Source organism: Halonotius pteroides (assembly GCF_003605635.1).
GTDB classification, from domain to species: Archaea; Halobacteriota; Halobacteria; order Halobacteriales; family Haloferacaceae; genus Halonotius; species Halonotius pteroides.
The window spans coordinates 1-56,981 of record NZ_QMDW01000010.1 but is presented as its reverse complement, the minus strand read 5'-3'; the positions used below and the strand labels follow the sequence as shown (position 1 = coordinate 56,981).

At 61.5% G+C, this 56,981-nt stretch carries 54 protein-coding genes and 2 tRNA genes (1 of these 56 running past the window's edge); 24 read left to right on the top strand and 32 right to left on the bottom strand.

The features are described 5' to 3' along the window. The 12 genes from DP106_RS08535 to DP106_RS08480 all read right to left on the bottom strand — a co-directional run. Positions 1-910 carry the 5' portion of a CARDB domain-containing protein gene (locus tag DP106_RS08535; protein ID WP_120084697.1) on the bottom strand. It extends 419 nt beyond the left edge of the window, so only the first 910 of its 1,329 coding nucleotides appear in the window; it begins with the start codon at positions 908-910; its stop codon lies beyond the left edge, outside the window. A 186-nt stretch (positions 911-1,096) separates the two neighbouring features. Then, complete coding sequence (locus DP106_RS08530; protein ID WP_120084696.1) at positions 1,097-1,714, bottom strand: 30S ribosomal protein S7; 618 nt, start codon at positions 1,712-1,714, stop codon at positions 1,097-1,099. Further along, on the bottom strand, positions 1,714-2,142 hold the full coding sequence (locus DP106_RS08525; protein ID WP_021040854.1) for a 30S ribosomal protein S12: 429 nt from the start codon (positions 2,140-2,142) through the stop codon (positions 1,714-1,716). The genes DP106_RS08530 and DP106_RS08525 overlap by 1 nt, the downstream gene beginning before the upstream one ends. A 181-nt stretch (positions 2,143-2,323) precedes the next feature. After that, positions 2,324-2,743, bottom strand: a complete 420-nt coding sequence (locus DP106_RS08520; protein WP_120084695.1) for a NusA-like transcription termination signal-binding factor — start codon at positions 2,741-2,743, stop codon at positions 2,324-2,326. Between the two features lie 2 nt (positions 2,744-2,745). Then, positions 2,746-3,954, bottom strand: a complete 1,209-nt coding sequence (gene rpoA2, locus DP106_RS08515; RefSeq protein WP_120084693.1) for a DNA-directed RNA polymerase subunit A'' — start codon at positions 3,952-3,954, stop codon at positions 2,746-2,748. Continuing rightward, positions 3,947-6,868 (bottom strand): DNA-directed RNA polymerase subunit A', encoded by a 2,922-nt coding sequence (locus DP106_RS08510; RefSeq protein WP_120084692.1) that lies wholly within the window; start codon positions 6,866-6,868, stop codon positions 3,947-3,949. The genes rpoA2 and DP106_RS08510 overlap by 8 nt, the downstream gene beginning before the upstream one ends. 6 nt (positions 6,869-6,874) lie before the next feature. Next, positions 6,875-8,701: a DNA-directed RNA polymerase subunit B gene (rpoB, locus tag DP106_RS08505; RefSeq protein ID WP_120084690.1), complete on the bottom strand. Its 1,827-nt coding sequence runs from the start codon at positions 8,699-8,701 to the stop codon at positions 6,875-6,877. Between the two features lie 3 nt (positions 8,702-8,704). Further along, the gene (locus DP106_RS08500) at positions 8,705-10,273 is read right to left on the bottom strand and encodes a DNA-directed RNA polymerase subunit B'' (RefSeq protein WP_120084689.1); all 1,569 of its coding nucleotides are present in this window, start codon (positions 10,271-10,273) and stop codon (positions 8,705-8,707) included. Next, positions 10,270-10,497 carry a DNA-directed RNA polymerase subunit H gene (locus tag DP106_RS08495; protein ID WP_120084688.1) on the bottom strand — a complete coding sequence of 76 codons (228 nt, stop codon included), beginning with the start codon at positions 10,495-10,497 and terminating at the stop codon, positions 10,270-10,272. The genes DP106_RS08500 and DP106_RS08495 overlap by 4 nt, the downstream gene beginning before the upstream one ends. 217 nt (positions 10,498-10,714) lie before the next feature. Continuing rightward, positions 10,715-11,785 carry a phosphotransacetylase family protein gene (locus DP106_RS08490; RefSeq protein ID WP_120084686.1) on the bottom strand — a complete coding sequence of 357 codons (1,071 nt, stop codon included), beginning with the start codon at positions 11,783-11,785 and terminating at the stop codon, positions 10,715-10,717. After that, positions 11,782-13,875 carry an acetate--CoA ligase family protein gene (locus DP106_RS08485; RefSeq protein WP_120084684.1) on the bottom strand — a complete coding sequence of 698 codons (2,094 nt, stop codon included), beginning with the start codon at positions 13,873-13,875 and terminating at the stop codon, positions 11,782-11,784. Before DP106_RS08485 ends, DP106_RS08490 begins: the two co-directional genes overlap by 4 nt. A gap of 182 nt (positions 13,876-14,057) precedes the next feature. Continuing rightward, positions 14,058-14,342, bottom strand: coding sequence for a DUF7545 family protein (locus DP106_RS08480; protein ID WP_120084768.1), 285 nt, complete (start codon positions 14,340-14,342; stop codon positions 14,058-14,060). A gap of 92 nt (positions 14,343-14,434) precedes the next feature. Between DP106_RS08480 and DP106_RS08475 the strand changes: the two genes are divergently transcribed. The 4 genes from DP106_RS08475 to DP106_RS08460 all read left to right on the top strand — a co-directional run bounded on the left by DP106_RS08475 (position 14,435) and on the right by DP106_RS08460 (position 19,176). Further along, a complete protein-coding gene (locus DP106_RS08475) occupies positions 14,435-14,977 on the top strand; it encodes an SRPBCC family protein (RefSeq protein ID WP_120084683.1) in 543 nt (180 codons plus the stop codon). A 94-nt stretch (positions 14,978-15,071) separates the two neighbouring features. Further along, entirely contained in the window at positions 15,072-16,409 is a 1,338-nt protein-coding gene (gene trkA, locus DP106_RS08470; RefSeq protein WP_120084682.1) for a Trk system potassium transporter TrkA, read from the top strand. A gap of 2 nt (positions 16,410-16,411) precedes the next feature. Next, the gene (locus DP106_RS08465) at positions 16,412-17,914 is read left to right on the top strand and encodes a TrkH family potassium uptake protein (protein WP_120084681.1); all 1,503 of its coding nucleotides are present in this window, start codon (positions 16,412-16,414) and stop codon (positions 17,912-17,914) included. A gap of 128 nt (positions 17,915-18,042) precedes the next feature. Further along, positions 18,043-19,176 carry a CBS domain-containing protein gene (locus tag DP106_RS08460; protein WP_120084679.1) on the top strand — a complete coding sequence of 378 codons (1,134 nt, stop codon included), beginning with the start codon at positions 18,043-18,045 and terminating at the stop codon, positions 19,174-19,176. 32 nt (positions 19,177-19,208) lie between these two features. On the opposite strand, the gene radB is transcribed toward DP106_RS08460, so the two are convergent. The 5 genes from radB to gap form a co-directional block, all read right to left on the bottom strand. After that, entirely contained in the window at positions 19,209-19,901 is a 693-nt protein-coding gene (radB, locus tag DP106_RS08455; protein WP_120084678.1) for a DNA repair and recombination protein RadB, read from the bottom strand. Between the two features lie 91 nt (positions 19,902-19,992). Next, entirely contained in the window at positions 19,993-20,496 is a 504-nt protein-coding gene (locus tag DP106_RS08450; RefSeq protein WP_120084677.1) for a metallophosphoesterase, read from the bottom strand. A 51-nt stretch (positions 20,497-20,547) separates the two neighbouring features. Beyond that, complete coding sequence (locus DP106_RS08445) at positions 20,548-20,949, bottom strand: hypothetical protein (RefSeq protein ID WP_120084676.1); 402 nt, start codon at positions 20,947-20,949, stop codon at positions 20,548-20,550. A gap of 67 nt (positions 20,950-21,016) precedes the next feature. Further along, positions 21,017-22,234 (bottom strand): phosphoglycerate kinase, encoded by a 1,218-nt coding sequence (locus DP106_RS08440; protein WP_120084675.1) that lies wholly within the window; start codon positions 22,232-22,234, stop codon positions 21,017-21,019. A gap of 72 nt (positions 22,235-22,306) precedes the next feature. Beyond that, the gene (gene gap / locus DP106_RS08435; RefSeq protein ID WP_120084673.1) at positions 22,307-23,365 is read right to left on the bottom strand and encodes a type I glyceraldehyde-3-phosphate dehydrogenase; all 1,059 of its coding nucleotides are present in this window, start codon (positions 23,363-23,365) and stop codon (positions 22,307-22,309) included. A 231-nt stretch (positions 23,366-23,596) separates the two neighbouring features. Here gap and DP106_RS08430 point away from each other — a divergent pair, with 231 nt between their 5' ends. Further along, positions 23,597-23,956 carry an Hsp20/alpha crystallin family protein gene (locus tag DP106_RS08430; RefSeq protein WP_120084672.1) on the top strand — a complete coding sequence of 120 codons (360 nt, stop codon included), beginning with the start codon at positions 23,597-23,599 and terminating at the stop codon, positions 23,954-23,956. Here DP106_RS08430 and DP106_RS08425 read toward each other — a convergent pair whose 3' ends face one another. The 3 genes from DP106_RS08425 to nucS form a co-directional block, all read right to left on the bottom strand. Beyond that, positions 23,957-24,859, bottom strand: a complete 903-nt coding sequence (locus DP106_RS08425; protein ID WP_120084671.1) for an ATP-grasp domain-containing protein — start codon at positions 24,857-24,859, stop codon at positions 23,957-23,959. Positions 24,860-24,902: 43 nt separating this feature from the next. Beyond that, positions 24,903-25,433 (bottom strand): 50S ribosomal protein L16, encoded by a 531-nt coding sequence (locus tag DP106_RS08420; protein ID WP_120084670.1) that lies wholly within the window; start codon positions 25,431-25,433, stop codon positions 24,903-24,905. Positions 25,434-25,527: 94 nt separating this feature from the next. Further along, a complete protein-coding gene (gene nucS, locus DP106_RS08415; protein ID WP_120084668.1) occupies positions 25,528-26,400 on the bottom strand; it encodes an endonuclease NucS in 873 nt (290 codons plus the stop codon). A 92-nt stretch (positions 26,401-26,492) separates the two neighbouring features. Between nucS and DP106_RS08410 the strand changes: the two genes are divergently transcribed. From DP106_RS08410 to hemH, 4 genes are all read left to right on the top strand, one after another. Beyond that, complete coding sequence (locus DP106_RS08410) at positions 26,493-26,927, top strand: SRPBCC family protein (RefSeq protein ID WP_120084667.1); 435 nt, start codon at positions 26,493-26,495, stop codon at positions 26,925-26,927. Between the two features lie 127 nt (positions 26,928-27,054). Continuing rightward, on the top strand, positions 27,055-28,347 hold the full coding sequence (gene hemG, locus DP106_RS08405; RefSeq protein ID WP_120084666.1) for a protoporphyrinogen oxidase: 1,293 nt from the start codon (positions 27,055-27,057) through the stop codon (positions 28,345-28,347). Positions 28,348-28,400: 53 nt separating this feature from the next. Continuing rightward, positions 28,401-28,610: a rubrerythrin-like domain-containing protein gene (locus DP106_RS08400; protein WP_321167548.1), complete on the top strand. Its 210-nt coding sequence runs from the start codon at positions 28,401-28,403 to the stop codon at positions 28,608-28,610. Positions 28,611-28,780: 170 nt separating this feature from the next. Beyond that, on the top strand, positions 28,781-29,848 hold the full coding sequence (gene hemH, locus DP106_RS08395; protein ID WP_120084664.1) for a ferrochelatase: 1,068 nt from the start codon (positions 28,781-28,783) through the stop codon (positions 29,846-29,848). Here the strand turns inward: hemH and hemE are convergent. Further along, entirely contained in the window at positions 29,845-30,849 is a 1,005-nt protein-coding gene (gene hemE, locus DP106_RS08390) for a uroporphyrinogen decarboxylase (RefSeq protein ID WP_120084663.1), read from the bottom strand. The genes hemH and hemE overlap by 4 nt on opposite strands. A gap of 139 nt (positions 30,850-30,988) precedes the next feature. On the opposite strand from hemE, the gene DP106_RS08385 reads away from it, so the two are divergent. Next, a complete protein-coding gene (locus DP106_RS08385) occupies positions 30,989-31,441 on the top strand; it encodes a hypothetical protein (RefSeq protein ID WP_133305119.1) in 453 nt (150 codons plus the stop codon). A 31-nt stretch (positions 31,442-31,472) separates the two neighbouring features. On the opposite strand, the gene DP106_RS08380 is transcribed toward DP106_RS08385, so the two are convergent. Then, entirely contained in the window at positions 31,473-32,171 is a 699-nt protein-coding gene (locus tag DP106_RS08380) for a metalloprotease family protein (protein WP_165857852.1), read from the bottom strand. A gap of 253 nt (positions 32,172-32,424) precedes the next feature. Between DP106_RS08380 and lrp the strand changes: the two genes are divergently transcribed. Next, a complete protein-coding gene (gene lrp / locus DP106_RS08375; RefSeq protein WP_120084659.1) occupies positions 32,425-32,886 on the top strand; it encodes an HTH-type transcriptional regulator Lrp in 462 nt (153 codons plus the stop codon). Here lrp and DP106_RS08370 read toward each other — a convergent pair whose 3' ends face one another. Together DP106_RS08370 and DP106_RS08365 are read right to left on the bottom strand one after the other, a co-directional pair. Continuing rightward, positions 32,887-33,408, bottom strand: coding sequence for a magnesium transporter (locus DP106_RS08370; protein ID WP_120084766.1), 522 nt, complete (start codon positions 33,406-33,408; stop codon positions 32,887-32,889). Between the two features lie 88 nt (positions 33,409-33,496). After that, positions 33,497-34,069 carry a magnesium transporter gene (locus DP106_RS08365; protein WP_120084658.1) on the bottom strand — a complete coding sequence of 191 codons (573 nt, stop codon included), beginning with the start codon at positions 34,067-34,069 and terminating at the stop codon, positions 33,497-33,499. Between the two features lie 88 nt (positions 34,070-34,157). On the opposite strand from DP106_RS08365, the gene DP106_RS08360 reads away from it, so the two are divergent. From DP106_RS08360 to DP106_RS08340, 6 genes are all read left to right on the top strand, one after another. Further along, positions 34,158-35,699, top strand: a complete 1,542-nt coding sequence (locus tag DP106_RS08360; protein WP_120084657.1) for a phytoene desaturase family protein — start codon at positions 34,158-34,160, stop codon at positions 35,697-35,699. Positions 35,700-35,707: 8 nt separating this feature from the next. Then, a complete protein-coding gene (locus DP106_RS08355; RefSeq protein WP_240625367.1) occupies positions 35,708-36,586 on the top strand; it encodes a prenyltransferase in 879 nt (292 codons plus the stop codon). Positions 36,587-36,678: 92 nt separating this feature from the next. Then, positions 36,679-37,545: a bisanhydrobacterioruberin hydratase gene (gene cruF, locus DP106_RS08350; RefSeq protein ID WP_240625372.1), complete on the top strand. Its 867-nt coding sequence runs from the start codon at positions 36,679-36,681 to the stop codon at positions 37,543-37,545. A 24-nt stretch (positions 37,546-37,569) separates the two neighbouring features. Next, positions 37,570-37,698, top strand: coding sequence for an HVO_2523 family zinc finger protein (locus DP106_RS16410; protein ID WP_276310073.1), 129 nt, complete (start codon positions 37,570-37,572; stop codon positions 37,696-37,698). A 170-nt stretch (positions 37,699-37,868) separates the two neighbouring features. Then, complete coding sequence (locus DP106_RS08345; protein ID WP_120084765.1) at positions 37,869-38,822, top strand: phytoene/squalene synthase family protein; 954 nt, start codon at positions 37,869-37,871, stop codon at positions 38,820-38,822. 52 nt (positions 38,823-38,874) lie between these two features. Continuing rightward, complete coding sequence (locus tag DP106_RS08340) at positions 38,875-39,177, top strand: hypothetical protein (protein WP_120084653.1); 303 nt, start codon at positions 38,875-38,877, stop codon at positions 39,175-39,177. Positions 39,178-39,227: 50 nt separating this feature from the next. Here the strand turns inward: DP106_RS08340 and DP106_RS08335 are convergent, their stop codons facing one another. Continuing rightward, positions 39,228-42,392, bottom strand: coding sequence for an adenosylcobalamin-dependent ribonucleoside-diphosphate reductase (locus DP106_RS08335; RefSeq protein WP_120084652.1), 3,165 nt, complete (start codon positions 42,390-42,392; stop codon positions 39,228-39,230). Between the two features lie 386 nt (positions 42,393-42,778). Between DP106_RS08335 and DP106_RS08330 the strand changes: the two genes are divergently transcribed. Both DP106_RS08330 and DP106_RS08325 read left to right on the top strand, forming a co-directional pair. After that, complete coding sequence (locus DP106_RS08330; RefSeq protein WP_120084651.1) at positions 42,779-42,982, top strand: hypothetical protein; 204 nt, start codon at positions 42,779-42,781, stop codon at positions 42,980-42,982. A 183-nt stretch (positions 42,983-43,165) separates the two neighbouring features. After that, positions 43,166-44,065 carry a hypothetical protein gene (locus tag DP106_RS08325; protein ID WP_120084650.1) on the top strand — a complete coding sequence of 300 codons (900 nt, stop codon included), beginning with the start codon at positions 43,166-43,168 and terminating at the stop codon, positions 44,063-44,065. Positions 44,066-44,401: 336 nt separating this feature from the next. Here the strand turns inward: DP106_RS08325 and DP106_RS08320 are convergent, their stop codons facing one another. After that, positions 44,402-45,727 (bottom strand): 5'-deoxyadenosine deaminase, encoded by a 1,326-nt coding sequence (locus DP106_RS08320; protein ID WP_120084763.1) that lies wholly within the window; start codon positions 45,725-45,727, stop codon positions 44,402-44,404. Between the two features lie 242 nt (positions 45,728-45,969). On the opposite strand from DP106_RS08320, the gene DP106_RS08315 reads away from it, so the two are divergent. Beyond that, positions 45,970-47,424, top strand: a complete 1,455-nt coding sequence (locus tag DP106_RS08315; RefSeq protein WP_120084648.1) for an NCS2 family permease — start codon at positions 45,970-45,972, stop codon at positions 47,422-47,424. A gap of 532 nt (positions 47,425-47,956) precedes the next feature. Here DP106_RS08315 and trpG read toward each other — a convergent pair. From trpG to trpD, 4 genes are read right to left on the bottom strand one after another with little or no spacing between them, the layout of a single operon-like run. Further along, positions 47,957-48,580 (bottom strand): anthranilate synthase component II, encoded by a 624-nt coding sequence (gene trpG / locus DP106_RS08310; RefSeq protein ID WP_120084646.1) that lies wholly within the window; start codon positions 48,578-48,580, stop codon positions 47,957-47,959. Continuing rightward, on the bottom strand, positions 48,577-50,268 hold the full coding sequence (gene trpE, locus DP106_RS08305; RefSeq protein WP_120084645.1) for an anthranilate synthase component I: 1,692 nt from the start codon (positions 50,266-50,268) through the stop codon (positions 48,577-48,579). The genes trpG and trpE overlap by 4 nt, the downstream gene beginning before the upstream one ends. Further along, positions 50,265-50,912: a phosphoribosylanthranilate isomerase gene (locus tag DP106_RS08300; RefSeq protein ID WP_120084644.1), complete on the bottom strand. Its 648-nt coding sequence runs from the start codon at positions 50,910-50,912 to the stop codon at positions 50,265-50,267. Before DP106_RS08300 ends, trpE begins: the two co-directional genes overlap by 4 nt. Continuing rightward, positions 50,912-51,934 (bottom strand): anthranilate phosphoribosyltransferase, encoded by a 1,023-nt coding sequence (gene trpD, locus DP106_RS08295; RefSeq protein WP_120084643.1) that lies wholly within the window; start codon positions 51,932-51,934, stop codon positions 50,912-50,914. Before trpD ends, DP106_RS08300 begins: the two co-directional genes overlap by 1 nt. A gap of 219 nt (positions 51,935-52,153) precedes the next feature. Here trpD and DP106_RS08290 point away from each other — a divergent pair. The 4 genes from DP106_RS08290 (at position 52,154) to DP106_RS08275 (ending at position 56,168) form a co-directional block, all read left to right on the top strand. Next, positions 52,154-52,228 (top strand) — tRNA-Val (locus DP106_RS08290). A gap of 241 nt (positions 52,229-52,469) precedes the next feature. Continuing rightward, entirely contained in the window at positions 52,470-53,552 is a 1,083-nt protein-coding gene (locus DP106_RS08285; protein ID WP_165857851.1) for an FIST signal transduction protein, read from the top strand. Positions 53,553-53,578: 26 nt separating this feature from the next. Continuing rightward, positions 53,579-56,014, top strand: coding sequence for a sensor histidine kinase (locus DP106_RS08280; RefSeq protein ID WP_120084640.1), 2,436 nt, complete (start codon positions 53,579-53,581; stop codon positions 56,012-56,014). 69 nt (positions 56,015-56,083) lie between these two features. Beyond that, a tRNA-Ser gene (locus tag DP106_RS08275) sits at positions 56,084-56,168 on the top strand. 116 nt (positions 56,169-56,284) lie between these two features. On the opposite strand, the gene DP106_RS15825 is transcribed toward DP106_RS08275, so the two are convergent. Together DP106_RS15825 and DP106_RS08270 are read right to left on the bottom strand one after the other, a co-directional pair. Beyond that, on the bottom strand, positions 56,285-56,428 hold the full coding sequence (locus DP106_RS15825; protein ID WP_165857850.1) for a hypothetical protein: 144 nt from the start codon (positions 56,426-56,428) through the stop codon (positions 56,285-56,287). A 102-nt stretch (positions 56,429-56,530) separates the two neighbouring features. Then, the coding region (locus DP106_RS08270; RefSeq protein WP_205738909.1) for a sensor histidine kinase at positions 56,531-56,981 on the bottom strand (451 nt) is incomplete at its 5' end.

Genomic DNA, 56,981 nt, shown 5'->3' with positions numbered 1-56,981 from the left:
AGTCTGTGGCCCCGGCTGTTGACGGGTCAAGCGAGAGACTGAACGTGTTTCCTTTGGTGACAATTTTTGTGTCGCTGTCGTCGTCACTCTCAACACGAATATCGAGCGAACTGCCGTCACTGCTTGTCGGCGTATAGCTAAAGCTTCCTGTCGTCGATATCTGTGGGTCGAGCGTTACGGCGGTCGAGTCTTCTTGTGTTCCGTCGACAAGGAATCGAATCGTCTGCGTATCGGTTTGGTCACCGGTGTTTTCGATCTGGTAGTCGACCTGAATCGCGTTGTTCGCGCTGAAACTCGCTGGGACGTTGGTGATTGTTGTGTTGAAGAACGACTGCCCCTCGACAATCGTGAGATCTGCCGCCGTCGAAATCGAATCCCCGTTGTAGTTCGTGAGTGTCAGTGATGGTCGGAACGAGCCGCTGGTGGATGGGTTTTCGATGCCATCGATTATCAGTTCGATATCGCCAGCGATGTTGGTGTTGGGGTTGCCACTCAGCTCAAATATCGCGACCGCCCCACTGATATCGGTGGCACCCGTGCTGTTGACGGAGATGGTTGTTTCTGACCCGTCGCCGTTTCGATCGATTTTGACGGTGATATCCGACGGACTAAGCCCGTCAAAGCTGGCCGCATCGGCGTCGAAGTCGTAGTTTGCCTCAATGGTATCGACTTCGGTGTCGTCAGTCGCCTCGGTGCCGGTCGTAATGTCGGTTGTCGTCCATGTGTGTTTTGAGGGGGTATTCGATGTGCTTGGATTCGTCGATAAGTCGGCTTCCCGTTCGATCTCGTTGAATACCCGAAGATCAGCGACAGCAGACACGCTGTCGGCGAGACCCGCGTTCGTCGCGGTCGCACCGAGACTTAGTGTTGCGAGCAAACCGCCACCAAGGATGAAATTGCGTCGTTTCATAGGCTGCTGAACCGCACGTCGTCACTGCCGTGTGGGCGGAAATGACAAGCGATTCGGTACATATCTGTACTCTTGATTGAATCAGTATATGTGTTCGTGTCTGCTCTGCAACCATATCATAGAGGGCGTACACAGACAGCACATCCGCTGTGGGTCACTGAGGAAGGAAGAATAGAGACAGCGGGGTTAGCGGGCCGCGGCGGCAACGCGTTCGCGCTCTTCTTTCTGCGTGATCGCGTAGCTCTCGACGTCGTTGTCGGCCGCGCCCATCAGTTGGCGAGCCAGTGCCTCGGAGGCATCAGTCGCCGATTTGTAGCTGCCGTTGTGGGTGCCCTGGGCGATGAATTTCAGTGCCTCATCGACCCGTCGCTGTGGGGCCACATCGACGGCTTTCGGCACAGAGATCCCACCGTACTTCAGGCGGACAGTCTCCTCTCGGGGAGCGGCGTTTTCGACCGCGGTCACGAGGATCTGCACCGGATTCTCCTCGGTCTGCTCGTGAATCGTCTCGAAGGCGTCGTTGACGATGTTGGCCGCCTGCTGTTTCTTACCCGTGTTGTCCTCGGTCTGCATCAACCGGTTGATCAGCCGCTCGGCGATCGAGATCTCGCTTTTCTCGAACTGCTTGGCGGCGTGACGTCCCATCGTATGGGCAATCGGCGTCACGTTGATGTACCGTTTGGTCGAGGGATCGTTGTACTCGATCTCCGCGACCGACCAAACGCCAAACAGTTTCGCGCCATCGTCGACAGTTTCCTCGTCGGTCGCCGCCTCGTCGTCGGGGGTGGCTTCGCTCTCAGACATTATCGGACAGGTTTCTCGGCGTTACCGCGAACGAGTTCGATCATCGAGACGCCGTTGACCTTCTCGACCTTGTAGTTGACACCCGAAAGGTCGCCCATTGCGCGACCCTTCGCGCCGCCGATCCCCGCGATCGTGACCTCGTCGTGTTCATCAATAAACGAGATCGCCCCATCACCGGGACAGAACGCGGTGACCTGTTTGCCGTTTTTGATCAGCTGCACCCGGACGCATTTGCGGATCGCGGAGTTCGGCTGCTTTGCCTCGATGCCGACCTTCTCAAGCACGATGCCGCGGCCCTGCGGCGCGCCCTCAAGCGGGTCGGACTTCTTTTTGAGCCCGCGCTCGCGTCGAGCGTACTCGGAGTCAGACCAGCGTCGCTGCTGCCGATCCTTCTTGAGCTTACGGGCGGCGTATTTGCCGTTTGCCATGTATCCAGCTTTCAGATGTGGCTACTTAAGCATCCCTTTTTCAATCGGCGAAACGGACTGAGATCGCTCCGCAGGGGCCGCTAATCGGATCTGCGACCGTTTCGGAGATCCACGCTGACGACCGGAGAATGACGCGGAGGATGTAAGCACCGCTTACACCGGGTTATCGAGCACCCAACCGCTATGTCAGCGTGATGTCGTCGATATCGTAGTGTCGCTGTGCCAGTTTGCGGGCGGTTTCGATCCGCCGGCCATCGTTACCGATGGCGATCCCACGATCGGCTTCGGCGACCTCTGCGTAGGCGACGCGATCGCCCTGCTCGGAGATCGTCACCCCGCGTACCGCGGCCGGAGCGAGCGCGCTGGCGACAAACGCCGCCGGGGTGTCAGCGTTTTCGACCAACTCGATCTCCCGGCCCAGTTTCGCCTCGACACGATCGACGGTATGCCCATCCGGGCCGATCGCATCAGCCATCTCGCCGGCCGGGATCAACAGGACAACGCGGTCGCCCTCGATAAGACAGTCCAGCGGGTTGATATCGGTTTCCTCGGCGAAGAGCCGAATGTATCGCTTGGCGTCTGCCGACAGGGTGACCCGCATCGTCAGTCGTCAGCCGGCGACGTCTCCATCGACCCCATGCGGAGCTTCACATCGCCGGTGCCAACGGAGACGGGTTTCCCGGAGATGACGTTCTCGATGATCCCGTTGAGGTCGTCGCTTTCACCGTGAATCGCGGCATCCAAGAGGTGATTGACCGTGACCTCGAAAGCCGCTCGCGCGAGCACGGAATCCTTCGACCCGGAGATGCCGTGGCGGCCGATCGATTCGATGGTGCCCTCGTTGGTCATGATATCAGCAACCAACATCAGGTGCCGAACGTTCACGTCGTCGAGGCCCTGCTCGCGAAGCGTGTCGATCGTCTCGTTGATGATCGCCTCGCGGGCGGCCTCGATCCCGAGTTCCTCGTGGATCTCGTGGATATTGTTACACGTCGAGCGACTGGCATCGACGCCATCGATCCGGAGCACATCGCCGAACGCCGAGCCCTCGGTGTAGAGAACGAACTCCTCGCCATCATCGAGTTCTTCCTTGCGGATGACGACACGGCTGATCTCCTCGATCCCCTTGAAGACGATCTCCCGGAGCTCCTCGACGAGCTGGAGCAGCTCCCGGTAGCTCGGCTCGCTGGGGCCGAACTCGATTGCCATCCCCTGGTGGCGGGTATCGACACCAAGAGCGTCCTCGATGGTTTCGGCGATCTCCGCGGCGACGGGTTCGGCGGCGTCGGCGGTCGGCCACCGCTCCAACAGCGTCTCCTCGTTGAGATCGATCCGGACGACCATGTCGGCGACATTCGTCGAGACATCACCCAACGCGAGGATCTTCGTCGCTTCAAGCGCCCACACGACCTCGCGGGCTTTCTCTCTGTCCTCGGCGTACTCGTCGTCGAGATACACCGTCATCATCGGCGTATCCGGCTCCTTGCGGGCGTCAACAAGCTCGATCAGCCGCGGGAGGCCCTGTGTCACGTCGATCTCGGCGACACCGGCGTAGTGGAACGTGTTCATCGTCATCTGGGTGCCGGGTTCGCCGATCGACTGAGCGGAGACGGTGCCGGCCGGCTCCAGTGGCTCGATCCGAGCGTCGAGGTACTCTGCCTCGGCGGCACGGGCGATCTCGTCGGCCTGCTCGGTGGTGACGCCCTCTCGCTCCTCGATGGAGTCGTAGACGCGCCGCCGGAGGCGACGCGGGAGTTCGGTGTCCTCAACGACGGCTTTGATGTCGTCGGTGACGTGGTCGTACTCAGTCATCCGACTCCACCTCCGAGGACAGTGCGGTATCGGTGTGCTCTGAGAGGTTCGTCGGCGGCTCCGACGGCGTAAGGAACGATTCCTTTTCGATTTCGCTGTCGAACTCGGCGTCTAACACGCGGTCGGTGATCCCCTCGACATCAACCGCAAAGTCCTCATCAGAGGAGACCTTCACCGGCGAGGTACCGTCCTCGCCGAACTCGAACTGGACGACCCGGTCGGAGGTGTCCCGAACCGTGCCGTCGTACTGCACCTCCAGTTCAGACAGCGCGTTGATCAGGCGTCGCTGGAGGTAGCCGGATTTCGAGGTACGGACAGCCGTATCGACCAGCCCCTCACGGCCACCCATCGCGTGGAAGAAGAACTCCCGTGGGGTCAGCCCGCCGCGATAGGAGTTCTCAACGAAGCCGTGGGCCTCAGCCGAGAGATCGTTCGGCTCGTAGTGAGCCAGCGTGCGATCCTCGTAACCGCGGTTGATCCGCTCGCCGCGAACAGCCTGTTGGCCGACACAGCCGGCCATCTGCGTGAGGTTCAGCATCGATCCACGCGCACCCGAGCGAGCCATTACGACCGCCGGGTTGTCGTCGGCGAAGTGATCCTCGGCGATCTCACCCGCGGAGTCACGGGCTTTCCCGAGCGTCTGCATGATCTTCATCTCCAGGGTCTCATCGACCGTTCGGCCGGGCAGCGATTCAAGATCGCCGGCCCGGTAGGTTTCGATCAGCTCATCGATGCGACCGTAGGCGTTGTCGATGGCCTCATCGACCTGCTCGTCGGCAACTGGCGGAATCGACTCGTCGTCGATCCCGATCGAGAAGCCGAAGTGCATGATCGCCCGCATGGCGAGGGCCGCGACCTCGTTGATGAAGACGCGAGCACGGGTTTCCGAATACTGTTTGACGATCGTATCGACGATCTCGCCGCCGAAGGCACCGACGGCGTCCTCGTCGATCGTCCCTTGGAGGTGCTGGCCATCCTCGATAATGACCGTGTCGCCGGCCGATGAGTCAAATTCGAGATCAAGCCCATCCGGCAGCAGCAGCGAGAAAACGGTGCGACCGGTCCAGTAGGGGCCGGTCTCGTCTTCGCCGTCGGGCTCCGGCAGTTCATCGACTTGCGTTGCCCGCAGCAGGTCGAGCGCCTGGGTTTCGGTGAACTGTGGGTTGTCGTGGGTGAGCAGATAGGTACCCGAGATGTGATCTTGGATCGCACCGATGATGTTCTCGCCAAACCGCGGCGAGAGAATCTGTTCTTGGACACGCATGAGCACGCGCGCCTCAGCCCGGGATTCCTCAGTCTGGAGGGCGTGCATGTTCATCTCGTCGCCGTCGAAGTCGGCGTTGTACGGCGGACAGACCGTCGTGTTGAGCCGGAAGGTCTTATACGGCATCACGACGACCTCGTGGGCCATAATCGACATCCGGTGCAACGATGGTTGGCGGTTGAAGATCACGATGTCGCCGTCGATCAGGTGGCGGTTGACCTCCCAGCCAGCCTCGATCTTCGTTGCCAACTCTTCACAGTTTTTCTCAGTTACCTTCAGCCGGCGGCCATCAGGTCGCTTGACGTAGTTCGCGCCGGGGTGGGTTTCCGGCCCGTTGGCGACGTACTGTTTGGCCTCCTCAAGGGTGCGGTCGGTGACGTTGATCGTGATCGTCATCTCGCTGGCGACGCGGTCGGGAACCCCAACCTCGTTGAGACTCAGCGTCGGATCCGGCGAGATGACCGTCCGCGCCGAGAAGTTGACGCGTTTGCCGGAGAGTGAACCGCGGAAGCGACCCTCCTTGCCCTTGAGTCGCTGGCTGAGGGTTTTGAGGGGTCGTCCCGAGCGGTGTCGGGCCGGTGGCGTCCCCGAGATCTCGTTGTCGACGAACGTGGTGACGTGGTACTGCAGCAGCTCCCAGAGATCCTCGATAATGAGTTGCGGGGCACCGGCCTCGCGGTTCTCCATAAACCGCTGGTTGATGCGGATGATATCGACCAGCTTGTGGGTGAGGTCGTCCTCTGAGCGCTGGCCGTTGTCCAGCGTGATCGACGGCCGAGCGGTCACCGGCGGCACCGGGAGGACGGTCATGATCATCCACTCCGGTCGAGAGTCGGCGGCGTCGATACCGAGCACCTCGATATCCGAATCAGGGATCTGCTCGAACCAGTCCCGAATATCGCTCGCCATCAGCTTGTTCATATCCTCCTCGGTAAGGTCGACATCCAGCGCCTTCTCAAGGGCGCGACGACCCTCATCGCGTGGGCGGAATTCGCCGCCGAGAATCTGGTTGATCCGATCGAGTGGGATGCCCGTCTCATCCGAAAGCGCCTGTGGGCTCATCCCCTCGTCGTCTTCGTCCTCGTCGTCGGGCTGCATCGCCTCGGCGATGATCTCGGAGTACTCGCCCGACAGGACGTTTTGAACCTCGTAGTAGGTTGTCGGCTTTTCGTGTTTGATATCAGCTTGAGGCTCACCGCAGTGTGGACAGTTGCCGGCCTTACGGGCCTGTCGGACGGCCGATTTCAGCACGGTGTCAGGATCCTTGCCGAGATCCTCGGCGCGGTCAAGCTCGTCGCGGAACTCTTCCATCTCTATCTCGGTCAGCGTCAGCCGGCCGCACTCCCGGCAGGTCGCCCGGAGCAGTCGCCGGATCAGCGTGGTAAAGCCGACGTGAATGACAGGGGCGGCAAGTTCGATGTGGCCGAAGTGACCGGGACAGGAGCCGGAGTGTTGGCCGCAGGTGCGACACTCAAGACCGGGGTCGATCACACCGAGCCGTGGATCCATCAGCCCCATATCGATGGGGTAACCGTCGTCGTCGTAGGTGTCGGCTGTGATCACTTTCGTCGCCGAGATATCACGGTACGTCTCGGGATCCATCAGGCCGAAGTCGATCCCGCCGAGCTGTTTTGGTGTTTGGGTTGACATTGTAGCTTAGACCGCGTCTTCAAGTTCGAGGGTTGGTCGGATGCCGAGCGCCATCATCTCATCAAGCAGGAGCTTAAACGCGTAGCTCACGTCGAGTTCGTGGATGTTGTCCTCGCTGCCGGTTGCCGGATCGTACACCCGGCGTTGCTCTCTGTCCTCGACGGCGATCATGCCGGTGTCCTCAGAGACGTAGACGGTCTCCTTGTCGGAGGACTCAAGCAGGCGTTCGTTGAGCACCATCGACGCGCCGTGGCCGATGATCGTATCGCGTTCCATCTCGCCGACGCGGAGGCCACCCTCGCGGGCACGCCCCTCTGTCGGCTGCCGGGTCAACACCTGCACCGGCCCGCGAGAGCGGGCGTGCAGCTTGTTGGAGACCATGTGGTAGAGCTTGTGGTAGAAGATCGTCCCGACAAAGATCTCGGCGTCGATCTTCTCGCCGGAGACCCCGGAGTACATGACCTCCTTGCCGGAGGATTTGAACCCGTGTTCCTCTAAGGCACCACGAAGCTCCGCTTCGTCTTCGCCTTGGAACGGTGTGCCGTCGACACGGCGGCCTTCCAGCGCGCCGACTTTTCCGCCGAGCATCTCCAAAACGTGGCCGACGGTCATTCGTGACGGCAGCGCGTGGGGATTCATCACGAGGTCAGGGACAAGCCCCTCCTCGGTGAACGGCATATCCTCCTGTGGCGCGAGGTGACCGATAACGCCCTTCTGGCCGTGCCGGGAGGCGAACTTGTCGCCAAGCTCGGGAATCCGCTCGTCACGTACCTTGACCTTCGAGAGCATCGAGCCGTCCTCATTTTCCATCACAGTGACGGTGTCGACGACGCCGTCCTCGCCGGAGCGCATCGTGACGGAGGTTTCGCGTCGCTTCTGGGGGCTGAGTCCGCCCATGTCGTCGGGCTCCTCAAGAAATCGCGGCGGGCTTGTTTTGCCCAACAGAACCGAGTTCTCATCGACCGGCGTTTCGGGGTTGACGAGGCCATCCTCATCGAGGTGGGTGTAGGCATCCTCACCACGCGCGCCGCGAACGTCTTGATCGGGGATCTCGAAGCGATCCTCCTGGCCGCCGGGGTAGCGTCGCTCCTCGCCCTCGTAGGTCCGGAAGAAATGCGACCGCATCAGCGCGCGCTCGACAGAGCCCTTGTTCAAAACGAGGGCATCCTCGATGTTGAACCCCTCGTAGCTCATCACGGCGACGACGAAGTTCTGGGCGGCGGGGCGGTCGTCGTAGCCGATCTGTTCGGTCGTCTGGGTTTTCACCATCGACAGCTGCGGGTAGTGCAGCAGGTGTTGGCGGGTATCAGGCCGGATCCGGTAGTTTGCGGATGGCAGCCCCAACGACTGTTTCATCATCCCCGCGCCCATCGTAATCCGGGGGCTGGCATTGTGTTCGGGGTAGGGGATCATCCCGGCGCCGATCCCGAAGATCAGCGACGGATCGATCTCAAGGTGGGTGTGTCGCTCGGTGAGGTCGTCCTCGTCGACGCCGACGAGGATATCTTCCTCCTCTTCGGCGTCGATAAACTCAACGTAGCCGCGGTCGACGAGATCCTCGAACTCGAGGTCGTCGGTTTTGAGCGCCTCGATCTCCTCGTCGCCGAGCAACGGTTCGCCGTCCTCGACGACGATCAGTGGGCGGCGGGCCCGGCCGGCATCGGCGTTGATGATGACCTCCTGGGTGCGGCCGCGGACAGAGACGTTGACCGTATCGGAGACATCGCCGCGACGGCGAGCGTCTCGTACCTGTTCGGCAAGCTGTTCTGGATCCGGATGGGTGCCGACGAGGCTCCCGTTGACGTAGACTTTTGCTTCTCGTGATTGAGCCATTGGTTAGTCGTCCGCGGGGGTTGTTCGTTCAACGCCGTCGATTCCTGGGATCCCCTCGACTCCCATCGACGATAGTTCGCGCTTCAATCCTTGCTCGTCCTCGATGTCCTGACTCAGCTCCATCGCCTGGGCGAAGTTTTTGACCAGCCCACAGTTCGGCCCTTCCGGCGTCTCGGAGGGACAGATGCGACCCCACTGGGTCGCGTGGAGGTCACGCGCTTCAAAGTGTGGCTGCGATCGGCTGAGCGGCGAGCGAAGCCGTCGGAGGTGCGACAACACGCCCATGTGGTCGGTGCGGTCGACCAACTGAGAGACACCGGAGCGGCCACCAACCCAGTTGCCGGTGGCGATCGGGTGTTCAAGCCGTTCGGTGAGCACATCCGAGCGGACGACCGTGCTGACCGAGAGCTCACGGTTCCGCATATTGGCGCGCTCAAGCTGGTATTTCACGTCCCGGGCCAGCTTGTTCAGCGCGGTGCGGAACAGATCGGTCATCAGGTCGCCCGAGACCTTGAGCCGTTTGTTGGCGTAATGATCCTTGTCGTCGGCGTCGCGTCGGCCAAGAGCGAGTTCGAAACAGGCCTCGGCCATCCGACAGAGGTAGTAGGCCTTGTTGGTACGAACCTCCTCTTCGTCGACGCCTTCCTCGTGGAGGTGCGGCAGGAGGTAGCGGTCGATGACGTAGTTGGCGCGTTTGAGCTGGTAGTTTTTGCCCTGCCCGCTTGCGACGCGCTGACCGAGGGTTTCGATGGCGGCCTCGGTGGTCTGGACGTCAGCTTCCTCCAGATTCTCCAGCATGAACTTCACGATCTCTGGGTCATCTGAGACGCGGTGGACGATCTCCTCGTCGGATTCGAGTCCGAGCGCGCGAACGAGCGTGACGAAGTTGACGCTGCCCGACACCGATGGGAAGCTCACCTCAAGCAGCCCCTCGCGGTTGCGCTCACAGAGGACGAGCGCGCGGTAGCCACGTCGCTGGCTGAACGTCTTGGCGACCTGGATGTCGTCGTCGTATTTCGTGTCGTGTTCGGCGAGGATCTTGTTCGGCGCGAGATCCTCGCTGGTCATCAGCACCCGCTCGGAGCCGTTGACGATGAAGTAGCCACCGGGGTCGGCGGGGTCTTCGCCGATCTCGATGAGCTCTTCATCGGAGAAGTCGGCGATGTTACATTTGTCGGAGCCGACCATGATCGGCATGCGGCCGACCTTCGTCTCCGTGGAGTCGACGACGGTTTCGGGTTCCTCGTCGCCGCCGCGGATGATCGACATCTCCATGAAAACTGGGGCAGCGTAGGTGATGTTGCGAAGACGAGCCTCCTGTGGGAACAGCAGCTCCTCACTGCCGTCGGCTTCGCGCACACGTGGTGTCAGAATGCGGATGTCGCCGAGTTCGACGTAGACGGGCTCTTGGCCCTCCTTGTCGCCGATGTCGGTCTCGATGGTTTCCTTCTCGACGGCGACCTGCTGCATGCCGCGTTCGAGAAAGGCGTTGAACGAGCGGAAGTGGTGTTCGGCGAGGCGATCCTCCGAAAAGTACTCTCTGGATACGTCGCGTCGATCTTGTCGGTTCATTCGACCACCAGTCGGTAGGAAATTGATGTTTCTGCTGTCCGGGAATCACGGACGATCTTGATGACATCGCCCGTCTCGGCCGCCTCCGGCAGTGCCGGGTCGTCGGCTTTGATCTCCGGAAGATCGGTGCGATCCAACCCATACTCCTCGAGAACCGAATCGAGTTCGGCTCCCTCGATGGGGATGTGCTCGGGAACGAGTTCGTGTTGGCTTACGTCTACCATGGATACGTTGGGTTTCGGGTTGAAGAAACTACTATCACGAGATACTACAGTTCGATAGAAAACGAGGCCAGTTAAGGATTGCTAACTTGGGGTGAGTCCAACGGCTCATCGACCCCGGCTGCCCTGATACCTGTCCTAAGGATCGATACGGATAAAGAGTTTGTGGCGGGGGGTCGCGACAGCCGACAGCGGGGTCAACAGGTACCGACGACGGCGATCAGTCCGCGCTGCCAGCACCCACCAGCGCGTCGAGATCGACGCGCTCGGTCAGCAGATCGGCCATTGTGTCGACGGTCTCCGCATCGCGGGTGCGACCGCTACGAACAACCGACTCGGCGCGCTCGACGGCGGTCAGACTATCGGTGTTGATCTGGAGGATCGGCGTGTTGGCCTCCTCGGCTCGGCCCAACACCGCCGGCGATGGCCGGTGGCCGCCGGTCAGGATAAGACAGTTAACGCCGGAGGCCTCTATCGCTGCGGTGTGGATATCCGATCGATCGCCGCCGGTGATCGCCGCGGCGTTGCGCGCCCGTCGGAAGTACCGGAGCGCTTCGTCGCCGCCCATCGCACCCACGAGGAAGCGTTCGACATAGTCGTCTGTCGGCGTATCTGTCAGGATGTCCGCGCCGAGTTCCGCCGCGAGATCCTCGATTGTCACGCCGGCCAGCCGCTGTTCTTGCGGCACCGCGCCGAAGACCTCAGCGCCGCGGCTCTCAAGGAACGGGATCACGTCGCTGTCAAGTTCCTCGAAGGCACTCTCGGAGATGCGGTTGAAAACGATCCCTGCCAGTCGATCCCCGAGTCGATCGATCGCCCCGAGCAGCCCATCGATATCGCCGGGCTGGGTGTAGTCGGCGACCAGAATCGCCTTCGCGTCCAGCAGCTCGGCGACCTCGGGGTCGGTTAGCCCAACGATGCCGCCGGTCGACAGCGAGCCGCCACCCTCGACGATCATCGTATCGCGGTCGGCGGCGAGGGCGTCAAACTGCGTTTTGACCTGTTGGCGAAGCTCGTCGGAATCCTCTTGGCCGCGGATCGCCCCATCGATAAACGTCGGCGAGTAGACGACGGGTTCGAGCTCGTGCATCTCGGCGTCGAGATCGAGCAGCTCCCGGGCCAACATGGGATCTTCGTCGAGCGTTTTGCCAACGTTGCTCTGCAGGCGGGTGCCTTTCGGCTTCATGTAGCCGACCGAGTGGCCACGGTCGGTGGCGATCGTCGCCAACGCCAGTGCGATGGCGGTCTTGCCGGTGCTTTCTTCAGTTGCGGTGATGAGTAGTGTGTTCATAGGTTCTCGGGGTCGACGGTGAGTCTGATATCGACGGCGGCGACGCCGTCGGGCGTTGCGACCAGCGGGTTGATGTCGAACTCCATGATCGCCGGGAAGTCAGCGACCAGTTGGGAGAGCCGCTGGATCGTCTCGACGATGCCATCGAGATCGGCGGGATCGCGCCCTCGTGCGCCACGTAGGAGCGGTGCCGTCTTGATTTCTTCTGTCATTTCGCGGGCTTCGGTCTCCGAAACCGGGGCGACACGGAAGGTCGTATCCTCCAGTACCTCGACGAAGATGCCACCCAGGCCAAACATCATCAGTGGGCCGAACTGCGGATCGCGGTTCATCCCGACGATGGTTTCGGTGCCCGAATCCAGGTCAGCCATCTCCTGAACCTGGACGCCAAGCAGGTTGGCGTCAGGCTGGTAGTTGCGTGCGCGCGTGATCAGTGTTTCATACGTGTCAGCAACCTCGTCGTCGGCGACACCGACCGCGACGCCGCCGATGTCGGATTTGTGTAGGATATCGGGGCTGACGATCTTCATCACGACATCGCCATCGATCTCCTCGGCGACCGCGCGGGCGTCCTCGGGGGCATCAACGATCTCGCTGTCCGGCATCGGAATGCCGTAGGCGTCCAGTAGTTCCATCGCCTCAACGCCGAGCCGGTTGTCCGATCGATCCTCGACGCGTTCGAGAATCGCACGGGCAGCGTCTTTGTCCACGTCGAAGTCGGCGGGTTCCTCGTAGGTTCGCCCTTGGATGCCGCGGTACTCCCACAGCGAGTCAAGCGCGCCGATCGCCCGAGAGGGATCGAAGTAGTTCGGGATGCCGGCGTCGCTGAGGATCGCCGCCGAGTCGTCGACACTCTCGCCGCCCATAAAGCAGGCCGCAACGGGTTTGCCGTGTTTTTCCCGCAGCTCGACGGTTTCGGCGGCCAACTGCTCGTAGTCGAGAACAGCGGTCGGACACGATAGCACCATCGCCGAGCCAACGTTTTCGTCGGCCAAGGCGATATCGAGGGCGTCGCGGAACCGCTCAACATCGGCGTCACCGACGATATCGACGGGGTTGTAGATGTTGCCCTCCGCCGGGAGCTGCTCGGAGAAGGTATCGAGGGTGTCCTGTTCGAACGACGCCATCTCCAACCCGGAGTCGCCGACCGCGTCGGTCGACATCACACCGGGGCCGCCGGCGTTGGTGATGACGGCGATATCGTTGTTCTCCGGAACCGGCTGGTTGGCCAACATCTGGGCGGCATCGAACAGACCCTGTACCGACTCCGCCCGGAGGACGCCGGCCTGATCGAGGCCGGCCTCGTAAGCCTGCTCGGAGCCGGCGATCGTCCCGGTGTGTGAGGACGCGGCCTGGGCACCGGCGTCGGTGCGACCGGATTTCACGAGGACGATCGGCGTATCCTGAGTGACTTCGCGGGCCGTATCGATGAACTCTCGGCCCTGACTGATCCCCTCCAGATAGCCGATGATCACGTCGGTGTCGGGATCGTCGCCCCAGTGGTCGACGAAGTCGGTTTCGTCAAGCACAGCCTTGTTGCCAAGCGAGGCAACATCCTTGAACCCGACATCCTCGTCGTTGGCCCAATCGAGGACGGCCGTGATGAACGCTCCCGACTGGCTCATAAAGGACATGTTGCCGGCCTCGGGGCTATCGGGCCCGAAGGAGGCGTTCATCCCGTTGGCTGTCGACATAACACCGAGGCTGTTGGGGCCGACCAGATTGAGGTCGTACTCGGCGGCAAGTGATTTCAGTTCCTGTTCCCGGCTCGCGCCATCGCCGCCGGTCTCGCCGAAGCCGGCGGTAATGACGACGACGTTTTCGACGTCGGCTTCGCCGGCCTGTTCGATCGCCGGCAGCACGATCTTTGGCGGGACAACGATCACGGCCATATCAGCCGCCGCCTCTCCGATCTCGTCGACACAGGAGAGACCCATCACCTCCTCGTAGTTGGGGTTGACCGGCACCACCTCGCCGTCGAACGCCGACAACAGATTGTCGGTGACAGCGCGGCCGATCGACCCCTCACGTGCGGTCGCACCGACGACAGCGATGCGATCCGGCGCAAATAGTTCCGTTAGGGTGCCCATCACTCCGAACGTAGCCGCCGGATCTTCTTAAACGGCGTGTACCAGCCCTGACGTGGGACAGAGACACATACTCAACCGACGACTGTGTGGATCATGCCACCGTATCGATACGACACGCACAACGGACGCGATGATCCGTCGACACCGAGAAATTGTAATGTGCCGCGTGTGACACGCGCTGCTCAGTGACTGTGCCCCATCGCGTCTTCGAGGCTCATTCCGAAGCGCTCCTCGAAGAGTTCCTCGGCGGCGTCGTTGAGTTCGACGAGTTCCGGCGACGGTTCACCCTCGGCGTGGTGGACAAGCGAGTGGGCGTGCTGGGCGAGGGCCTGCACAACGATGTCGCTGACCACCGTCGTCGGCTCCTCACCGGGTTCGGCAAGCGTCTCGACCAATCCGGCCGGGACAGCAAGCGTTTCACTGGAACCGTCCGGCCCTTCGATGGTGTAAGCCTCCGTATCAACCATACTGAGGGAAACAACCGCAGCCATAAGGCCGTGTGGGTTCGATACCGCGGCTGACCTGCGGGCTTATTAGCCTCCCGGCCGAACGACGAGGCGTGGATACGATCGTCGTTCGAACTACGGTGTACGCCGCCGCCGAGGAGGTCTATGAGTTCTTACTCGATTTTCCGGAGTACGTTAACTACTCCAAATATCTGACCGATGTGCGGGTACGAACCGGCGACGGCGGTGCCGGAACGCAGTATGCGCTCCGGTTTGCGTGGTGGAAGCTCAGCTACATCGCCCACTCGAAGGTTGTCGCTGTCGACCCGCCCGAAGAGATCGACTGGCGGATCACCAAGGATATCGACGCCAACGGCCGGTGGGCGGTCGACCCCCTTGAGACGCTGCCCGCAGACGCCCCCGATGATGCGACGACAGCCTGTCAGGTGACGTTTCAGGTCGCCTTCGATCCTGACTCCGCCGACGCCGGCGTGCTGAACCTCCCCGCGCTCGTCTCGTTCGGCTGGGTGCTTGAACAGGCGATCCCGTTGATCCGCGGAGAGGCCGAACGCGTCGTCCAGCGGGCGGTCGCCGATCTCGAAGCGCGCAGCCGACCGGTCGACCTGACGATCGAGACGGATTCACAGTATCTCTGAGCGCTGGCTGGCAAGCACGTGTGGGTACTGCAGCCAACAGGGGAACGCCTAAACCGCCGCCGTCGATACCCACGCCCATGAGAGGGACAGGCGGATGAACGTCCTCATCGTTGGCGCGGGCCAGGTCGGCGAGAGCATCGCGGCGGATCTCGCCGCTAACCATGACGTGACAGTCGTCGACCAGCGAAGCGATCGAACCGAGGAACTCACCTACGGCTACGACGTCTTGACCGTTACGGGCGACGGCACGGATGTCGATGTTCTTGAGGAGGCCGGCATCGAGAGCGCCGAGATGGTGATCGCCAGCACCGACGACGACGAGACCAACATCGTCGTCTGTTCGACAGCCGCCGCGCTGTCAGGGGCGCTCACAATCGCCCGCATCAAACAGGCGAAATATCTTGAGACGTGGGAGCGCGCCGACCGCGTGTTCGGCGTCGACTACATGGTCTGTACGAATCTACTGACCGCCCGATCGATCGGCCGGGTCGTCGGCTTGCCGGCAGCAGTCGATGTCGACCCCTTTGCGGGCGGCCGCGTCCAGATGGCCGAGTTCGAGATCAGCGAGCAGTGCCCGATCGTCGACCAAACAGTCCAAGAGGCCGATCGGTATGACTCCCTGACGTTCGCCGCGGTCATCAGAGGCGAGGCGGTTATCGTGCCCGACGGGAGCACCGTCATCACCGCCGGCGATCGCGTTGTTATCATCGGCAGCCCCGAAAGTGTCCACAGCTTCGCAGATGGGCTTGATCCAGACCATGGGGCCGGTGCCGACGAGGAAGTCGCCATCTTCGGCGGCAGCGAGATCGGCTACCACGTCGCTCGGCTGTTGAGCGAGCGGGGATTCAACCCGCGGCTGATCGAGCAGGATCACGATCGGGCCCGTGAACTCGCCGAGGAGTTGCCGGCGACACAGATCATGGAGTCCGATGCCACCGACATGGAGTTTCTCGAACGCGAACGCGTCGACGAGGCCGATGTCGTCGTCGCCGCTCTCGAAAGCGACGACAAGAACCTGCTGGTCTCGTTGCTCGCCAAGCGGCTCGGCGTCGATCGAACCGTCGCCGTTATCGACACACCCGCCTACGTCGAACTGTTCGAGGCCGTCGGCGTCGACGTGGCGATCAACCCCCGGATCGTCGTCGCCGAGGAGATCACGCGGCTCACCCAGTCCGAAAAGACCGAAAACGTCGCGCTCATCGAGAGCGACAAGGCCGAGGTCATCGAGGTCGAGATCGACGCCGACAGCGTCCTCGCCGGGCGGCCGATCCAAGAATCGGTCGCCGACCTGCCGAACGGTGTCGTCATCGGCGCGATCACGCGCAACACATCCTTTGTCACGCCGCGCGGCGATACCGAGATCCAGCCGGGCGACCATGTCGTGCTCTTTGTCGATGCCGGCGCGATCGACGCGACGACCAGCAAGCTCTGACAATGGTCACCCTCCGCGTCAACTGGCGTGTCAGCCTCCGGCTGCTCGGCGGCGTGTTGAAATGGCTGGCACTCCCGCTTGCCGCACCGCTTGGTCTTGCCGTTATCGACGGCGATCCGACCGCCCCGTTTCTCGTCCCGATCGTGATCACACTGGCCGCCGGCCTCGGGCTCGAGCGACTGGAGACCGACACGCAGCTGTACACTCGGGAGGCCTACCTCATGGTCGCGCTGTCGTGGCTCTGTGTCGGCCTGATCGGCGCGGTGCCGTTCGTCCTCGCCGGCAACGGCGGGTTAGCCACGCCGATCAACGCCGTTTTCGAGAGCATGAGCGGGATCACGACGACCGGCGCGACCGTCATCGACGACTTCGCCGCCCACTCACGGGCGATTTTGCTGTGGCGGCAGGTGATCCAGTGGCTTGGCGGGCTCGGCATCCTTGTGTTGGCGATCTCGATCCTCTCACAGCTCGCCGTCGGTGGCGCACAGCTGATGGAGACCGAATCCCAAACACAGGATGTCCACAAGCTGACCCCACGGATCAGCGAAACCGCGCGGCTGATCTGGTGGCTCTACGCCGGGGTCACCCTGTTTGCGGCCGGCGGGCTGTTTGCGCTCGGGCTGGCCGGGATCGCGCCGAACATGGACGCCTTCAACGCCGTCTCGCATGCGATGACAGCGGTGGCGACCGCCGGCTTTTCGCCTCAACCCGATAGCGTCGGTGCCTTCGCCCCCGCCGCCCAGTGGCTGATCGTTCCGTTCATGTTTGTCGGCGCGACAAACTTCATCCTCATCTATTTTTTCATCAACGGCGACTTGGGACGGCCACTGCGCAACGAGGAGTTTCGGTTCTATCTCGGCCTTGTCGTCGGTGCCTCGGTGTTGATGGGCCTGTTGCTCGTCACCGATCCGACGCTCACGACGACCGGCGTCGAGGAAACAGCCCGGCTGGCAACGTTTCAGGTGGTGTCGTTGTTGACGACGACCGGGTTTGCGACCGTCGACTTCAACGCGTGGTCGCCGGCGGCCAAACACCTGCTGTTTAGCTGTATGTTTCTCGGCGGGATGGCCGGCAGCACAACCTGTTCGATCAAGCTGCTACGCTGGCTGATCATCCTCAAATCCTTCCGCCGTGACCTGTTTACGACGATCCACCCCGAGGCGGTGCGGCCGGTGCGGCTCAGCGGGACAGCCATCGACGAGGAGACGATCCGCGACGTGTTCTCCTATACGATGCTGAGTCTCGTGATCTTCTTTCTTGGGACGATCGTCGTCGTCGTCGACGGCGCGCGGATCGGGCTGGAACTCTCGGAGTTCGAGGCACTCAGCGCGGCTGCGGCGACGTTTTTCAACATCGGCCCTGCCTTCGGCGTCGCCGGCCCGTTCAACAGCTACAGCCCGTTTTCGGAGCTCACCAAAGCGGTGATGATCCTCCTGATGTACGTCGGCCGGATCGAGATTATTCCGGTGCTCGTGTTGTTTACCCCTTCGTTTTGGCGGTCGTAACCGACGGGCAACACACAAGCAACGACGACGGGCAATCCACGAGCCACGATAACAACGAGCTCACGATCGGTGATGGGCGCGCTGTAACAACGTTAAATACCCCCGCCGGTGTACGTTCAGGATAGACCATGGATATTACTGACATAGTTGTCGAGGAGTTCGTCGAGGTCGACACCGACGAACGACTGGCGACGGTTCGTGCGGCGTTCGACGAGGCAAACCCAAAAGGCGTCATCGTCACCGAAAACGGCGACTACGCCGGGGTGATCGGCGAATCCGAGCTGGTGAAATCCCGCATTCAAGACGACACAAAAGCTTCGGTGTTGATGACCTCCGCACCGCGCGTCGACCACCACGAGGATATCCGCGAGACCGCCCGGCTGTTGGTCGAAGGCGATGTCAACGTCGCGCCGGTGTTCCGCGGCGAGACCCTCGATGGCATCATCACGACCGACGCGATTCTTGAAGCCGTCCTCGAAAATCTCGACGCACTGACCGTCTCCCAGATCTACACCGACGAGGTGATCACGGAGACGACGGCAGCCACGGTTGGCCAGGCGATCAACCGCCTGCGGGAGCACGGCATCTCCCGGCTCCCGATCGTCGGCGATGCCGATACGCTCACAGGCATCATCACGACCCACGACATCGTCAACTTCGTTGTCCGCGACGAAACCCGCCAGGAGAAAGGCGACCGCAGCGGCGACCACGACCGCATGCTTGATCTCCCGGTCGAGAATCTGATGACCTCGCCGGTGTTGACCGCCGAACTGGGGGATGCCGTCGACGAAGCCGTCGAGGTCATGTTCGACAACGACATCTCCGGGCTGGTTGTCACCGACGACGACAACGGCGTCAGCGGCATCATCACGAAAACGGATGTCCTGCGCGCGCTGACGTTCACCGAGGAAGAGTCGATGGACGTCCAGATCACGAACGTCAAACTGCTCGACAGCATCGATCGGGCAGAGATCGTCGAGTCGATCACCCAGGTCGTCGACAAATACCAAGCGATGAACGTAATCCACGCCCACGTCCGGTTCCACGAACACAAAGAGAAGCTGCGCGGGACGCCGCTGATCCAAGCGCAGATCCGGCTGCGAACGAGCCACGGCCAACTCGCCGGCTCCGGGGAAGGCTACGGCGCGAACCACGCCTTCCACGTTGCCCTCGATAAGCTGGAACGCAACGTCTTAGAGCGGAAGGGTGTCAACGCCGACGCCAAACAACGCGGCCAGCTCATCCAGAATCTCGAGCTGTAGGCGCGGCGATCAAAACTCGTCGATGCCGCTGATCAAAACTCGTCGACGCCGGTGATCCCGCCGTCGGTGATCTCGAAGGTCGCCGTCTCACCGGCGGCTTTCGCCCGGTGTTTCTCTACGGTTGCGCGGCGTTTCCCGCCGCGAAACCGATCCAACCGAACAACCACACCGGTCCAGTGTTCAAGCGTGTGGCCACCCAGCGCGCGTACCCGGTCGGCGTCGGGATCGGTGTAGACCTGATTGGTCACGACGACCGCAATATCGTATTTGCGCGCGATCGACAGCAGCTCCGTGATCTGGCGAGCAACCGCCCGCAGGGAGTCGCCGCCCTCCGCGTCGTCGGCGCGGTTGAGCCGGTAGAAGCCGGTCGCGCTGTCGAGAACGATCAACTCGACGCGCTCAGCAAAGTCGGCGGCATCCCGAACCGCCTCCTGTTGTTCGTCGAAGTCGACCGCATCGGAGATGATGAGCCGCGAGGCGACGGTATCAAGGGTCTCGTCGGTGCGGTGTTCGATCAGCTGCTGGAACCGATCGACCGACAGCCCCTCGGTGTCGATATACAACGCGCTGTCGCCGGCGGCGGCGACCCCGACGGCAGCCGACAGTGCGATGTTGGTTTTCCCGGCTGCCGGCTGGCCGTAGAGCTGGGAGACAACCCCGCGTTCGAACCCGCCGCCAAGCAGCGTATCAAGGGCGTCACAGCCGGTTGAGACTGGCTCCGTCACAGTCGGGATTTGTGTGGTCAGCGCAAAAGCCCCGCGGTCTGTGACAACGTCTTGAGTGGTACTCAAAACAGCACCCGGACATCGCCTATCGCTAGTCGAGTTGGTGGTGGGTAATCGCGTCTGTCCGCGACTCATCGGTGTCGAGGATGGCGACATGGAACGCGTCGTCGGCCCCTTCGATCGGTAGACCGCCGGGGTTGACGCGAACGGTGTCGCCGTGCGGTGTGATCGTTCGCTCGTGGGTGTGACCGTGGAAGACGTAGTCGTAGGTGTCCGCTTCGGCCAACGCATCCCGGAGCACCCTGTTGGTGCCGTGGTAGACCGCGAGCTCGACACCGTCGAAGGTGAGTTCACCGCACTGGCCGAGATAGGTGCCGAACTCGTCGACAACGTTGCCCAGAGCCCACTCGCCGTCGTTGTTGCCGCGGACGGCCGAAAACGCGAAGGCGTCGGTGTCGAACGGCGTTGCCGAAAACGGCGCGATGATGTCGCCGCAGTGAATGACATGGTCGACGCCTTCCAGTTCGAACAGCGAGACCGCTTGCTGGACGTGTGCGAGGTTGTCGTGGGTGTCGGAGACAATGCCGAGCTGCATGGCTGAGCTGTCGTGGGCAACACTCAAGAAAGTGATCCGTCCGCGGGCGGCTTACTCGGCTGGCTCCTGCGTCGCCGTCCAGCCCGAAACCGTTCGCTCGCGGGCGAGAAAGGCGATAAAGTACAGCAGCGTCGCCAACAACACACCAGTCGCAGCGTCGTTGAGGAACGGGCGTCCTGCGGGAGCCAGTTCCGCGACCAGCTGAACCCCCATGAAGACGCCAGCGATGAGCAGGAAACGACCGGCCATCCCGATCCGATGAAACCAGTCCTCAACGCCGTCAGATGCGAGCGCGACAGTTGTCAAAACGAACGCGACGACAACCATTGGCAACGAGGAGAGGGTAGCAATCATATTCGGAAGGAGTGTGACTCCGATAACGCCACAAAAGAGCAGTTCGCTCCAACAGGGCGGGCGATCCGGAAAATGCGGCTCGAAATCGGGGAGGGCCATATGTGCCTGTTCGACCAACAGAGCAAAACAGTTGTGCAACCAACAGGTGGGGCCGCGAAAGCGCGGCTCAGTTCGCCGCGTCGACAAGCAGTTCCACGCCCGGCAGATCGTCGCCGGTGAGCGCGCGGATGTACGCGCCGCCGGCGATCGAGACGTGACCGAAGTCGGCTTCGTCCATCCCGTACATCTCGATCGAACGAGAGGTGTCGCCGCCGCCGACCACAGAGAAGCAGTCGGTTTCGGCGATGGCTTTCACCGCGCCGACAGTGCCGGCGGAAAACTGCTCCTCCTCAAAGACGCCCAGCGCGCCCTTGAGGAAGACGGCATCCGAGTTTCGGATCGTCGGATCGTACTTTTCGACCGTTTCCTCGGAGATATCCATGTAGTCGTGGTTGGCGGCGTCGAGTTGCTCGCGGGTGTGTTCGGCGCGCTCGCCGTCGTCCTCGTAGGCCAGCCCCTCGGGGAGTTCGATCTGGTCACGTCGCTCGTCGAGAAGCCGTCGGATCACGTCCTCGTTGTTCGCCCACTGGGTGTCGTAGAGATCCAAATCCTCGTGGCGGTCGTAGCCAACATCGTAGCCCGCCGCCCGGAGGAACAGGTGGCTGGCGATCCCGCCCAGACAGAAGGTGTCGATCTTCTCGCCCAGCGTCTCCATGACGCCGATCACGTCGGTCGCTTTGGTACCGCCGACGAGCATTGTCACCTGGCCGTCGAACTCGCGGTTGGCGATGGCGGTGTTGGCCTCGTACTCGGTTTCCATTACGCGACCCGCGAAGGCTGGCAGGGCGAGCGGGAAGCCGACCAGCGAGGCGTGTTTCCGGTGGGCCGCCGAGTAGGCGTCGTTGATGTAGGCGTCAAACTGCGGCGCGAGCGTCTGGACGAACTCGGTGTCGGCCTTGACCTCGGGAGCTTCCTCGGGCAGCTCGTCGTCGCTCATCCGGGTGTTTTCGAGGAGTAGCACCTCGCCGGGCTCAAGGGCCTCGATGGCGTCGAGCGCGTCGTCGCCGTAGATGTCGTCGACAAACTGAATCTCGCGGTCGATGTGCTCGCCGAGGATCCCGGCGTGCTGATCGAGGGACACGAAGGTATCGCGGCCGGGCCGTCCCTGGTGGGCCATCAACACGACCCGGTGGCCCTCGTCGGCGAGTTCGCCAACCGTTTCGGCGTGCCGGCTGAATCGGCGGTTGTCCTGTGCCTCGCCGTCCTCGACCGGGGAGTTCAGGTCAAGCCGGACGAGAACGCGCTGTGCGTCGTCGAGATCGTCGATAGTGTTGAATGATGCCATTGGTGTGTTGGAAATCGGATAGGTCAGTCAAACGGTGCGTGGGTGGCCAGCGAAGCCGTCGCAACCAGCGGCTTAGGATTCGTCGACGAGGAACTCAGCCATATCAAGCATGCGGTTCGAGAAGCCGTACTCGTTGTCGTACCACGTCAGGATCTTCACGAGGCCGCCGTCGTCGCCGATGACGTTCGTGGAGTTGAGATCGACGTACGAGGAGAACGGGAGACCCATGACATCGGCGGAGACGACCTCATCGTCGGTGTAGCCGAGCGCGCCGGCCAGCGGGCCGTTGTCGGCGGCATCGCGGAAGGCGGCGTTGATCTCCTCGGCGGTCGGATCGGCGTCGAGGTCGACAACGAGTTCGGTGATCGAACCGGTCGGGACGGGAACGCGGATCGCCATCCCATCAAGTTTGCCCTCCAGTTGGGGGAGCACCTGCGTGGCGGCCTGTGCCGCACCCGTCGAGGTCGGGACAATGTTTTCGGCCGCGGCGCGACCGCGGCGGGTCTTGCCTTTCGGCGCGTCGATAAGCGTTTGGCTGCCGGTGTAAGCGTGGACGGTCGTCAGCGTACCTGTCTCGATGCCAAACTCCTCGTCGAGTACCTTGGCGACCGGGGTGACGGAGTTGGTTGTACAGGAGGCGTTTGAGACAACATCCTCGCCATCGTAGTCGTCAGCGTGGTTGACGCCGTAGACCAGCTGCGGAACCGGTTTGTCGCCTTTCGGCGGCGCGGAGATGACAACCTTGTCCGCGCCGGCCTCGAGATGCTGGGCGGCGTCGTCTTTCGTCCGGAAGATACCCGTACACTCGAAGGCGATATCGCAGTTCTCCTCGCCCCACGGCAGATTGGAGGGGCTCTGAACGTTGTGCAGCGACACCGAGGTGCCACCGATGGTGAGCTCGTCGCCGTCGAGTTCGAGCCCATCGAGGGTGCCCATGATGGTGTCGTACTTGCCGAGGTACTGCATCTGCTCGAAGTCCATTACGTCGTTGATACCGACGAGTTCAACCCGTGGGCTGTCGAGAATCGCACGGAACGTGTTACGACCGATCCGACCGAACCCATTCAGACCGACGCGAACAACATCCTCGTCGGCGACTTCCGCACCAGCGTCTAGATATGATTTACTCATACGCGAATAGCGATTCTACAGCTACTTAAAATAGCCCGGATCGTCGTAACGCGTGTGAACAAATCACAATAGATGGCTCCGGAGGCAGCGATACACATCCGGAAACAACGACAGCACGAGGCTTTCGATGCCGATCGCAGAGCAGCAGCTGCCCGCAGTATAGTACAAGACGTACATCACTAGTCAGCGGGGACAGAACGCTTTTTGCGAGGGGGAACCATGCATGTGTGTATGCATAGTGACGACCGCGACGACCCGTTCGGCGATATCTTCGATGAGATCGAGCGGATGATGGGCGAAATGAACAGCCCCGATGAAGCCGGGGCCGACACACACGTCGATGTCTATGAGACCGACGACGCTGTCCGGCTCGTCGCGGATCTCCCCGGGGTCGACAAAGGCGATCTCACACTCCAGTGTGACGGCACGACACTCACGATCCAAGCAACCACAAGCCACCAGGAGTACAACGAACGCGTTCGGCTGCCGGCGGCGGTCGACGAACACTCCGCGGAGGCGACGTTCAACAACGGTGTGTTGGAGGTCACGTTTGATCGAGCAGAGGCGTCGGCGGCGATCGACGTCGAGTAGTCACGACCTGTTTTCGGCGGTCTCACGAATGCGTTCGGCGAGTCGATCATAGAATCCGTTGTCGTACTTGTCGGCGGTATCGACTGTTGGGCGGGCGTTTGTTTCGTTGACCACGAGCCGATCGTCGGTTTCCAACAGATCGACGCCGAGATACGGGACATCGAGTGCGGCAGCCGCCCGTTCGGCAAGGCGGCGGTGAGACTCCGGCAGGTCGACACCGGTCGCCTCAGCCCCCCGATGGACATTGTGTTTCCAGCGGCCCTCAGCGAGGTCGGCAGGCAGGCGGCGCTGGACGCCGCCGACGCAGTCGCCGTCGATCACCATCGCCCGGTAATCACGGGCGTCGGGCAGATACTCTTGGATGAGATAGGATTTGTCACCGGTGGCGCGAAAATCGTGGATCAGATCGAGGTAGTCGACGACACCGAGCAGCGAGTCGATATCGCTGGCTTTGGCGACGCCGACACCGCGGGTCGCCGAGTTTGGTTTGACGACAACCGGGAAGGAGAGCCCGGCGACGGCGTCGACAACGGCCGACTCAGCGACCGGATTCGAGAGCATCACCGAGTGCGGAACCGGGATGTCGGCCCGATCAAGGGCGGCGAGGACGCCGCTTTTGTTTCGGGAGGTGAGAACGGCCTCCCGGTCGTTGACCCACGGGATGTCGAGCCCGGCGGTGATCGCCGCTCCCTCCATCAGCCGGCCAGGATAGACAAGCCCAACGTCGAACTCGGTGACAGCGGTGTCGTCATCGGCCTCAGCGGTAGCAGCGACAGCACTGTCGGTTAGCGGGAGCGCCCGTTCTTTCGCTTGGAGGTGGGCGGTGTCGATCCCGCGGTCAGCCAGCGGCTCGCGCAGGCGGGCGAACGTCTCAGCGTTGGTTGTGACCGCCAGCCGGAGCATGCGCTACTGTTTGCGAGAACAGCGAAAAGAGGTGTCGATCCGCTTAGGAGACGAGCAGTTCCTCGCCGCGTTCGACGTTGATCCGGCACGGCGGGGAGATCTTGTTGTACGCGCGGCGGAAGGCTTCCTTGACAACCGGTGCCTGCTCGGCGGTGCAGTAAGCGGTGAAAACCGGCTCGCCGGCACCGATACGGGCGGCGGTGCCGACGATCTTGCCGAAGGACTGCCGCATCCCGTCGGAAACACGATCGGCCCCAGCACCGGTTGCCTGTTTGTTCTCTCGAATGACCTGGTGGGGGAACTTCCGAAGCTGCATCTTGTACTCGCCTTCGCCGAGTTCCTTCAACAGGTGGCGGTTCGCCGAGAGCCGCGAGGACTCAAGAGAGCCGTGGCGGAGCTGGACTTCCTCCTCGGTTTCGAGGGTGATCTTGACGGGGTAGTCGTCCGGATCAGCCTGCAGGTCGCCCATATCGTGTTGGGCGATCTTCGAACCCGGAATCCCGGTGATATACTCGCGTCGTGTGTACGAGGGCTTGTCGATCTCCCTGTACATCGAGGCTGGTTTCTCTCCCATGATTACTTATCGTGGCGAACGCCGCTGGCCCGAATAAAGCCTTCGAATACAACCCACAGGCGACGCCTGTGAGGCGGTGACACGGCCAAATCCGTCAGTGTGACTCCTCGTCGGCTGAGAGTGTTCTAGCCGGCTCGCCATCATCGTCTCCGGTGGCATCGCCAGCGGGGTCGTGTGCCGAATCGTCGACGGCGTCAGTTTGCGATAGTTCGGTGTCGAGGGTAGTACTCCCACCAGCGTCGCCGGTCGACGACGGCGGTTCGACAGCAACAAACTCCAACCCGTGTTCCGCAAGCAGTCGCCGAGCCCGGTCGGTCACCGATGGCGCGACCAAGATTCCACGCACGGCTGCGTCGTCACCGTCTTCGCGCTCAATGGCCGCGACGTATCGCTGGAGTTGGCTCGCGGCGCTCGGGCCGACCCGGCGGCGCTTGAGTTCAACGACGACAGGCCGCCCGTCGGTATCGCGGCCAAAAAGATCGATCGGGCCGGCATCGGTCGGCCGCTCGGTCGCCAGCGGCTCGAAGCCGGACTCGATAACGGCGGGGCGATCGAGCAGGGCGTTCCGTAGGTCGGCTTCGCTGCCAGTGACGGAGAGGTCACGGCGGCCGCTGACCGCCATCGCAGACAGCTGTTCGACCGTCTCAAAATGGACATCCAGCGTCTCGTCGGGTGAGGTGCGGACGCTGCGAACGCGGAGTCGGCCATCGCGGACGGCGGCGTGATGTTCCGACCCCGGCGGCTGCCAGTTGACCGGCTTCTGCTTCTCGTCGGTGTGTACCAACGCCGTCCCATCCGGTTTAAGCAGCAGCAGCCGACGACCCAAGCCAAGTGAGGAGGCTGCTCGGCCGTCGTACTCGACAGTACAACGGCCAAATATCGTGATGAGGTCGCCGCGCTCGAAGGCATCCTCAAGTTCCCAGAGGGCCTCTCGGTGGGTCGGCTCGTGGACGGTTGTCGCGGTCACTACTGACGGCTACAGCCGGGAGGGACAAAAACAGCCGGTCGACGGCGACACGCGCACGGAATCACTAAGACACGCCTCGTTGTAGGGTCGCTATGGTAGCGGTAAGCGACGGGATCGCGATCGACGCATCCCCAGAGACAGTCTTCGAGTACCTCGATGAGCCGGCCAACCACCGGACGATCACGCCGGCGATCACCGACATCGCAAATGTCGAACCGATAGACAACGGCGGCAAAGAGCTCGAGTTTACCTACCGGATGGTCGCCGTCGAGGTTGAGGGCCATCTCGTCCAAACCGTCCACGAGCCGCCGACCTGCCATCGGTTTGCGATGGACGGCGCGCTCTCGGGGGAGCTAACCGTCGATATCGAGGCCACCGACGACGGCAGTTGGGTCACCTACACCGCCGAGTACACGATCCCCGGACAGGTGATCGCCAGAGTCATCGAGCCGTTTGTCCGCCGGTACAATCAGGGCGAGCTGCAGTCGACGCTGGCGAATCTCAAAGCCAAGATCGAAGCGACGTGAGCACCCCAACGCGGAAGCGTTATTCACCGAGCCCGGCTAGTGTTCCCACAATGAATCGACAGCCGTGGACACGCCTCGGTCGCGGTGGCCAAACCGCCGCCCGACGCCGGCCGCGAGGAGGCTGACAGTGCGGGTCGGCGTTGTCGGTACCGGTATCTCCGGGCTCACCCTCGTCGACGCGCTTGCCGACCGCGGGATCGACGTTGTCGCCGTCGAGTCACGCGCCGAGGCCGGCGGGATCGTCCGCAGTCAGCGGATCGACGGCCGGGTCGTCGAACTCGGCCCCCAGCGGCTCCGGCTGACCCCGAGTATCGAATCGCTGGTCGACGAGCTCGGTCTCAACGAGCAGCTTCGTATCGGCGACGACGACCAGCCGCTGTACATCTACCACAACGACGCGCTCCGCGTCGCCCCGCTGTCGGCCCGGGAGGCGGTGACGACGAGTCTGTTGAGCCCGCTTGGCAAGCTGCGGATTCTTGCCGAGCCGCTGACCGCCCCTGCCAAGCCCGACGAGACGGTCGATGAGCTTCTTGTTCGGCGGTTTGGCCGGCAGGCCGCCCGGCGGTATATGGGCCCGCTGTACAGCGGGCTGTACGGCACCGATCCCCGAGAGATGCTGTACGAGTACTCGCTGGGGCGGGCCCTCGACAACGCGGGGGTCGGTCGCAGTCTGCTGTGGTGGGTGGCCAAACGCGTCGTCAAGGGGCGAGCGGCCCCACCGATCTGTACGTTCGACGATGGGCTCGGAACGCTGACCGGCGCGCTGTATGAAGCCCACAGTGACGTGATCGACCTCGACACTGCTGCAGTCGAAATCAGGGGTCACAACGGGAGCGTCGATGTCGATGCCGATGGCGGCTTCGAGATCGTCACCGAGACCGGCAGCGAGATCGTCGACGAGGTGGTGGTGACGACGCCAGCACCGACGAGCGCGAGGCTGGTTGAGCCACTCGACACCGACCTCGCGGCAACGCTGGAGCGATTCCGGTACAACCAGATCACGATGGTGTTTCTCGATTCCGACTTCGATCGGGAGGGGATCGGCGCGCTGGTGCCGCCGGACGGCGATCTGCCGATCAGCGGCACCACATGGAACGCGAGCTTTCTGGATCGAGACCGGCTGTTCACCTGCTATGTCGACCCGAACAGCGATCCGGAGCTGCCGAACCGCACCGACGAGGATGTCGGGGAGTTGGCCGCCGACGCCTTCGAGGAACTGACCGGCGCGGCGGCAACACCGATCGGCGTCCACACGTGGACACCGGGGATGCCAGCGTATGATGGCTCCTGGACGGCGATGGATGATATCAAGCCGCCCGAGGGGCTGCGGTTCTGTGCGAACTTCGTCGGTCGACCCGGGATTCCCGGGCGAATCCGAAGCGCGAAACGGATCGCCCGCGAGATCGGCGAGCGTGAGTGAGCAGTGTCGGTTGGGCTCCGTACTCCGCAGAAGCGGACAGTATCAAGGGGCGTATGTATTTCCTATTACAATTAATATTATATTCCGTCGCGGCCTATCGCCGGTGTATGCCTCAGGGAAACGACGTTGAACATGCGAACGACCCCGAAAGCGCGTCTACGTATGAATGTCTCCGGTGCGGTGCAATTGGTGAGTCAGACGCACACCCGAATACGTGTGAGTGTGGTGGGCAGTTCACCAATCGCGCAAAATCACTTGAATAGCGGGCCGGTTCTGCAAACGCATCGAGGCGATCAGCAGAACACAACCCGACCGCAACACGACGCTGACACCCGCCTGTTTTTGTGCCACGAAGGTCGGGCAAACAGCGTGACAACAGTGGTACGAACGTCGTATGCGAAGTTGCTTTACCGCCGACGCCCCAACCGCTCATATGGCAACTGCGATTGTCCTGTTAAACTTCGGTGAGCCAGCAAACCCCGACCGAGAGACCGTCCTCGAATACCTGACACGGATCTTCTACGACAACGCCTCCCTAGAGGATGCCGAATCCGAGGAGGAAGCCTGGGAGCGCTCCCGCGAACTCGCTCAGCGACGCCTCCCAGGGCTGATGGAGGAATACGAGGAGATCGGTGGCTCGCCGCTGCAGGGGCAGGCGGGCGAGCAGGCCGACTCCCTAGAGGAAACGCTAGCCGACCGCGGCCACGATGTGGAGATCTATCACGCGATGCAGTTCATGGAGCCACTGATCGACGATATCCCCGCAACGCTGGCCGACGACGGGATCGACGAGGTCATCGCGCTGCCGATCTACCCGTTGTGTGGCCCCTCGACAACTGTCTCGTCAATCGATTCCCTAGAGGACGCCATCGATGACCACGACGACTACGACCCTGAGTTCAGTGCGGTCACCGGCTGGCATCGAGCCCCGACGTACAACCGAATCCGTGCGGAGTCGATCGGCTCGTTCCTTGATCAAAACGATGTCGACCCGAACGATCCCGACACGGCGTTTGTCTTCTCGGCGCACGGCACGCCGATGAAGTATCTCGATGAGGGGTTCAGATACGATCAGTACGTCGAGGAACACGCCGAGGCCGTCGCCGGCATGGTCGGCATCGACAACTACGAGATCGGCTTCCAGAATCACGCCAACCGTGGCATCGAGTGGACAGCCCCCGAAACCGAGGAACTCGTCGAGGGGCTCGGCGAGGACTTCGAGCGGGTGGTCGTCGAACCGATGAGCTTCATGCACGAGCAGTCGGAGACGCTCGTCGAACTCGATGTCGATCTTGCGGAGGATGCCACCGAGGTTGGGCTTGATCTCCACCGGGTGCCTGTCCCCCATGATGACCCGCGGTTCCCGGAGCTGCTGGCGGATATCACCGAGCCGTTCCTCTCGGAGTTCGCGCCGGCGTACTACCAGCTCAGACAGTGTCAGTGCCGCAATGAGCCGGGGACGTACTGCTTTAACGCCGAGCTGCCGCCACAGGACGCTTAACGCGACTCTTTTGCGGTCTCGAAAAAGGCCGCGACGTTTTCGACCGGCGTGTTACGGTCGACGCCGTGGCCGAGATTGAGAATGTGACCGGTGTCGCCGGCGGCATCGATAACCTCGCGGGTTCGCTCACGGACGGTTTCGGGATCGCCGTAGAGCAACGCCGGATCGAGATTCCCCTGGATCGCCACATCGTCAAGCTGCTGGCGGGCGGTGTCGATATCGACCGTCCAGTCCAAAGAGACCACGTCCGCACCGCTGTCGGCAAGCAGTTCGAGGTTGCCGCCCATGTTGCGGACGAAAACGATCGTCGGCACGTCAACCGCATCGAGAATCCGCTGATGACGGGGAACGATGTACTCCGCGTAATCGGTCGGCGACAACAGGCCGGCGTAGGTGTCGAACAGTTGGATCACGTCGGCACCGGCGTCCTCCTGATACTGACAGTACTCGATCAACACGTCGGTGAAGGCATCAAGCAGTCGCTCGAAGGCCGCCGGGGCCTCCGCTCTGAGCCGCCGGACGGCCATGAACGACCGGGAGGTGCTGCCCTCACAGGCGTAGGCCGCCAGGGTAAATGGGCCGCCAGCAAAGCCCAACACAGCCGCCTCGTCGCCGAGGGTGGCGGTCAGTCGCTCGATGAGTTCGCCAACATACCAGAGTTGCTCCCGCACGTCGCCGACCTCGCGGTGGGTATCCGCCGGCGACGACACCGGATTTTCGATCACCGGGCCGACGCCGGATTCGATATGGTAGCTGAACCCCAGCGGTTCAAGCACGGTGAGGATGTCGGAGTACATGACAACCCCGTCGGGTTGGAACCGCTCGTAGGGCTGCAGCGAGATCTCGGTGGCGATATCCGGCGTCGAGATGGCCTCCTGAAAGGAATGGGACTCCCGGATCTCACGGTACTCCGGCAGATACCGGCCGGCTTGGCGCATCATCCAGACCGGCGGACGGTCGACCGGCTCGCCCCGTACCGCCTTCCGGAAGAGATCATTCATAGCTGGGCGTACGCCGAGTGGCCGCCTAATACTTGTGAAAGGGGGCGACTGAATCCGGGGGCGACACCAGGCGACCGACAGCGGCGATACCGCGGTGGTGGCACCAATGCTTTTGCTGGTGTCGACCGTTCGATCAGCTATGGTACAGTCAGGCTCACCGGGCGATACCCTGCCCCCTGAACAGGGGACGGGATACGGATCGAGCCGGTGGCTCACCATCGTCGGTGTCGGGTTGTGGCTCGTTGTACTCGCCGCATTTGGGCTGTTGGTCTTTAGCGATATTGGCGGCAGCGACACCGGATCTGTCGTGTTGTTGGTCGGGGCCACAGTGGTCGCAGCGACGGTGGTACTCGTCGTCAGTGCCACGCTGTATATGGTTTTCGAGCGGCTGAATCTCGGCGGCGGCGCGATAACGCTGCTTGTGGCACTGATCGCCACGATCGCGGTGCCGGTCGGGATGCTGTTTCTCCTGTCGCAACTCGGCGGAAGCGGTGGCGGCTCGCTGCTCGGTGGGCTCATCGACAGCCTGCCGGTCGGCGACAGCCTGCGTCGAACCGCCGGCCCGGTACTTGAGGGGCTGCTCGGTGGTTGAATCAGGCGTGGGCCACACAGGCCAACGAGAGTTATCGAACGGATACCAGCACACCCATCGCCCGAAGCTGATCAAGACAGTCGAGAAGCATCTTCGAGAGCACCGCACCCAACCGTGGCGAGCCGTCCCAACAGCCCCACTGACCACCGAAGACACAGCCGAGAAACGCGGCCGGCGATAGGTCGTGAAGGGCCATCATCCCGCCGAGCACAGCAAGCGACAGCGGGACAGTGAGTCGGTAGCTGCCGACACGCCCAGCCAGCCGGCGAAGCGCGTACAGTGGGCCGACGACGACCGCCAGCGGAACCCGATACCACCGCGCGGTGGTGGCGGCCCACACCGTCCCGAGATCGGTCGAACTCGGGAGGCTATGGGTGAGCGCGGCGATAGCTACCCACCACAACAACCCCCCGGTGACGACCGCGTCGACCCCGCTCCCGGTGTATATCGCAAGCGAGTATTCGAGCAGCACGGCCGCAACGGCGATGTTGCCCGCCAGCGGTGCGAGGGCGATCGCCGCAGTTGTCGACCATCGGCTCGGCGTCGCATGCTGGACATAGCCGGGCGGCCCCGTTAGTTGAAAGTACACGGCTGACTGCACCGGTACGCCTGCAAGCAGGCAGGTGAGGCGGTGGGCGAGTTCATGGAGAACGATCCCCGGTGCTGTCGCCAACCGAAACAGCAACGAGTATCCGCGGCGGCCCAACATACCGAAACTGCGCCCACCCATCGACCGATGTAACCACCGCCGAGCGTATGAACGTATGCCTCGGACAGCGAAACAGCGCACGGAGCGAAGCGTTCGGAGACCAAACGAGTGTATTGATTTAAAGAAAATAGCAAACATATGGTTTTCGTATTGTCGAGAGAGGGCACCGCAGATTAGCTTGGTTTCCAACGACTGACGACAGGTGGCTCGGTGTGCGTCGACAGTCCCCGCTGAAGCTAGTAGTTTAAGTTCCACAACAATACAAGCCAAAGACATGACGTACGAAAATCTTGATGCGGAGTTGCTGAATGAACTGCTTGGCGATGGGCGAGCAAGTCTGCGAAGCCTTGGAGAGACGCTCGATGTGTCGGTGACGACGGTCTCTAACCATCTTGAAGCGCTCGAAACAGAGGGGGTGATCGACGGCTACACCCCGATCGTCGACTACAACAGACTCGGGTACGACGTGACCGCGATCATCCATCTGAAGGTCGAGGGCAGTGCGATGCAGGCGCTAACTGATCGGCTCCGAGCACAAAAACAGATGATCAGCGTCTACGAGACAACCGGCGATTACGACATCATCGCCGTTGGCAGATTCGAGGATACCGATGGGATGAACGAGCAGATCAAGGCCTTGCTGGCCGATGTCGACATCAACGAATCAAACACGAGCGTCGTGCTCAACGCTGTCACAGAGCACGAACAGTTCGAACTCGATGTCGACGCGGCGTGATCAACCCACCAACACCCACCGCGAGACGGCAAGGAAGACAAGCATCCCGAAGACATCGACGATGTTGGTGACGATCGGGATTGTGGTGTCGTCGGGATCGATCCCAAGCCGGTAGGAGCCGTAGGTCGCGACAACGCTGGCGACGACGGCGATAGCAGCGACCGACAGCCCGCTGGCAAGCGAGATCCAAAGCAGTTGGCCGAGCGTCAGGGTGGTGCCGACACACCTGCCAATCAGCCAGACGACAACCGCAAGGGCGGTAAAGATCGTTGCTGCAAGCGCGAAGATCGCCGCCACATTCGCCCACAACAGCCGGTCGGTCGGATCGAACGTCGTCGTGCCGAGGTGGAGCCGCGTCGAGAGCCGCGCGCTGAGGATCGAGCCAAGATTGCCGCCCATCCCGATCATCGCCGGCACCATCACCGCCAACAGCCCGTAGCGATCCAGCAGGTCGCCGGCGTCCTCCAAGGTGATCCCGGCCCAGAGGACAATCCCGCAAAGCACGACCAACAGCGGAAACATCGTCCGAACGATGTGGCCGGTTCCCCAGCTGCCGAGCTCGGCGTCGGTCAACAGCGCCACCGGCGACCACCTCCCTGGGAGAGACAGTTCACGAGACAAGCACCTCGACAATCACCACCGCGAGAAACAGAAACGCCATCCCGAAGACATCGCCCAGCGTTGTCACGATCGGGCCGACGAGGTTGTCCGGGTCGCGGCCGGTCTTATAGCCGGCAAACAACAGCGTGAGCAGCCCGACGATCATCACAGCCGCAGTCAACAGGCTAGCGATGAGGACGATCCCAACGAGGACTCGCAGTGGTGCGGGCTCCCGGCCAAGCAGCCTCAACACACCCCACGAGAGCGAGCCGATGACGATCGAGATGCCGACAGCGTTGATACCCGAGGCGATGATCGCGTTAACCAGACGATCGTTCCACTCGAACCGGGGCTGAATGAGGCCCTGGTGGAGCCCGGTGGCGATCCGGCCGCCAAGCGAGCCATAGACGTTACCCCGGGTCGCCAGAAACACCGGCACCATCACCAGCAGGCCGGGGAAGTCAGCGACACTGTCGAGTAGCCCCGACAACACAAGGCCGGAACACAACCCGCCGAGTAGCGTGATCGCCAACACCGGCAGCGCCTCCCGATAGATCGACCAGAAGACGCCGCGTGGCTGCATGGATACTCCTTGGCGAGGCCACAACTAAAACTACTGCGCCCGCTGAGTCCGTCCCTTTATTTGACTGACGACCGTTCATAGAGATAGTATGGCGACCGCCAGCGACGACGACACACCAGCGACTCACGGCGGCGACGAGGGCCGCTACGACGGCGACATCCCGGTCGACGGCGACGATATCGTGATCGTCGGCAGCGGCTTTGGAGGCTTATCAACGGCTTGTTATCTTGCCGACGCCGGGGCAAACGTGACCGTCGTCGAGAAAAACGAACAGCTCGGCGGCCGAGCTAGCCAACTCCAAGCAGAGGGCTTCACCTTCGATATGGGGCCGTCGTGGTATCTCATGCCCGATGTCTTCGAGCGGTTTTTTGGCCACTTCGGGAAACAACCGAGTGACTACTACGAACTCAGCCGGCTTGATCCCCACTATCGGATCTTCTTCAAGGATGGCGATCAGGTGGATATGGTGCCCGATCTTGAAACGAACAAGGAGATATTTGAGGGGTACGAGCCCGGCGCGGGCGATGCGTTAGACCGGTATCTCGACAAATCCGAGTACACCTACGATGTCGGGATGGAACACTTCGTCTACGAGGATCGACCCCGCCTGCGAGACTACATCGATACCGACGTGTTCCGGTACTCCTGGGGGCTCTCGCTGCTTGGAAAGATGCAAGGCCACGTTGCGGACTACTTCGAACACCCCAAGCTCCAGCAGATCATGCAGTACACCCTCGTGTTCCTCGGGGGATCGCCGCAGAACACGCCCGCACTCTACAACCTGATGAGCCACGTCGATTTCAACATGGGTGTCTACTACCCGGAAGGCGGGCTTCGCGCGCTCGTCGACGCGATGATCGACCTCGGTGAAGAACTCGGCGTCGAGTACGTCACCGACCAGCCGGTCGACGAGATCGCCGGCCGGAAAGGCGGCTTTGCGGTCAGAACCGAACGCAGCGAGGAGTTCCTCGCCGACTACGTTGTCTCCAACGCCGACTACGCCCACACCGAGCAGGAGCTGCTGCCACCGGAGAAACGGCAGTACGACGAGGACTACTGGGAGAGCCGCACCTACGCCCCGTCGGCGTATCTGCTCTATCTCGGCGTCGAAGGCGACGTTGAGCCGCTGGAGCACCACACACTCGTGTTGCCGACCGACTGGGACGACCACTTCGCGAAGCTATTTGATGACCCACAGTGGCCCGACGACCCTGCCTACTACCTCTGTGTGCCATCAAAAACCGACGACAGCGTTGCTCCCGAGGGCCACAGCAACCTCTTCGCGCTCGTCCCGATTGCGGCTGATCTCGACGACACCCCAGCGTTACGCGAGGAGTTCCGCGAGCTCGTACTCGACGACATTGCTGCCAACACAGGCGTCGAGTTACGGGATCGCATCGTCTTCGAGAAATCGTTCTGCGTCAACGATTTTGCTGATCGGTACAACTCGGCGCACGGCACCGCACTCGGAATGGCCCACACGCTCAAACAGACCGCCCTGCTGCGGCCAAACCGCAGATCGACGGAGGTCGATGGGCTGTATTTCACCGGATCGTATACAACACCGGGCATCGGTGTTCCGATGTGTCTGATCAGCGGCCAACACACCGCCGAAGCGATCGAGGAGTGAGACCCGCCGTGGGTACCGACCAGTCGAACAGTGCGATAACCGACGGCTTCCGCTACCTGCTGATCCTCTCGCGGCCGCGGTTTTGGTTGTATCTTGCTGGCCCTGTTGTCGTCGGCGTCGCCGCGGCCGCCACAACGGTGCCCGACCTGTTTTTGCCGGTCGGCTTCGCGCTGTTTGGCTACTTCCTGCTGCCGGCAAACATCCTGCTGTACGGTGTCAACGATATCTTCGATGCCGACATCGACACCGAAAATCCAAAGAAAACCGAGCGGGAGGCACGCTGGCAGGGCGGCCCGGTCGTCACCGCCAGCGTTGTCGCCAGCGGCCTGCTCGCGGTGCCGCTGTTCGCCATCGCCGGATCGGTTGCATGGCCGTGGATCGCCGGCTTTCTGTTGCTCGCCGTCGGGTACAGCGCGCCACCGGCGCGGTTCAAAACGACGCCACCACTCGATTCCCTCTCTAATGGGCTCTACATTCTTCCCGGGATCGCCGCCTACGCCGCCGTCGCCGGAACCCAACCGCCCGCGATGGCTGTCGTCGGCGCATGGCTGTGGACGATGGGGATGCACACCTTTTCGGCGATTCCGGATATCGACCCCGACCGCCGAGCCGGGATTCGGACGACAGCGACGTGGCTCGGGAAGCGACGCACCTACGGCTATGTTGCGGCCTGCTGGCTGGCCGCTGCTGTCGCCTTCGGGTTCGTTGACCCACGGCTCGGAGTGCTCATGGCTGTCTATCCGGTTTTTGTTGCGTGGGTTGCGACCAGTTCGGTCGCTGTCGATCGGGCCTACTGGTGGTTTCCCGCGCTCAACACCGTCGTCGGGACGCTGTTTACCCTCGGGTTGCTCTGGGTGATCGTGCCACCGACGGAGGTGCTGCCGTGAGCAACGTTGCTGAGTCGTCGGCAGCGGGATCGCCTCCCCGTGAACGGCCACAGGTCACCGAGGCCGACGGGGTTGCCGATGCGGTCGCCGGACTGCCGCGAAGTCGCCGCGAGGTCGAACCGTGGCTTGACGCCTTTATCGGCGGCAACCGGTTTACGATTGCCGTCTTCTTTCCACTGGTCGGCGCGCTCATGCTCGTCGGCAGCGCGGAAGGGTGGGCGGTGATCCCCGAACCGCTCAGATTCAATCCGCCGTTTCTTGTGTTCGGAACGGTCGTGATGGCCGCGCCGATGCTCGTCGGCGTCCTCCCGACACTCGGCCGTCGCGGCGTTGCTGGGCTGGGGCTGCTGACAGCCTACACCTATCTGATCGAGTACGTCGGCGTCACAACCGGCTGGCCCTACGGTGGCTTCGAATACGGGATCGACCTTGGCCCGATGATCGGCGGTATTCCCGCCGCACTGCCCGTCTTTTTTATCCCGCTTGTGTTGAACGCCTATCTACTCTGTTTGCTGTTGCTCGGCGACCGGGCAGCCTCGCGGCTGGCGCGGCTGGCCGTGGTGATCCCGGCGGTGGTGACGATGGATCTCGTACTCGATCCGGCCGCGGTCTCGCTTGGCTTCTGGGCCTACGACGCCGGCGGCGTCTTCTACGAGGTGCCGCTGTCGAACTTCGCCGGCTGGGTGGTGAGCGCGGTCGTCGCTGTCGGCGTCCTCGACGTCGCGCTCGATCAGTCGGGACTGTTCGATCGCCTCGACGCCTGTGATTTCATGCTTGACGACATGGTCAGCTTTGTCATTCTCTGGGGGGCGATCAACGCCTGGTTCGGCAACTGGCTGCCGGTGGTCGTTGCTACCGTCTTTGGAGTCGGAGTGCTCCGAGCCAAACGGTTCGATGTGGGGCTGCTCCGGCCCTCGACGGGCGTGTATCTCCCGCGGGTCGTCGACCGCGAACCCTAATTGGCTGGCTCTCCATGGTTCGGTATGGCCGACAGCGAGACGCCACCCGGCCGGCCCTGTCCGCTCTGTGGTGAATCGATGCAGCACCGTCACTGCAAGTATATCTGTCCGAGCCACGGCGTTGTCTACGACTGTGCCGATACATTCTACTAGGTGCCGTCGCCCGTCTGCGACCGCCTGCCACAGGCAGCTGACAAACGGCACAAAACGGGGTCGGTTCACGAACTGTTATGTCGCTTGCGGCCCTACTGCCGATATATGCCGTGCCGCCGGAACCGGCCGACGAGACCGACGACTGGCCCCCGACTACCCCCTACATTGACATGGTAGACGACGACCAAATCGCCCGGAGCAAATCCATCCAACAGCAGACTGGCAAGACATTCCACCTCGCCACCCGACTGCTCCCCGAGCGCGTCCGCGAGGCGACCTACGTCCTGTATGCCTTCTTCCGCGTTGCCGACGAGGTCGTCGACGACGCCGACGGGGTCGCCCCCGACGAGCAGCGCGCGGAACTCGAAGCGATTCGGGCGGCCGCCCTCGGCGAGCGCGCAACCGACGACCCTGTTCTCGCGGCCTTTTCGGAACTCCGCGAGGAGTACAACCTCAACGACGAGGACATCGAGGTCTTCATCGACGCGATGGTCTCCGATATCGACACCGACGAGTACGCCACCTACGACGAGTTAGAGGCCTATATGGACGGCTCAGCCTCGGCTGTCGGTCGGATGATGACCGACGTAATGAACCCCGACGACCCTGAAAAAGCACTCCCGCATGCGACCGCGCTCGGCGAAGCCTTCCAGCTCACCAACTTCCTGCGGGATGTCCGGGAGGATATTGTTGAGCGAGACCGGATCTACCTGCCGCAGTCGACGCTGGCCCAACACGGCGTCACCAACGAGCAGATCCGGAACTTCGAGATGGATGAAAACGTCGCGGCAGCCATACAAACTGAACTCCGCCGCGCTGAAGAACTCTACGAGGGAGGTGTTGCAGGGATTAAATACCTCCCGGAGGACTGCCAGCTGGCGGTGTTGCTCGCGGCCGTCCTGTACGCCGACCACCACCGGCTCATCCGCACCCGTGACTACGACGTACTGTCGGCGACCCCACAGCTGAGCACCGCTCGCAAGCTCTATCTGCTGGCCAAAACGCGGTGGCGGTGGATCTGGAACAAGGATCCCGAAGCCGTCTTCTGGGCGGTCACCGGCGACAGCGGCGGTGGAATGCTCACCCGCGGCGGGAAGCTCGTCGATCGGCTCCCGGTACGGTAAGCCGTCGAGGGTCGACGCGAGGTATAACCGCCGGCAAGCTGAACCGCGAGCTATGACGGCACTCGTCCCGTTCGATACCGATCAGCTCTGTGAGAGTTTCGAACAACGCGTCGCCGAGATCGCTCCCGAGGCGACGTTCCGGTGTGAAATCCCAGCCGAAAACGACGCCCTAACCGCGACCGCTATCGACGACATCACCCGAACGGTTCGCCGTGTCGCCGGCGAACTTGATGTGTCGATCGGCTTTATCAGTACCGAAAACGCTGGACGGATCTCGACGCCCATAACAAGTGTCGGGAGTCCGCTGTCAAAGAATCCCGAGTACGACGTGGGTATCGTCCGGCACGCGGAGTAGGGACAGCGCGCCAGCGAAGCGGCGCGGGAAAACCAGATCGCGGCGTTCCCTTAACACTCAGACCAGCCGCAGGACTCGCAGGTCTTGCAGCCTTCCGAGAAGTACAGTGACATGCTGCCACACTCGGGGCATTCCGGCGATTCGCCGGCTGCAAGGAGCTCGTCGGTCGCATCGTCAGTCGCCGCCTTGTCGGCCGGCGGCTCGGTCGGCGAGTCCGTCGTCGCGTTGGTTGACGAGCTGGCCGAGACGGCCGCGCCGCCGTCGGTTTCAGCCGCGGTCGGCTGTCGCTCGTCGGCCTCCTCGTCGCTGACCTCAGAGAGGTTTTGCTGTTTCGGGTACGGCTCCTCGATGTCGCCGTCGAGGTAGCGGCGCAGCGCGGTGCCGATGGCGTCCGGGATAGAGTTGATCTGCTCGCCTTTGTCCCAGGCAACTTTCGGGGATCGAATCCCGTTCAGTTCGCTGGCGATCTCCTCGGGATCGACGCCCGAGCGCAACGCGGTCGAGATCGTCTTTGCGAGGGCTTCGGTGAAGGAAGCCGTGAAGCCGCCGGAGTTGCCGATGTTGGCGAACAGCTCGAACGGTCGGCCCTGCTCGTCTTCGTTGATGTTGACGTAGACCTTGCCGTAACCGGTGTCGACACGCTGGGTGACGCCGTAGAGCACGTCCGGTCGCGGCCGCTTCTTGCCGAGGCCTTCCTCGGTTGTCTCGGGCTGGGTGAACAGCTCGTCGAGTTCCGCGCCGAGTTCGGCGCGTACCTCCTCGTTGTCGAGGAAGCCCTCGATGCCGCCGAAGACCTCCTCGATCTGGGTGGTGATCTGCTCGGCGGCCTCGCCGTCGTCGGCGAACTCGGTGTTCTTCGCGCGGGTGGTAAGCACCTGCTTCGAGCGGGTGCCATCGCGGTAGACAGTGACGCCCTTGCCGCCGTTCTCGTAGATGTACCGATAGACCTCGTCCATATCCTCGGCGGTCGCCGAGTTCGGGAAGTTACACGTCTTCGAGATAGCGGAGTCGACGCCGGTCTGACAGGCACACTGGACGCCGGCGTGTTCCTTCCCGGAGAGGTCGGAGGTGACGACGAACAGCTCGCCGATGGCCTCCGGAACCGTCTCAAGGCCGTCGACGCCGTCGAACTCGTTTTCGGCCATCTGCGTTTGGGCTTCCTGTTTGACGGCCTCAACGTCGATATCGTTCTCTTCGAGGACGCGGAGGAAGTAGTCGTCAAACTCGACGAGCATCTCGTCGCCCTGCACGTCGTCGGAGACGTTCTTGTAGTAGGCGACGTTGTAGATCGGCTCACAGCCGCCGGTCGTGTTGCCGATCATCGAGGTGGTGCCGGTCGGCGCGATGGTCGTCGTGTTGTGATTACGGATCGGGAAGCCGTCGGCCCACTCGTCGGCGTCCTCGCCGGTGTGGTGTTCGAACCACTCGCGGTACTCCGTCGGGTCGGCGTACTTCGAGTCCTCGTAGTCGGCGAAGGGCCCACGCTCTTCGGCGAGTTCGTGGGAGGCCCACTTCGACTCGTGGTTGATGTGGGTCATCAGCTGCTCGGCGATGGCGTTGGCCTCCTCGGAGCCGTAGCGGACGCCGATCTGGATGTAGAGCTGGGCCAGCCCCATAATGCCGAGGCCGATCTTCCGCATCTCCCGAACCTTCTGTTCGATCTCGTCGACCGGGAAATCCGACATCGTGACGACGTTTTCGAGGAAGCGGGTGCCGGATTCGATCCGGCGGTTGAACGCGTCCATGTCGATGGCCTCCTGGATGAATGCCTCGGCGGCTGCCTCAAGCGAGTCGTGCTGGTCGCCGTTGTTGTCGTACCAGACCCGCCAGTCAGGGGCGTCCTTGTCAGCGAGTGTCGAGAGATTGATGTGGCCGAGGTTGCAGGCCTCGTACTCCTCAAGCGGCTGCTCGCCGCAGGGGTTGGTGGCAAGGATCTCGTGGTCAGGGTGTTCCTCGACATCAAAGGAGTGCTGCTTGTTGACGCGTTCGAGATAGATGATCCCGGGCTCACCGTTTTCGTGGGCCCCGTTGACGATGTGTTGCCACAGCTCTTCGGCCGGGATCGACAGTTCCTCGCCGACCTCGACATACTCGCCGAGCCCGTGGAGCTCGTAGAGCTCTTTCGTTTCGGGCGTGGCGATGTGGGGTTCCTCGGTGCGAGGGTTGGTGAACGTGAACGTCTCGTCGTTGAACAACGCCTCCATGAAGTCGTCGGTGACGCCGACGGAGATGTTGAAATTCGAAAGATGGCCCTCAACGGCGTTGCGGAGGTGCTCGGGAACGCGACCTTCCTCGTCGATCAGCTCGCGGGCCTCTTCGAGCGCGTCGGCAAAGGAGTTGTGCGTGAAGTCGTCGGGGTCGTTGAGTCGCAGTGAGTGTGCCAGTGAGACATCCTTGTTCTTGGCGTGGATGAACTGGATCACGTCAGGATGGGAGACCCGCATGACGCCCATCTGCGCGCCGCGTCGGGCGCCACCTTGGGCGATGGTCTCACACATCTGGTCGTAGGTGCGCATGAACGTGATCGGCCCCGACGCGATGCCGCCGGTCGAGCCGACGGAGTCGCCGTACGGGCGGAGTTTCCAGAACGCATACCCCATGCCACCACCGGACTGGAAGACCTCAGCGGCCTCCTTGGCGGTCTGGTGGATATCGGTGATGTCGTCGGCCGGGCTATCGACGAAACAGGCCGACAGCTGCTGGAGTTCGTCGCCGGCGTTCATCAGCGTCGGCGAGTTCGGCATGAACGACAGCTTCGTCATCAGCTCTTCGAACTCGGCGGCGACATCCTCGACATGGCTCTGAACCTCGTCGGGGAGTTCGGGGACGATCGTTTCGTAGGAGAACTTGTTGACGTTGTGCACTGACAGCGTCGTTTCGGCATCATCCTCGGCGGTCGTTCCCGTCCCGAAGACCTCCGCGGCGAGTTCGTCGCGCCGTGGGTGGTCGGGCTTGATCTGGTCGGGGGTGACCGTGATTTCGGTGTCCTGCTTGTCGGCCTCAAAGACAGCCTCGGCGAGGGCGACGTTTTGGGCGACGCGTTCGAACAACTCCTCTTGGCTTTCGGCGACGTTGCCGTCGGCGTCCTTCCGGAGATACCGGGCCGGAAGGATGTTGTTGTAGGCGTTGCTCGTCAGCCGGTCTTCGAGCGCGTCGCCGGTGGTACGTTTGATCGGCAGTTCGAGTTCGTCGGCGGAGAGCTCCGCGCGACTCATTCGTCAGCCTCCTGCGGTGCGTCGGCGTGTCGGATGGTGGTTTTGGTCTGGTGGCGCATCTGTGTGCTCCGTAGCGAAAGACGGGATTGTGATACCGATGGCACCCTCATAACAGCTACGGTTGCGGTAGCACAACCAGAGTTGCACTGGAAAGTGCTGCCGCTTGCTGTGTTGCGATCTGGAGAGGGTCGGTTTTGTCCGCGTCCGTTGGCTGTTGTGTGGTGGGGCTGATCCGGTATAAGCGTGCCCAAACCGGACTGAAAGTGAAACGACGACGATGATCGGTTGTCCAGCCGACATGTGGCGATCACCGTCGTCTTACCCGACAGTTGGGCACTGAACGTAGTCCCCACAAGCTTATTCCGATTCAGTGTCTCGCTCAGGATATGTCATCACTCGCACTTATCGGCGGACTCGCAAGCGGCGGGATCGCCGGACTGAGCCTCCCGCAGCTGTTGATCGCCCTCGTCGGGATGCTCGTCGTGCTTATTGTGGGGCGGATCATCCTCAAGATCGCGTGGCGGCTCGTCACCATCGGCGTCGTTGTCGTCGGCGCGTTGCTGCTTCTCGTTCAGTTTGGATTGCTGTAATCGGCCGGGTCGTGAGAGGGGCTCGCCGTGTGTCGATTGTCGCCAGCGAAAGAGGTTCGTTATCTGTTGTGATAATTTCGGGTGGTGTTTTAAGATGGTCGGGGGAGCAAGCTTTACACACCACCTACGGGGTCGCCCGTAGGCAGCCATGTTCAACACTGCGAACCGAGGTAGCCAGCGGTTATGACGAGCCGCCGCCAACTCCTTCGTGGGGTTGCCGGCACCCTTTCCGTGTTCGGAGGGCTCCGCTGGGGTGGCCTCGTTGCGCTTGCCGACGCCCAATCGAACGATACAACGGCGTCGGATAGCGACGCGTCCGGCGGTGACGATGAATCGTCGAGCGCGGACAACGAGGGCGATCCGAGCGGGCTCCCCGGATACACGGTCGGCCAGATATATCTCCGCTACGAGGAACACGTCGGGATTACTACCTTTGTTGAGCTTGAAAATGAAGCTGAACAGAACAGCGAGCGGGTGCAACTGAAAGCGGACGCCTTCGGCGGCGATAACACCCTTGGCACCGACGACACGTGGCAGAATGTTCCGGCACCCCTTGAGCGGACGATCAAACTCCGTCTCGACAACGTATTTGACCTCTACAACGCGGTCGACAACATCTCCGAGTTTGTGATCCGCGGTCGGGTGCCCGACGGCGAGTACGCGGTGCTTGCGGCGTTTTCCGGCCGCGCGCTCCGCGACGGCATCGAAACTGATGGGCCGGCCACACCTGATGGTGGTGCTGATGCTGCCGTCGAAGTCCAACCAGAAACGACTGACCGAGCCAGCAACGACGGTGGCCAAACAGGTAATACCGAGACAGCTGACGGAAGCGAGAGCGACGAGACGCCAGCCGACGAATCGACAGCGTCGGACGCCGGCACGGAGCCGAGCGATCCCGGCGATCAAACCGACGTTGACGTGAGTGATCCCGACGATGTTGTCGATGTCGGCGGTGCTGGAGGCGATGATGCTGAAGGCAACGATGGCGGAGGTAATGATGGTGGAAGTGATGATGGCGGAGACAACGAGAGCGGTGGCGGCGGGCTGCTGGAAAGCCTCTCCGTTGGCGTGTTTGGCGGCTGACCAATACGAGCAGAACCGCGTCGATCAGGCATCAGAGCGCGGTGGTGATGGTGTCGCCGACTCCCAATGCATCAGAGGGCGTCACAGAAACGTAGTTATATCAGTTTCTCGCGGTCGTGAACATCTTCGTCTCGCAAGACGGGAGTGAGAATCACTCAAACACGGTGCCATACCTGTGACCGGGACATTCAGAGACGCGTCGACTGACGCTGCGGCCTATCAGGTTGTGGTGGTGCGGGACACAGTTTTCAAACACCGCAGTCTCGCTTGAGACGCGTACTATGACACGCCCTCGTTATATCACGAGAAGCCATACAGCGTGCACTGCGGAAATCACTATGAGCTAGTTGGAGACCGTGTTCCCTTGATATCAAGTGACTCAGCGGCTCTTCTTGCATCCTGTCGGATGGATTCAGCGTCGACGACAGTTACCGTATTATCTTCCATGAGGACTTCACCATCAACCATCGTAAACTCTACATTCTCACCGTGTGCCGCAAAGACAATATACGAGAGGATATCGTTCAGTGGTGTTGCCTGCGTGTTGTCAGTTGAGATGCCAATGATATCGGCTTTCCATCCAGGTTTTAGCTCGCCGACGGTATCAAATCCAGCAGCCTTTGCGCCATTTACCGTTGCCATATCCAGGATACTCTCCTTTGGTGTGACGGTGGGATCCAACTGGTCTGCTTTTTGTAGGATGCCCGCTTGTTTTGCTTCGGTAAACGGATCAAGGGTGTTGTTGCAGGGCGGCCCGTCATTTCCAAGTGCGACGTTGATCCCACGGTCTAAGTAGTCAACAATTGGTGCGATACCGCTAGCCAATTTCATATTGGAAGACGGGCAGTGTGTGACGTGAGTTCCAGTTTCCTCTAGTATGGTTCGCTCAGATTCATCCGTCCACACACAGTGCGCTAAGACGACATCTTCGCCGGTTAGACCCACCTCATCAAGCCAGTGGATGTTCCGTTGTCCGGTGTCGTCCTCAACGGTCTCAACTTCGTCTTGGTTCTCGCTTGCATGCGTATGTATTCGTACGCCATCGTATTTGTCTGCTAACGCTCTGGCTCCGCGCAGGCACTCTTCGGTACATGAGACCGCAAATCTCGGTGTCACGGCGTAGCGGATACGGTCGTCAAAGCTACCATGATACTTTTGTATCAACTCCTCTGTCTCGTTTAATCCCGCCTGTGTCTCTTCGATGAGCCCATCCGGCGCACGTCGATCCATCAAGACCTTACCAAAGATCCCTCGTATACCCATTTCACCTGCAGCTTCAAATGCCCGCTCTGCATGTGCAACTGATAGGTGATCAATTGCTGTTGTTGTGCCTGTCTCGATCAGTTCAAGATACCCCAACTTAGCAGCAGCCTCCATTTGCTCCGCATCTAACGCTGCTTCCATCGGAAGAACATGTTCGAAAAGCCAGTCGAGCAGTTCACTGTCATCGGAGATCCCACGACCCAGACTCTGCACAGAGTGGATGTGACTTCCAACCATCCCCGGCATTAGTATATCGGACTGTGTTTCATCGTGTGAGGGGAATTTATCAATTATGTTATTTCGTTTACCAACGGTGGTAATTGTATCATCGTCAACAACGACTGCACCGTCGTCTATTATTTTGTCTGAATTGACAACGACAGTTCCGGAGAGGATCATCATTTTGTTTACTTTCACACCCTACATAAATTTACTGTATCAGCTAAATTTCGTACAGCAATAAGCTTCTGTGATATAATTTGGGATCTATTTATCGAGACCTAACACCATACCTAATTTTAATTCATGAATTAAAATACACCTATTTTCTACGACGAGGACATTGTGTAACCAGCTATTTATGAACAAATAGGAAAATGGAGAGAAGAACTAAGTAATACAGTATTATTACGTTGCGGAGGATGATAGACATTCATTCATACTTCGAATTAGACAGCAATGGAACAGATATCAAGACTGAGATAGTTGCGGGGCTGACAACGTTTTTTACAATTGCATATATTATTGTCGTAAATCCGGCTGTATTATCACAAGCGATAGACATCCAAGGTTACAGCGATGGAGAGGTGTTCCAGATGATTGCTATCGTTACGATCATCGCTTCGGCCATTGCGATGCTGGTAATGGGGCTATACGCAAATCGGCCCTTTGCATTGGCACCCGGGCTTGGACTACAGGCGTTTTTTACTTTTACTGTTGTACTAGGACTGGGAGTACCTTGGCAGACAGCACTTGCGGCCGTTTTTGTTGAAGGAATACTCTTTATTCTGCTTACCCTGACTGGCCTGCGGAAACGAATTATTGCCGTCTTCCCTGAACCGGTTAAAAAAGCCGTTGGTGCTGGTATTGGTGCGTTCCTGCTAATGATTGGCCTACAAGAGATCGATATTATTGTCAACTCTGAGGCAACGCTTGTTGAACTCGGTTCTGTTGCCAGCCTCACCACAACCCCACAGTCATTGTTTGGCTTGGGCGCAGTAGTGCTCATTTTGCTACTGTGGGCGAGGGATATACGTGCAGGGATTCTAATTGGCATTGTAACAAGTACGATTATCGGGTATATAGCGACGCTTGCTGGCGTTGTTGAACCTGGTGAGATTGTTGACGAGACAATCATGAACGAGGGCATCGGTGCGGTTGTCAGTAGCAGCCAGTACGATATTACGCCGTTAGCAGGCGCATTTATCGATGGATTCAGCTCTGTTGATCCGCTAACGTTTCTTATGGTACTGCTCACCTTCTTTTTTGTAGACTTCTTTGATACCGCTGGGGCGTTAATCGGTCTCGGACAACAGGGTGGGATGCTTGACGAAAATGGAACCCTCCCGGAGATGGATAAACCGCTGCTCGCCGATGGAATTGGCACGACGATTGGTGCAATGCTTGGCACGTCAACGTTGACAACCTTTATCGAATCCTCGGCTGGAATCGAGCAGGGAGGCCGAACCGGACTCACTGCAGTGACTGTTGCGGCACTGTTCCTCCTGATGATACCACTAACATCACTTGTAAATGCAATCCCGACCTTCGCATCGTATAGCGCATTGGTCGTTATTGGTATCATCATGTTCCAAGGTGCAGCTGATATCCGCTGGAATGACCCTGTGTGGGCTGTACCAGCTGCACTGACGATTATCCTTATGCCGCTGACGTACTCGATTGCAGATGGGATCGCTGCTGGAATTATAAGCTATCCGATAGTAAAAACAGTAACTGATGGAAAGAAGAGTGAAACGTTCGACGGTAGGAAGCCGAGTTTTGCTGATCAGATCAAAAGTGTGGGTATAGGTCCGTGGACGATGGCTGGCGCAATGATTGTATACTACACTATGCAAACAAGCGGCCTCATACTGTAGTGGGAGGGTACTGTATGGCTGAACACACCCCTGACAGGTGTTCGCCAATCAAGCTACTTTGATTCTAAGTAGATGACCTATATCCGGTAGGTCGTCTGTGAGATGAACAGAAGCTGCATCGGTCATCCCCACCATCGCGGAGAATCTCATTGTACACGCTCTCAATCAACACGTTGATCAGCAGGTACACGCGTCGTATCAGCGAGTCACGGTGGCTTTGTAGCAAGTCGGTTTGCAACGTTCCCGGAGGAGCACAGTCAAGCAAGAATTCGGCTGTATCTCGGGGCAACCTTCCGGATATTAATAACTACGACGAGTGTTTCCCAAAACGAAATCGGTGCAGCGGTGACTACTGGATGTCCGGAGGCGAAAGAGTACACTGAGCACCACAATCTTTGATTCCACGATCCATGCCCAATAGTAACCCATGACAGCGTGGCAGAGGGTGCGCTACATCAACGCCCTCTCTGCTATTGAGTCAACGGAGTCAAGCTCCAATCCGGTATCGGGGTGATAGCTGTCGCAATTGAGCTCAGTATTTCGATGGCACGCTTTGCCGTAGGAAGTTGTCGATCACGTCGTGGCCGACGGCTGTCAGGACGCTTTCAGGGTGGAACTGCACACACTCGATCGGGTGCTCGCGGTGGCGGATCCCCATCACCAACTCCTCGCCCTCGTCGTCGGTCGTCGCTGAGATCTCGAAACAATCCGGCACCTCGGTCGCAATCAGCGAGTGATACCGGCCAGCCTGAAACCCCTGTTCGATGTCAGCGAACACACCCTTGCCGTCGTGATCCATCGTATAGGCCTTGCCGTGGATCGGTTCGGGTGCGTGGCCGACATGGCCGCCGTACTCGTAGGCCGCGGCTTCAAGACCGAGGCAAACACCAAGTGTCGGGGTTTCAGGACTCACCTCACGCAGTACCTCCTTCGTGACGCCGACATCACGGCTATTTTTCGGATGGCCTGGCCCGGGGCTGATGAGGATCGCGTCGGGGTTGACAGCCTCGATGTCGTCAAGGGAGGCCGTGTTTTTCAACACCGTCACGTCGATCTCCTCGACCCCACCGTCGCCGTCGGAAATCCGGATCTTGGAGACGTACTCAACAAGGTTGTAGGTAAACGAGTCATAGTTATCGACAACAAGGACGTTCATTGCTCGCCCTCCTGGGCTTCAAGCTGTTCGATGGCGGTCAACACGCCGTCCATCTTCTGTTCGGTCTCCTCGTACTCCGATGGTGGATCGCTGTCGGCGACAAGCCCCGCGCCCGCTTGAACGGTAATCAGATCGTCATCCTCGTTCGCGCCGCCGAGGTCGCCGTCCACACTGTCGGCGTCAGCGCCCTCATGTTCGACGGTCGCGGTGCGGATCACGATCGCGAAGTCGGCGTCGCCGCTCCATGAAAAGTAGCCGACGCCGCCGCCGTAGGCGCCGCGTGGTGCGGTTTCGAGGTCGTCGATGATCTCCATCGCACGGACTTTCGGCGCGCCGGTGAGCGTCCCCGCAGGGAAGGTGACACGGGCGGCGTCGAAGGCGTCGTACTCGTCGGCGACGCGGGCGGTAACGGTTGATTCGATATGCTGGACGTGACTGTACTTCAGAACGCTCATGAACTCCTCGACCTCGACGCTACCGGGGTCGGCGACCCGGCGCACGTCGTTGCGCGCGAGATCGACAAGCATCGTATGCTCGGCACGCTCCTTGCCGTCGGCCAGCATCTCACCAGCGAGGCGGCGATCCTCGACGGGGCTTGAGCCACGCGGACAGGTGCCCGCGATCGGGTTCGAGACGATCCGATCGCCCTCAACAGAAACGAGCGTTTCGGGGCTCGCGCCGACGATAGAACGGTCGCCGTGGCGCATGAGATACATATACGGCGAGGGGTTGACCGAGCGGAGCGATTCATAGAAGCTGACCGGGTCGATATCGCCGGCGAGTTGGCGGCGACGGGAGATGACACCCTGATAGATGTCGCCGTCGAGGACGTGCTGTTTGGCCGTGCGGACGGCGTCCTCGTAGTCGGCTTGTGAGCCAGCGGTTTCGTCGGTTCGACTGAAGTCGGTGGTCGGTGGTTCGTCTGCCGCTGCAAGTGTCGCCGCAATGTCGCCGGCTTCGGCGACGAGGGCATCGTAGCACTCACCGGGGTCATCGTCGGGCCCGATGACGGGCGTGAAAACAAGCTCGACCGTGCCCTCGGCGTCGTCGAAGACGAGCGTTCGGGTTGTCAGTGCGAACTGGGCGTCCGGGAGGTCGGTGTCGGGTCGCTCGCGGCCGACCGCTTCGAGGACGAGGTCGTAGACGGCTTCGTGGGCAAGAAAGCCGACCAGTCCACCTGAAAGCGTCCGGCGGTCGGCATCTGGGAAGCCGCGGCGGTCGACCGCGGGGAGGCCGCGGCGGAGACGGTCAAGTACGTCGCCGTCGGTCGCCGCATCGCCACGGTAGGCGTCGATGACAAGGTCGCCAGCATCACCACGGCGGTCGACCTCGGTGTGGTTCGGATACACCGAGATGATCGCCTCGGGGTCGTAGCCAACGAAGGAGTACCGTGCGTGGCGTTCGGCGTCAGTCGCCGCGGTGAACGCGCCGTCAGGATCAGAGGAGGCGACCTTTTCGGCGCTCTCAAGCAAGAAATTGTACTCGCTGCGGTCGGCGAGGGCGGCGTAAGCGGCGAGCGGTGAGGTGTCGAGATCGAGCACCGCCGCCGCGCGGGCGACGACCGGCTCCTCGCGGTCGACATCGACGAGGGCGGCGTACTCGTCGCGGCCACGGTCGAAACTGAATAGACCGCTGTCGGTGGCGGCCGCATCGGCCGGTTCGTCGCTTGCCGTCTCGCCGGTCGTCATGCTGGCACCTCGACTTCACGGCCGGCGTTCCGGACGAAGGTAGCGACGGCGGTGTGATCCTTGCTGCCCTCCGATCGTTCGACGCCGGAGGCGACATCGACGCCAAACGGCGCGGCTACCCGAATCGCCTCGGCGACATTATCTGGCGTGAGGCCGCCGGCGAGGATCACCGGCGTCGTCAGCGTGTCGGCGAGGTCGGCGGTTGCCTCCCAGTCGTGGGGGTCGCCGGTGCCGCCCGCGCCCGCCTCGGTCGTTGAATCGATGAGGAGGGCGTCAGCAACACCGTCGAGGGCGTTGGCGCGGTCGGTGTCCTCGTGGTCGACGGCGGCGATGATCTTGACGCCGGTTTCGGCGCGGATGTAGCCGAGATCGTCGGCGTCAAAGTCGCCGTGGAGTTGGAGCGCGTCAGGCTGGATCGCTTCGACGAGTTCGACCGCGTGTTTGGTGTCATCGGGCATCGAAACGAGCGTTGCGGTGACAAACGGCGGGACGGCAGCGACCAACTCGGCGGCCGTCCCCCGGTCGACCTCCCGCGTTGTCGACACATCGACCGCCGAGATGATCCCGACGGCATCGGTACCGGCCTCGACAGCCGCTTGGAGATCGGCGCGGTTCGTGATGCCGCAGATCTTGGTGCGTGCCATCAGGCGTCCCCGGCCTCCGGTACAGCGGTTGACTCACGGAGGGCATCGAGTTTCGCCGCCGCGTCGCCGGAATCGATGGCGTTGGCTGCGGCCTCGACACCGGCTTCCAGCGAGTCAGCCTCGCCGGCGACGTAGATCGCCGCGCCCGCGTTAGCGAGGATCAGATCGCGTTTTGGGCCGGTTTCCGCGCCGGTGACGATAGCTTTGAGGTCGGCAGCGTTCGCTTCGGGTGTGCCGCCAGCAACGGCCTCGATTGGGGCCGAGTCGAGGCCGAGATCCTCGGGCGTGAGCGTAAACTCGGTGACCTCGTCGCCGTCGACCTCGGCGACGGTCGTTGTGTCGTGGAGGGCGATCTCGTCCATCCCGGAGCCGTGGACGACGAGCGCCCGGTCGACCGACATTTCGGTGAGTGCGCGAGCGATCGTGGGCACGAGGTCGGGATCGTAGACACCAAGCAGTTGGGCGTTCGCGGCGGCGGGATTTGTGAGCGGGCCGAGGACGTTGAAGATCGTCCGCATGCCGAGTTCCTTGCGCGGGCCGATGACGGCTTTCATCGCGGGATGGAAGACGGTCGCCAGCATGAAGCCGATGCCCTCGTCGTTGATCGCGCTCTCGACGGCGTCGGGTTCGGCGTCGACGGTGACGCCGGCGACCTCGAGTACATCCGCGCTGCCCGAGGAGGAGGAAACCGAGTAGTTGCCGTGTTTAGCGATCGGGACGCCCGCGCCCGCGGCGACTAAGGCGGCGGTCGTCGAGACGTTGATCGTGTCGTAGTCGTCGCCGCCGGTACCGCAGGTGTCGACCAGCGGTGAGCGGTCGGGCTCGATGGTACGGGCGGCGTCGCGCATCCCCTGTGCGAAGCCGGCGATCTCGGTTTCGGTTTCGCCTTTCGCTCGTAACGCAGACAACAGCGCGCCGATCTGCGCCTCGGTTGCATCCTCGAACACCATGCGGGCAGCGTCCCGCGCGTCGTCGAGTCCCAGATCTTCACCGTCGGCCACACGTTCGATATAGTCCTGCATTGTTAGTCACCAGTGTATGAGTTCGGCTTGTAATGTACACGTCTGTACATCGCTAAAAGGCTATCGACCGACGGCGCGACCCGGAGGTCAGCGACGACGGGACGAACCCACCGACCGACAGCAAGCCGGCGATCAGGAACCGCCAGCGGGGCCGCGCTTCGAAAGCTTCAATTACGTCCCCCGGATACCAACGAGTGCGTCAGAACGCACAGCCAACACGGGTTTGTGGTCTAGTCTGGTTATGACACCTCCTTGACATGGAGGAGGCCGGCAGTTCAAATCTGCCCAAACCCACTTTCTGATCTCTCGTACTGAAGCTCAATACGACTACGCTTGAGCCCCAGCATCGGACTAGCAGCATTCGATGCCGCAGCCGGGTTCTACGTCGCCGTCGCCGTTGTCACTCTGCTCGGGGTGGGAGTCTGGCTGAGCACGCGCCGCGGCTGATCGCTGTCGCCAACACCGCACCGAGGCGATCCCGCAACCAATCTCCCCGACGGTGGACTTTTTATCGCGGCCGGTGTGGATGGGAGTCATGGAGGCTGCGTACTGCCGGACGACCGGCAGCGAGTTTCACGCGACGCTTCGAGAGTTCGACACCGACCCCGATGTCGACGGGCTCCTCGTGCTTGCGACACCCGACGGCGCGTTTACGCCGGCGGCTGTCGATGAAACGCTTCGAGAGCTTTCGACACCGGTGTTCGGCGGCCTGTTCCCGAAGGTCATCTACGACGGCGCGGCCCACGCCGACGGCGCGGTCGTCGCCGGCATAGATGTTGAGCCGACAGTCGAAACGATCGCTACCGCCGACGAGCCGCTTGAGGCCGACACGGACGGCGACGATGAAACAGCATTCGTGTTCGTCGATGCCTACGCTGATGACGGCGACCAGTTCGTCCAACAGCTGTTCAACGCCTACGGCGTTGCGTACACCTATATCGGCGGCGGTGCCGGTACGTTCGACGGCGACAGACGCCACTGTTTGTTCACCCCCGACGGGCTCGTCGGCGACGCCGCCGTGGTAGCGATGGTCGCCGCCGAAAGCACGATCGGCGTCGAACACGGCTGGACGGATATCGGCGGCCCCTTCGAGATCACGTCTGCCGACGGCCGCCGGCTCAAAACGCTCGACGGCCAGCCGGCCTACGACCGCTACGCCGCCATCATCGACGCCGAAACCGACCGGACAGTGACGACAGAAACCTTCGCTGAGATCGCCACCTCACATCCCTTCGGCATCAGTCGGTTGGGCGCCGAGCGGATCGTCCGCGACCCCTTCGCGGTCGACGACGACGGCTCGCTGCGGTGTTTCGGCGACCTCCCCGAAGGCGAGTTCGTCCACGTTCTCCAAGGCGACCCCGAAACCCTCGTGGACGCGGCCGACCGCGCCCACGCCGCCGCCAGCGAGGGCGCACGTACCGACAGCGCGGTGATCACCTTCGACTGTCTCTCACGGGCGCGGTATCTTGACGGCGACTTTGATCGGGAGCTGGCAGCACTCAGTCAGACGGCCAACACGATCGGCGCGCTCACCATCGGGGAGGTCGCCAACGACGGGCGTGGCCATCTCGAATACTACAACAAAACCGCGGTCGTCGGGGCCATCGATGGCCTCTGAGCGAGCCATAGGGAGCGGGTGAGGATATGGCTGACCACCCCCACCGAACCCAGATCCTCCATGAGATCTCTCTGGCGATCTCGCCGGCGGAAACGCTGGAATCGACCGCTGAAACGGCCCTTCAGGCGTACCTCCAGAAACTGAACTGTACGGTTGGCGGTGTCTTCAGCCGCCGCGAGGATGGCGGCTACGATCGGGTCATCGCCCGGCCTGCGGCCGCGGTCGACGATCCGGTCTATCTCGCTGCACGCGATCGACTCGTCGAACGAGCGGCAGGCGACACCAAGGACGACGAAAGCGACACCGACAACGAGGCGGACACCAACGCCGAGTCGTTTCCGATCGTCGGCGAGGTGGGTGAAGGCGGCCACTACTACCTCTTTGAGCTCTGTGAGTTCGGCGTCTTGCTGCTCGGCACGCGCGGATCGGGGCTTCCTGCGGCGGTCATCGACGCTCTCGGGCCGCTCAACGACAAGCTTGCAACCGCGTGTGCGGCCACAGCAGCCGAAGCAACCCTCCGTAACGAGCGACGGCGGTTTGAGGCGCTGTTTACCACCATCCAAGAGCCGATGGTGACCGTCTCTCTCACCGATGGGCAGGCGACGATCACCCGCCGAAACGAAGCCTTCGAGACCACATTCGGCGACGCCACCTCAACGACGGAGGGGAGTCGACTCGAACCCACGATCCCGGCGACCGACAGCGAGGAGACGGCCAGAGGCGACGAGACAGAGACAGCCGACATCGACGCCCAACTCACCGACGGCCAGCCGGTGACCGCGGAGGTCAGCCGACAGACCACAGCCGGCAGCGGCGACTTCCTGCTGCGGGCTGTCCCGGTCACGACCGCAACCGGCCGGGAGTTTTTTCTGCTCTATGTCGATATCACCGACGAGAAGCGACGCCGCCGAACCCTCGCGTCGCTGTATACGGAGTCACAGGCGGTGTTGACAAGCGAGGATCGACAGGCGGCCTGCGAGCGAACGATCGACACGGCGATGGCCGTCATCGACGCCTCAGTCGCGGAGGTACAGCTCTACGATCGAGCGACCGACGCCCTCACACCGGCGGCGACGACGGCCGACGAGCCGGTGTTTGCGGCCGCCAGCGGCGACGACGAGACGCCGCTGTGGGCAGTTTACGGCGGGGAGACACGGTGTATCGATCAGCTGTCGACGGCCGACGACTCGATCGCCCACACAGGCCCGGTGATCGAAAGCGTCCTGCTGTGTCCGCTCAGCGATCACGGTGTGCTTGTGATCGCCGACGAGCGGCCAAGAGCGTTCGATGAGACCGACATACAGCTTGGCCGGCTGTTGAGCACACTCGGAAATATCGGTCTCACCCGTGCCCAGCGAACTCAGAGTCTCGAAGCCGTCCAGGCGATCACCCAAGAGGCCGTAACCGCCGAGGCGAAGCCGGCGATGGTCGATGCGGTGCTTGAGCAGCTACCGACGGCACTCAACTTTCCGATCACAGGGCTGTGGGAGTACGATCAGATCGACGACCGGCTCACCCCACTGGGGATGACCGAGCAGGCCTTCGATCTCCTTCGATCACCGCCGGCATTCGAGCGCGGTGATGGGATCGCGTGGGACGCATTTGAACGCGGCGAAACCGAGCTCGTCGGCGACATCGCCGCCCGGCCCGACGCCTACAACGAGAACAGCGCGGTTCGCTCGGAGGTTATCGCCCCGATCGGCGAGTTTGGCATCTTGATGGCCGGTGCTGTCCGGCCACAGAATCTCACCGACGCCGACCGGAGTATCGCCGACACGCTGACATCGAATCTTGAAACCGCGATCCAGCTGGTCGACAGCCGCGAAGAACTCCAGCTGCTTGAGGCGGTGTTCGACCGGGTGCTCAGACATAACCTCCGGAATGATCTGACGGTGATCAAAGGCTACGCAAACGCCATCGCCGAGGACTGTGAGACAGCCGCCTACGCAGCCGATATTATCGAGCACTGTGAGAATCTCGAACGCACCGCAGCCAACGCGCGGACGATGCGAGAGGTCGTCCAGACACGGGAACAGCGACAACAGGTCGACATCGACACCGTTGTTGCGGATGCAGTCGAGATGGCCCCCGACCCACCGGCGGCTGTCGATATCAGCGTCGACATCGAGACAGCGGCTACGGTTCTCGCCCACCCGAAGCTCCCGGTTGCCATCACGCAACTCATCGAAAACGCGCTGGAACACGCTGTCGACGACGACGGTGAGCTCCGGGTGACGGCCACCGAAGCCGGCGACGACGTTGTCATCGAGGTCAGCGACGACGGGCCCGGTATCCCAACGACCGAACTCACTGTTATCGATGGCCATGACGAATCAGCGTTAGAACACGGCAGTGGGGTTGGTCTCTGGCTGATCGATCGGATCGTCGACTACTCCGATGGGCAGCTTACATTCGACAACAGCGATGGGACAACTGCTCGCATCACACTCGGGGCGGCATAGCGGCGGTGAATCGGCCGAGGGCGGTCAGATCGGAATCTTTTACTTTCGGCACAGGCGAAAGAGAAGTGAGCCGAGGTAGCCTAGCCTGGCCAAGGCGGTAGATTCGAAATCTACTGTCCATTCGGACTCGGGAGTTCAAATCTCTCCCTCGGCGTTTCTGCGCGGACACAAATCACTTAGCGGCGCGTCTTGTCGCGCCGCGACCCCGTGTCCGCGCGAACGGTAGTCGGGAATTTGAACGAAGGAGCGACCACCGGGAGCGACCGTAGTTCAAATCTCTCCCTCGGCGTTTTTCGGCGAGCAACACACCGAGAGCCCGCCGTGGCTCTCACCTGCCGTGAGCGGTTGTGCCCGTGAGGAGAGATTTGAGGCAGGGAACGAGCGAGCGACGCGAGCGAAATGACTGTGGTTCAAATCTCTCCCTCGGCGTTTCTGTGCGGATACAACCAACGAGCGGCGCGTCCCGTTTCGGCATCGTATTCGCCCGAATACAGGTCATGAGCGGGAGGCAAGCGCCTACTGCGGATCTGCCAGTGGTAATGAAACCTTCAGCATCGTTAGCTCCGGACTGTTTTCTTCGAGCGTGAGCATGCCCTGATGTGTATCAATGATCGTTTGGACTTCCCAGAGCCCGACCTTTTCAGCATCCGCTGGTGGATCAGGATCATACCCGTGTATAAGGGGTTTGGCTTCGACAGCTGGGATCGGGTCGCCTGTATCGATGATCTTGATGTCTATCTGTTGGTCGGCCATGTTCTCACTTGCCGAGACCGTTATATCCAGGCCATCGTGTGAGTTGTGTCGGACTGCATTGTCGATGAGCTCATCAAATGCTCGTTGTAGTGACTTGTCACCCATGATAAAGACGTTCTCACACTCAAGTTCCCAGTTGATTTTCGGATAGTTGTTTTTGCATTCGTCTTTAGCTAATTCGCTATCTCCTGCTGTGTCGCGGTAGCGAGTCTCT

Coding starts and splice junctions, on each gene's coding strand:
- trpD (WP_120084643.1), bottom strand. CDS start 51,934: ATGCAGGACTATATCGAACGTGTGGCCGACGGTGAAGATCTGGGACTC.
- DP106_RS08360 (WP_120084657.1), top strand. CDS start 34,158: ATGGCGACCGCCAGCGACGACGACACACCAGCGACTCACGGCGGCGAC.
- DP106_RS08280 (WP_120084640.1), top strand. CDS start 53,579: ATGGCTGACCACCCCCACCGAACCCAGATCCTCCATGAGATCTCTCTG.
- DP106_RS08445 (WP_120084676.1), bottom strand. CDS start 20,949: ATGGCCCTCCCCGATTTCGAGCCGCATTTTCCGGATCGCCCGCCCTGT.
- DP106_RS08345 (WP_120084765.1), top strand. CDS start 37,869: ATGGTAGACGACGACCAAATCGCCCGGAGCAAATCCATCCAACAGCAG.
- hemE (WP_120084663.1), bottom strand. CDS start 30,849: ATGAATGATCTCTTCCGGAAGGCGGTACGGGGCGAGCCGGTCGACCGT.
- DP106_RS08370 (WP_120084766.1), bottom strand. CDS start 33,408: ATGTTTCCGCTGTTGGTCGTGCTTTGCGGGATTGTCCTCTGGGCCGGG.
- DP106_RS08430 (WP_120084672.1), top strand. CDS start 23,597: ATGCATAGTGACGACCGCGACGACCCGTTCGGCGATATCTTCGATGAG.
- DP106_RS08495 (WP_120084688.1), bottom strand. CDS start 10,497: ATGGTAGACGTAAGCCAACACGAACTCGTTCCCGAGCACATCCCCATC.
- DP106_RS08380 (WP_165857852.1), bottom strand. CDS start 32,171: ATGGGTGGGCGCAGTTTCGGTATGTTGGGCCGCCGCGGATACTCGTTG.
- DP106_RS08420 (WP_120084670.1), bottom strand. CDS start 25,433: ATGGGAGAGAAACCAGCCTCGATGTACAGGGAGATCGACAAGCCCTCG.
- gap (WP_120084673.1), bottom strand. CDS start 23,365: ATGAGTAAATCATATCTAGACGCTGGTGCGGAAGTCGCCGACGAGGAT.
- DP106_RS08490 (WP_120084686.1), bottom strand. CDS start 11,785: ATGAACACACTACTCATCACCGCAACTGAAGAAAGCACCGGCAAGACC.
- DP106_RS08335 (WP_120084652.1), bottom strand. CDS start 42,392: ATGAGTCGCGCGGAGCTCTCCGCCGACGAACTCGAACTGCCGATCAAA.
- DP106_RS08425 (WP_120084671.1), bottom strand. CDS start 24,859: ATGCTCCGGCTGGCGGTCACAACCAACGCTGAGACGTTCGCCCGCCTG.
- hemH (WP_120084664.1), top strand. CDS start 28,781: ATGGCAACTGCGATTGTCCTGTTAAACTTCGGTGAGCCAGCAAACCCC.
- DP106_RS08520 (WP_120084695.1), bottom strand. CDS start 2,743: ATGCGGGTCACCCTGTCGGCAGACGCCAAGCGATACATTCGGCTCTTC.
- DP106_RS08320 (WP_120084763.1), bottom strand. CDS start 45,727: ATGATCCTCTCCGGAACTGTCGTTGTCAATTCAGACAAAATAATAGAC.
- DP106_RS08450 (WP_120084677.1), bottom strand. CDS start 20,496: ATGCAGCTCGGCATTGTCTCCGACACCCACGACAACCTCGCACACGTC.
- rpoB (WP_120084690.1), bottom strand. CDS start 8,701: ATGGCTCAATCACGAGAAGCAAAAGTCTACGTCAACGGGAGCCTCGTC.
- trpG (WP_120084646.1), bottom strand. CDS start 48,580: ATGAACGTCCTTGTTGTCGATAACTATGACTCGTTTACCTACAACCTT.
- DP106_RS08440 (WP_120084675.1), bottom strand. CDS start 22,234: ATGGCATCATTCAACACTATCGACGATCTCGACGACGCACAGCGCGTT.
- DP106_RS08285 (WP_165857851.1), top strand. CDS start 52,470: ATGGAGGCTGCGTACTGCCGGACGACCGGCAGCGAGTTTCACGCGACG.
- DP106_RS08500 (WP_120084689.1), bottom strand. CDS start 10,273: ATGAACCGACAAGATCGACGCGACGTATCCAGAGAGTACTTTTCGGAG.
- DP106_RS08325 (WP_120084650.1), top strand. CDS start 43,166: ATGACGAGCCGCCGCCAACTCCTTCGTGGGGTTGCCGGCACCCTTTCC.
- DP106_RS08340 (WP_120084653.1), top strand. CDS start 38,875: ATGACGGCACTCGTCCCGTTCGATACCGATCAGCTCTGTGAGAGTTTC.
- DP106_RS08480 (WP_120084768.1), bottom strand. CDS start 14,342: ATGGTTGATACGGAGGCTTACACCATCGAAGGGCCGGACGGTTCCAGT.
- DP106_RS08525 (WP_021040854.1), bottom strand. CDS start 2,142: ATGGCAAACGGCAAATACGCCGCCCGTAAGCTCAAGAAGGATCGGCAG.
- DP106_RS08530 (WP_120084696.1), bottom strand. CDS start 1,714: ATGTCTGAGAGCGAAGCCACCCCCGACGACGAGGCGGCGACCGACGAG.
- DP106_RS08510 (WP_120084692.1), bottom strand. CDS start 6,868: ATGTCAACCCAAACACCAAAACAGCTCGGCGGGATCGACTTCGGCCTG.
- lrp (WP_120084659.1), top strand. CDS start 32,425: ATGACGTACGAAAATCTTGATGCGGAGTTGCTGAATGAACTGCTTGGC.
- DP106_RS08365 (WP_120084658.1), bottom strand. CDS start 34,069: ATGCAGCCACGCGGCGTCTTCTGGTCGATCTATCGGGAGGCGCTGCCG.
- DP106_RS08485 (WP_120084684.1), bottom strand. CDS start 13,875: ATGGGCACCCTAACGGAACTATTTGCGCCGGATCGCATCGCTGTCGTC.
- trkA (WP_120084682.1), top strand. CDS start 15,072: ATGAACGTCCTCATCGTTGGCGCGGGCCAGGTCGGCGAGAGCATCGCG.
- DP106_RS16410 (WP_276310073.1), top strand. CDS start 37,570: ATGGCCGACAGCGAGACGCCACCCGGCCGGCCCTGTCCGCTCTGTGGT.
- DP106_RS08300 (WP_120084644.1), bottom strand. CDS start 50,912: ATGGCACGCACCAAGATCTGCGGCATCACGAACCGCGCCGATCTCCAA.
- DP106_RS08410 (WP_120084667.1), top strand. CDS start 26,493: ATGGTAGCGGTAAGCGACGGGATCGCGATCGACGCATCCCCAGAGACA.
- trpE (WP_120084645.1), bottom strand. CDS start 50,268: ATGACGACCGGCGAGACGGCAAGCGACGAACCGGCCGATGCGGCCGCC.
- DP106_RS08330 (WP_120084651.1), top strand. CDS start 42,779: ATGTCATCACTCGCACTTATCGGCGGACTCGCAAGCGGCGGGATCGCC.
- DP106_RS08465 (WP_120084681.1), top strand. CDS start 16,412: ATGGTCACCCTCCGCGTCAACTGGCGTGTCAGCCTCCGGCTGCTCGGC.
- DP106_RS08385 (WP_133305119.1), top strand. CDS start 30,989: ATGGTACAGTCAGGCTCACCGGGCGATACCCTGCCCCCTGAACAGGGG.
- DP106_RS08400 (WP_321167548.1), top strand. CDS start 28,401: ATGTATTTCCTATTACAATTAATATTATATTCCGTCGCGGCCTATCGC.
- DP106_RS08460 (WP_120084679.1), top strand. CDS start 18,043: ATGGATATTACTGACATAGTTGTCGAGGAGTTCGTCGAGGTCGACACC.
- DP106_RS08315 (WP_120084648.1), top strand. CDS start 45,970: ATGATAGACATTCATTCATACTTCGAATTAGACAGCAATGGAACAGAT.
- rpoA2 (WP_120084693.1), bottom strand. CDS start 3,954: ATGACTGAGTACGACCACGTCACCGACGACATCAAAGCCGTCGTTGAG.